Below are 57,671 nucleotides of genomic sequence, written 5' to 3'. Positions count from 1 at the left end.
TCGATGCCGGCGTCGGCGACGGCCATAAGGCTCGCCTCCATCAGCGCGGCATCGCCGCCATCGCTCATTTGAACAGGCTGCCCAATATCCCGCGCATCAGCTGGCCGCCGAGCTTGCCCGCCATCTGGCGGCCGATGCTCGTCGCGGCCGAGCGCGCCGCCGACTGGACCATCTTTTCGGCCATGCTCGGCTTCGCGGCCTCGCGCGCCGCGGCGCGCTCCTGCTGGAGCCGGACGCGCTCCTCGGCCGCCTTGCGTTTCGCCTCTTCCTTGGCGGCGATCGCGGCCTGCTTGTCGGCTTCTTCCTTCGCCTTCGCCTCGGCCGCCGCGGCCTGCGCCTGCTCGGCCTTGGCGGCGAGCAGTTCCTCGGCGCTCTCGCGGTCGACCACCGTGTCATATTTGCCCGCGACCGGCGAGATCGACTGGATGATCGCGCGCTCCTTCGGCTCCAGCGGCCCGGCGCGCGAGCAGGGCGGCTTGATCAGCGTGCGCTCGACCGGCGAGGGCGCACCGTCGGCCATCAGCAGCGACACCAGCGCCTCGCCGACCTTGAGCTCGGTGATCTCGCGCTCGACATCGACCTTCGGGTTGGGGCGGAAGGTTTCGGCGGCGGCCTTCACCGCCTTCTGGTCGCGCGGAGTGAAGGCGCGCAGCGCGTGCTGGACGCGGTTGCCGAGCTGGCCCGCGACCGCCTCGGGCACGTCGATCGGGTTCTGCGTCACGAAATAGACGCCGACGCCCTTCGAGCGGATCAGGCGGACGACCTGTTCGATCTTATCGGTCAGCGCGGGCGGCGCGTCGTCGAACAGCAGATGCGCCTCGTCGAAGAAGAAGACGAGCTTCGGCTTGTCGGGGTCGCCGACCTCGGGCAGCGTCTCGAACATCTCGGAGAGCAGCCAGAGCAGGAAGGTCGCGTAGAGCTTGGGGCTCGCCATCAGCTTGTCGGCGGCGAGGACGTTCACATAGCCGCGGCCCTGGTCGTCGCAGCGGATCATGTCCATGATGTCGAGCGCGGGCTCGCCGAAGAAATGGTCGCCGCCCTGGCTTTCGAGGCTGAGAAGCTGGCGCTGGATCGTGCCCACCGTCGCCTTCGACACATTGCCGTATTTGGTGGTCAGCTCGTCGGCATTCTCGGCGCACCAGGCGAGCATCGCCTGCAGGTCGCCCATGTCGAGGAGCAGCATATTCTGCTCGTCGGCGACCCTGAACGCGATCGCGAGCACGCCTTCCTGCACCTCGTTCAGCCCCATCAGCCGTGCGAGCAGCAGCGGCCCCATTTCGGAGATGGTGGTGCGGATCGGATGGCCCTGCTCGCCGAACAGGTCCCAGAAGATCACCGGATTGTCGCGATAGGCCCAATCGCTATCGCCGATCTCGGCGGCGCGCTTGGCGAAGGGCTCGTGCGTCTTCGCGGTCGGGCTGCCCGCCATCGCGATGCCCGACAGGTCGCCCTTCACGTCGGCGACGAACACCGGCACGCCGACCGCCGAAAAGCCCTCGGCGAGCCCCTGCAAGGTCACCGTCTTGCCGGTGCCGGTCGCCCCGGCGATCAGTCCGTGCCGGTTCGCGCGCTTGAGCACGAGCGACTGGCGGGGCCCGTCGGCCGCACCGCCGCCGCCGAGGCCGAGATAGATTTCAGTCGCTTCGCCGCCTTCGCTCACTTGATGTCCTCCGCTCTGGAAACCTGCCACAAGGTCTAGAGCGGAGGGGGATGGGAGGCAATCGGCAAACCCGGCCCGCTAAGGTGCCTAAAGCCGCAATAGCGCCGCATGCGCGCATCGCAAGCGGTGGCCAGCGACCGGTTTCGGTCCAATCCGATGTGATCCCCGGCGAAAGCCGGGGTCCAGAGCGTAACCGCGCAGCGCCGGCTTTCCAACGCCCTGGACCCCGGCTTTCGCCGGGGATCACCACGCGGGCGGTAGCGGATGTTCCGCGTCCCAACCTTCGTCATTCCCGCAAAAGCGGGAATCCAGAGGCGGGATCGGCCGACGCGCGCTCTGGGTTCCCGCTTTCGCGGGAATGACGAATATGGGAGCAAGTTCGCTCCCCCAAAGGCCGAACCCCTCACCCCATGATGAAGGCGTTCAATTTGTTGCCGTCGGGGTCGCGGAAATAGCCCGCATAGAAGCCCTCGCCGCGCGGCCCCGGCGCCCCTTCGTCGGTGCCGCCGTTGGCGAGCGCGATGTCGTAGAGGCGCTGGACCTGCGCCTCGTCCTTCGCCTCCAGCGCAACCATCACGCCGTTGCCGACGCTCGCGGCGTTGCCGTCATAGGGCTTGGTCAGGCCGATCCCGGCGCCGCCGCCTTCCTTGCCCCACGCGATGAAGCCGTCGAACTCCATCATCCGCGGCACGCCCAGTTCCGCCGCGATCGCATCGTAAAAGACCGCCGCCCTGGCGAGGTCGTTGGTTCCCAGCGTCACATAACCGATCATCGCTTTTCTCCCGACTCGTGACTGATGGAACATAATAGGAACATTTTCTGCGCCGCGCAAAGAAAAAGGGCGCCCGATCCGAAGATCGCGGGCGCCCTTGTCCAAGGTCCTGAGCGGGCGGTTTATTTCCCGTCGATGCGGATCGGGATGAACGCCGGCGGCTGGCCGCGGCGCAGGATTTCGAGCAGCACCGCGTTGCGGCCCGCCTTCTTCGCGTCGGCGAGCGCCTTCGACAGGCCCTCGCTGGTCGTCACCTGGGCGCGGTTGACGCTGAGGATCACGTCTCCGCGGCGCAGGCCCTTGCGGCCCGCGTCGCTGCTGCCGCCGACCGCGGCGATGACGAGGCCCTTCGTGGTCCGCTCGACGCCGATATCGCCCGCGATCGCGGGGGTCAGCGGCTGCACCGCCATGCCGAGCTGATCCTGGATCGCCTGGTCGGCGGTCCCCTTCGGATCCTCGGGCATCGTCTGCTCTTCCTCGGGGTCGAAGCTGCCGCCCGTCAGTTCCTCCTCGGGCGGCCGCGTGCCGACCGCGGCGTTGATCGTCATCGTCTTGCCGTCGCGGATGACCTCGAGCGGGATGCGCGTCCCGGGCTTCACATTGGCGATCAGATAGGACAGCGTCTGCTGCGGCGTGACGTCCTTGCCGTCGACCTTGGTCACCACGTCGCCGCGCTTCAGCCCGGCCTTCGCCGCCGGTCCGCCGTCCTCGACGCGCTGGATGATCTCGCCGCGGTCCTTGGGCAGGCCGAGCGCGGCGGCGAAATCCTCGCCCACCGGCGCGATGCCGATGCCCAGATAGCCGCGCTGCGGCGTTTCTCCGGCCTTGAGCGCCGCGATCACGGGCGCCGCGGCGTCGGCAGGGATGGCGAAGTTGACGCCGATGTTCGCGCCGACGGGCGAAATCAGCATATTGTTGATGCCGACGACATTGCCTTGAAGGTCGAACAGCGGGCCGCCCGAATTGCCGCGGTTGATCGCGGTATCGGTCTGGATATAGCGGTCATAGGCGCCGCCGCTGCCGATGTTGCGCTGCACCGCCGAGATGATCCCCGCGGTGACGGTCGAGCCGAGGCCGAGCGGGTTGCCGATCGCGACCACCCAGTCGCCGACGCGCGCCTTGTTGCTGTCGCCGAAACGCACGAAGGGCAGGCCCGTCGCGTCGATCTTGAGCAGCGCGAGGTCCGAGGTCGCGTCGCGGCCGACGATCTTCGCGCGATATTCCTTCTGGTTGGTCAGCGTGACCGTGACCTCGTTCACCTGCTCGCCGCGCGGGCCGCCGGTGATGACGTGGTTGTTGGTGACGATATAGCCGTCGTCCGAGATCAGGAAGCCCGATCCGCCGCCCTGCTGTTCCTGGGTGATCGGCTCGCGCGTTCCGGCGAAGGGATTGAGCCGCACGCCCAGCGTGACCTCCTGCTTGGTCGAGATGTTGACCACCGCGGGCTGGAGCTGTTCGACGAGGTCGGCGAAGCTTTCGGGTGCGCCCGAGCGGGGCACGACCTTGGCGATCTCGCTCTTCTCGTTCTGCGCCACCTGCGCCCCGACGGGCGATTGGGTGACGAGTGCCAGCGCCGTCCCGCCCACGAGCAGCGCCGAAGTGATGCCATATACATAACGCACGATTGCAATTCCTCTTCGTCTAGGGTCCAGCGTTTCCCGGCGGCGGCTGTCTGCTCCCGGGTGGCTGAACGACGTTTGAACATGAACGGCGGTTGCACAAGCCGTTCATTCAGCGGTCGCGCGGCCGTCAGTCGCCGTGGAACCGCTTCAGATATTCATTGTCGGGCGACAGGATGATCGAGGTCGCGCCACTGCTGTTCTCACCCAGGAAGGTCTGGCGATAGCTCTGCATGGCGCGATAGAAATCATAGAATTCGGGATCCTTGCCATAGCTCGCGGCATAGATGCGCGCCGCCTCGCCGTCGGCGTTGCCGCGGATGATCTGGGCTTCCTTCTGGCCCTCGGCGCGGATCGCCGTCGCCTCCTGCTCGCGCGCGGTGCGCATCCGGTTGTAGGCGGCGTCGAGCGTCGCGCCTTCGGGAAGGTCGGCGCGCTTGATCCGGACGTCGATGATCTCGGCCCCATATTTGCGGGCCTCGCGGTTGAGCGCGACCTGTATATTGTCCATCACCGCACCGCGTTCGGGCGACAGCAGGGTCGCGAAGGTGCGCTTGCCCAGCTCGTTGCGCAACGAAGAACCGAGGATCGTCGCGAGCTGCTGCTGCAATCGGTCCTCGGTGCGGATCGCGGTGTACATCCGCACCGGATCGGTGATGCGGAAACGGGCGAAGGCGTCGACCTGCAGCCGCTGCTGGTCGGTCGAGAGCACCTGCTGGCGTTCCATGTTGATGCCCAGGATGCGCTTGTCGATGATCTGGATATTGTCGAAGAAGGGAATGCGGAGCACGAGCCCCGCGCCCGAATGGCCGAAATCCTCGCCCTTCTTATATTTGTTCACCGTCGCCTCGATCTCGCCGAAGCGCAGGATGAGCGCCTGCTTGTCCTCGGGCACGACCGAAACGGTCATCGAGATGAGGACGAGCAGCGCAAGAACGGCAATCAGCAGCCGCATGGGCCGGCGGAGCAGAGTCTCGAACATCACTGGCCTCCCTTCGCCACGGAATCGGCGGCGGCACGCCGCTGCACCTCGGGAAGCGGCAGATAAGGGGTCACGCCGCGCGGCTCGACGATCGTCTTGTCGGCCTTCGACAACACCGCCTCCATCGTCTCGTAATAGAGGCGGCGGCGCGTGACCGCGGGCGACAGCTTGTACTGTTCGTAAATCTTGTCGAACGCCGCGGTCTGGCCCCGCGCGCCTTCGAGCACCTGCTGCTCGTAAGCCCGCGCGAGGTTGATCGCCGATTCGCGCTCCTGCCGCGCCGCGGTCACTTCCTTGAACGCCTCGTCGACCTGCTTCGGCGGGTCGGCCTGGCGGATCGCGATGCCCTGGATCAGCACGCCGGCGCGATACTGGTCGAGCAGGTCCTGCATGCGCTGCTGCACCTGCGATTCGATCTCCACGCGGCCGGGACCGATCGCCTGGACGAGGTCGAAATTGGCGACCGTCGCGCGCATCGAGCTCTCGGCGACCTCGCGAATCGTGTCCTCGGGCTCGGCGAGCTGGAAGATGAAAAGCTCCGGATCGCGGATCGACCAGCGGACCTCATAGGCGAGATCGACGATGCTCTGGTCGCGGGTCAGCACGAAATTCTCGTCGGTCGCATTGGGCGAACCGATCGCCATCGTGCGGATCGCGCGAACATCCTCGAGCCGGATGCGCTCGAACGGCGGCGGAAGGGTGAATTTGACGCCCGGGCCGACGGTGCGCGAATAGCTGCCGAGGCGCGTGACGACGCCTTCCTTTTCGGGCGGCACGACATGGACGGTCGAGAAGAGGAGGACGACGGCGACGATCGCGAGGATCGCCCATTTCCACCACCGCGCCGACGCCGACAGGTCGAACCCGTCCCCGCCGCCGCCCGATCCGCCCCCGCCGCCGAAGCTGCCGCGCCCCTTGCGCAGCAGTTCGTCGAGCGCGGAGGGGCCGCGCGGCTTGCGCCCGCGCGCGGTGTCGGCAGGGTCGGGCGTGACCCAGGGATTGCGCGGGCCGGGCTTCTTGCCGCCGCCCTTTCCGTCGTCGCCGTCCTTGGGACCATTGCCCCACGGGCTGTTCGCCATCTGGCTGATCGAATCGAAAATTCGCCGCAATCCCCCCGGAGTGCGGCGCCCTATCGTACCGTCATTGTCGTTGCTCATGCTGCAGTTATAGGGTCGGCGGGCGCGATTAACAGGGGGGTCGCGCGAAAATGGCTGGCATTCCCCCGCGCCATGCCTATTTCGCCGGGGCATGACCGACATCGCTCCCCTCGCCAGCATCGCCACCGACCTCAGCGGCGGCCGCACCTCGGGCCTCCGCTTTCTCGACGATGCGGGCACGCTCGCGATCGTCCTCGACGTCACCGGATTGGCCGAAAGCGATCGCAAGCCGCTTGAGGAAAAGCTGCGCGCCGGGCTGCTCGCGCGGTCAGGCGTCGCCGAGGTCCGCATCGCGATGACCGCGGAGAAGAAGGCGCTGACAATCATCGCGGTCGGCAGCGGCAAGGGCGGGGTCGGCAAATCGACCCTCGCCGCCAACCTCGCGGTCGCGCTCCAGCGGCGCGGGGTTAAGGTCGGGCTGGTCGACGCCGACATCTATGGCCCCTCGCTCCCCAGGCTGCTCGACAGCGAGGGCGTCAAGCCCGAGGCGCGCGGGTCGAAGCTGGTTCCCGTCCCCAACGCCTATGGCGTACCGATGCTGTCGACCGGGCAGATCGCGGCGCCCGGCCAGGCGATCGCGTGGCGCGGCCCGATGGCGGGGAAGGCCCTGGAGCAGCTCGTCGACGCGAGCTGGGGCGACATCGACACGCTGGTCGTCGACCTGCCCCCCGGCACCGGCGACGTCCAGCTCACCATGATCCAGCGCCACAAGCCCGCGGGCGCGGTGATCGTGTCGACCCCGCAGGACCTCGCGCTGATCGACGCCGCGCGCGCGATCAGCCTGTTCGAGCAGGCCGACGTGCCGATCGTCGGGCTCGTCGAGAATATGGCGGGCTATGCCTGCCCGCACTGCGGCGAGGTCAGCGATCCGTTCGGCAGCGGCGGCGCCGAGGCGGCGGCGAAGGCGATGGGGCTCGATTTCCTCGGCCGCGTTCCGCTCGCGATGGGCATCCGCCTCGCGAGCGACGGCGGCGTTCCTCCCGCGGCGGGAACCGACCCCGCGGGCGAGCCGTTCCACGCCGTGGCGGCGAAGGTCGCCGACTGGCTCGACGCACGAAAGGGACGCTGAATGGCGATCAACGACGAAGGCGAGATCCGCGAACTGCTGGGCCGGCCGCGCCGCATCGCGGTGGTCGGCGCCTCGCCGAACCCGGCGCGCGCCTCGAACGAGGTGCTCGGCTTCCTCGTCCGCCAGGGGCATGACGTGATCGCGGTCAATCCGGGGCACGCGGGCAAGACGATCCACGGCGCCCCCGTCGTCGCGACCCTCGCCGACGTCGAGCCGCCCGCCGAGATTGTCGACATCTTCCGCAACAGCGCCGAAGCCGGCCGGGCGGTCGACGACGCGATCGTCCACGGCGCGAAGGCGGTGTGGATGCAGATCGGCGTGATCGACGAAGCCGCGGCGAAGCGCGCCGCCGATGCGGGGCTGATCGTCGTGATGGACCGCTGCCCCATGGTCGAGATTCCGCGGCTGGGACTGCTGCGATAGGGTCAATCGTCGCCCCTGCGAAGGCAGGGGCCGCTATCGGCCTTGCGCCATGTTGCCAGCGGCCCCTGCCTTCGCAGGGGCGACGGAGAAATATAGGCTTTGCCTCCCCTTCGCGCCCCGACTATCAGCAGCGGGCATGGGCGGCATTCGCGACACGGTGGGGAGGAAATCGGGGCGGGCGCCGCTGGTCACGCGCCGCTCGCTGCTGATCGGCGCGACCGCCGCCGGTGGGCTCGCGCTTGCCTGGTCGGTGTGGCCGCGCGATTACCGGCCGAACCTCACCGCCGCCCCCGACGAGCATATCTTCAACGCCTTTCTGAAAATCGGCGACGACGGCCATATCAGCGCGGTCGTCCCGCAGTGCGAGATGGGCCAGGGCGTCACCACGCTGCTGCCGCAGATCATGGCCGACGAGCTCGGCGCCGACTGGCGGACGATCGCCGTGGAGACTGCGCCGATCAGCCCGCTCTATGCCAACACGCTGCTGGTGGACGAGGATAGCGCGGCCTTCATGCCGCGTGCCGGCGTCCCCGATTTCGTGCAGGACGTGCGAAGCTGGGCGCGGCGCGAATGGGCGGTGCGCCACGCGGTGATGCTGACCGCCAACTCGTCGTCGGTGCGGATGTTCGAGGCGCCGTGCCGCGACGCCGCGGCGCAGGCGCGCGCACTGCTGATGATGGAGGCGGCGCGGCGCTGGGACGCGAACTGGGAGGATTGCGACACGCAGGACGGCTTCGTCCTCCTTGGGCAGAAGCGGCTGCGCTTCGGCGAGCTGGCGGCGGGCGCGGCGAAGCTCGAACCGCCCGCGACCCCCGTCTATCGCGCGTCGAGCGCCGACCCGCTCTACGGCAAGGAACTGACGCGGCTCGACCTGCCCGCCAAGGTCGACGGATCGGCGAATTTCGCGGGCGACATCCGCCTGCCCGACATGGTCTATGCCGCGATCCGGCAGGGACCGGTCGGCGTGACGCGGCTCAAGAGCATCGACAGGAAGGCGGGGCTCGCCTCACCCGGCGTGCTGTCCGTCGTCGAGCATGAGCGCTGGGTCGCCGCGGTCGCGCGCAACTGGTGGGCGGCGAACCGCGCGCTCGACCGTTTCGCGCCGGTGTTCGAGACGCGGGGAATCCCGGTGTCGAGCGAGGGCATCGACCGGGCGCTCGAGTCCGCGCTCGCCGCCGACGGCTATCGCATCGCGAAAAAGGGCGACGTCGCCGAGGCGATGGAAGGCCGCACGAAGATTTCCGCCGAATATCTGGTCGCCCCCGCGCTCCACGCGGGGATCGAGACCCGCACCGCGACCGCCGCGGTCGACGGCGAGCGGCTGCGCGTCTGGGTGGCGACGCAAGCGCCCGCACAGTGCCGCGACGCGATCGCCGCCGCGACCGGGCTCGCGCCGGGCGCGGTGACGCTGTTCCCGATGATGGCGGGGGGCTCGTTCGATGCTTGCCTCGACCATAGCGTCGCGGCGCAGGCGGCGATCATCGCGCGGCAGGTGAAGCGCCCGGTGCAGCTCGCCTGGTCGCGCGCCGAAGAGATCATGCGCGTGCCGCCGCGCGCGCCGGCGCGCGCGAAGATGGTCGCGACCTTGAACGCCGCGGGCGGCATCGACGCGCTCGTCAGCCGCATCGCGGTGCCGCCGACCAATCACGAGGTCCGCGCCCGGCTGTTCGATAACCTTCCCGCCGACGCCGCGCAGCGCGAGGCCGCAGGGTCGCCCGACGCCGCCGCGGTCGAGGGCGCCGCCCCGCTTTATGCGATCCCGCATGTCGCGGTCGACCATTGCCCGGCCGACATCGGCCTGCCGACCGCGCGCTGGCGCGGCAACGCCGACAGCTACACCGCCTTCTTCACCGAATGTTTCGTCGACGAGATGGCGGCGCGCGCGGGATCGGATGCGCTGTCCTATCGCATGGCGATGCTCAGCGACGCGCCGCTGCTCGCGCGCTGTCTGCTCACCGCGACGACGCTCGGCGGCTGGGAAGGCGGCATCGCGGGCAGCGCGCAGGGGCTCGCCTGCCACGCGATGCGCGGCAGCTACATCGCGCTAATGGCGACCGCGCGCCAGAGCGACAAGGGGCTGCAGGTCGAACAGCTCGTCGCCGTCGTCGACGCCGGGCGTCTCGTCAATCCGGCGATCGCGCGCCAGCAGGTCGAGGGCGGACTGATCTTCGGCCTCGCCGCCGCGGTCGGCGCGACGACCGACTATCAAGGCGGGGTCGCGACCGCGCGCAAGCTGCACCAGCTCGGGCTCCCCAAATTGTCCCAGACGCCGCAGATATTGATCGAATTTCTCGACAGCGACCGCGAACCCGGCGGGCTGGGCGAGATCGGCGTGCCCGTCGTCGCCCCGGCGATCGCCAACGCGATGTTCGCCGCGACCGGCCGCCGCATCCGCCGCCTTCCCCTGTCGGGGCATCCGGCATGACCGCGGCGCCCGATGTCGGCGTGCTGCTCGTCAACCTCGGCACCCCCGACGCGCCCGAGCCCGGGGCGGTGCGCCGCTATCTCGCCGAATTTCTGTCCGACCGCCGCGTCGTCGAAATCCCGCCGCTCGTCTGGCAACCGATCCTGCGCGGGGCGATCCTCACCACTCGGCCGAGGAAATCGGCGCGCGCTTATGCCGAGGTGTGGACCGATGCGGGGTCACCGCTCGCCGCGATCACGCGCGCGCAGGCGGAGGCGCTGCAGGCGGCGCTCGGCGACGGCGTCCGCGTCACCCATGCGATGCGCTACGGCGCGCCCGCGATCGGCCCGGCGATCGACGCGCTGACCGCCGAAGGGTGCGAGCGCATCCTCGTCGCGCCGCTCTATCCGCAATATTGCGCCGCGACGACCGCGACCGCGGTCGATGCGGCCGGCGACCATCTGAAGCGATTGCGCCGCCAGCCGGCGCTGCGTTTCCTGCCGCCCTATCCGGGCGACCCCGCCTATATCGCCGCGCTGAAGGCGTCGGTCGAAAGCGGCCTCGCCGCGCTCGATTTCGCGCCCGACGTGCTGCTCGCGAGCTTCCACGGCATGCCCGAGCGGACGCGGCGGCTCGGCGATCCCTATCACGACCAGTGCCGCGACACCGCACGCCGCCTGTCCGATGCGCTCGCCCGCCCGGTCGAGGTCGCCTTCCAGTCGCGCTTCGGCCGCGCGAAATGGCTCGAGCCCGCGACTGACGCGACGCTCGCGGCACTGGGCGCGGCGGGACAGAGCGTCGCCGTCTTCGCCCCGGGCTTCGCCGCCGACTGCCTCGAAACGCTCGAGGAACTGGCGATCCGCGGCAAGGCACAGTTCGCGGCGGCGGGCGGGCGCGACTTCGCCTATCTGCCCTGCCTCAACGCTGGCGCGCCGGGGATGGCGCTCATCGAAGCGCTGGTGCGGCGCGAACTCGGCGGCTGGATATAGGGACAACGCTTACCTCCTGTTTAACTCCTTCGCCTAGACTTGGGCCCGCGCGAGTCCCGGCAGCCGCCGGGCGCCAGTTCGGGAGGTCGCCCCATGAGCCAGGTCCAATCGGCAGCGCTGACGCTGGCCGGCGTCACGGCCCTGTTTCTGCTCGCGGTTTTCGCGATCTGGTGGCTGCGCCGCCCGCGCGCCGAGACCGCGCCGCGCATGCCCAAGGCACCCAGGATACCCCGCGAAAGCAAGCTCCCGAAACTGACGCATAAGGCCCGCGATCCCGAACCACCGGTCGAAATCGCCCCGGCGCGCCTCGCGCGGATCAGCGCCAGACCGGTGCTCGACCAGCTCAGCGAGCCCGTGCCGCAGCCAACCGCGCCCAAAGCGCCCGCACCCGCCGCCTCCATCGCGCCGCTGGCGACCGAGACTCCGGCCGCGCCCTCGCTCGAAGCCAGCCTCGAAGCGATGGCGGCGGCGGTCGAGCGACACGCCTCCGCGCCCGACCTCGCGCGCGGCGTCCGGCTGATCCCGCGCATCCCGCCGCGCGACGCGATCCACACCCGAAGCTGGATAGGCGGCCGGCCGCGGCTTCCCGAGGCGGTCGACTGGCCGCGCATCGACGGCGCGCGCGCCGATTTCCTCGCCCAGATCGCCTGCGCCGACCTGCCCGCCGAGCTGTGGGACGGGCTCGGCCCGCGCGACGGCTGGCTCGCCGTCTTCGGCCATCCCGATACCGGCGCAGCGACCGCGCTGCACCTGCCCGAGGCGGGCCCGCCGCGCGAGCCGCCGCACGCGCCTGGCGAGGCGTGGTTCGCTCCCTATGGGGCGCTGCGCTTCGGCGACCTCGCCGCGCTCGCGGTGCGGGCCCTTCCCGAGTGGCCGGTCGACCTCGTCCCCGCAGACGAAACCGCGCCCGACGCGGCCACCGCCGATCCGCTCGCGGGCCGCGATTACGACATCGCCGACCCGGCCTTCCACCCCTTCGACTGGGACACGATGCTCGCGATGGCGGCGATCCTCGAACGGCGCGTGGCGCAGCTCGCGACCGGGGCCGACGCACCCGCCGACGCCAGCGACGAACTGGCGCTCGCGCTCGCCGACGCCGCCGAAGCCAATCGCGAGGCCACGGCGAGCGCCGCCGAGATCATCGGCATCATCCGCGAAAGCGCGAACACGCATGTCTTCACCGCCAGCGATGCGACCGCGGTGATGGCGGCGCTCCACGCGATCCGCTGGATCCATGTCGGATGCGACCCCGATCCCGAAACCGGCGAAGACCATGTCGAGACGCTCGAACTGCCGCTGACCCGCCACCATCCCGGCGCGCCATTGTGGGTCGAGGATTATCGCGCACTGCTGTTCGATCATGCCAAGCACGCCTGGTGCGCCGACCCCGACCGGCTGTCGGCCCCCGCGCGCGCCTGGTTCGAGCCGCTGTGGCAGGCGCTCGGCGCGCGCGAGGCCGCGACGATGGGGCATATCCCCTCGCGCTATCTCGCCGATTTCGACGACGAGCGCGACGCGGTGCTGATCGAGCTGCCGACCAGCGGACTGATGAGCCGCCGCGCGGGCGACGCGGGCAGCGTCGCGCTGATCATCCGCAAGGCCGACCTCGCCGCCGGCGACTTTTCGCGCCTCCGCACGCAGCGGATGAACTGACGCGCGATAGGGTCCTGAATAGCTTTGCGATTGACGTAACGGTCAACTTGCGGGGCCATGCGCCGCATCCTAATCAAGAGCCAATAGACTCATGTGGGAGAGCAGCAGACATGGCACGCATCGCAATCGTCACCGGCGGCAGCCGCGGCATCGGGGAAGCGATCTCGCTGAGGCTTCAGGCGGACGGCGTCACCGTCGTCGCCAACTATGCCGGCAACGACGAAAAGGCGAAGGCCTTCACCGATCGCACCGGCATCCCGGCGTATAAATGGGACGTCGGCGACCATCAGGCGTGCCTCGACGGCTGCGCGCGCGTCGCCGCGGAGGTCGGTCCGGTCGACATCGTCGTCAATAACGCCGGCATCACCCGCGACGGCACGCTCGCGCGGATGACCTACGACGACTGGCACGACGTCATGCGCATCAACCTCGGCGGCTGTTTCAACATGGCGAAGGCCTGCTTCCCCGGCATGGTCGAGCGCGGCTGGGGCCGCATCGTCAACATCGGGTCGATCAACGGCCAGGCGGGGCAATACGGCCAGGTCAATTACGCCGCCGCCAAGTCGGGCATCCACGGCTTCACCAAGGCGCTCGCGCAGGAAGGCGCGAAGAAGGGCGTCACCGTGAACGCGATCGCGCCGGGCTATATCGACACCGACATGGTCGCCGCGGTCCCCGCACCGGTGCTCGAAAAGATCGTCGCGAAGATTCCGGTCGGCCGCCTCGGCCAGGCCGACGAGATCGCGCGCGGCGTCGCCTTCCTGTGCAGCGAGAATGCCGGCTTCGTCACCGGATCGACGATGAGCATCAACGGTGGGCAGCATATGTATTGAGTGCAGGGAGTGAAATACCTCTCTGCCCCGTTCGCATCGAGCGACGTCGAGATGCCCTTCGGCCTTGCGCCATCTCGACGGGTGTCTCGACTTCGGCCGAAGGCCGAAGTTTATCCTGAGCGCCTGCCAAGGCAGTCGAAGGGCTCGACACGAACGGAACAGGGGGCGTGATCGCATATCACCCCCCGGTCAAGCGCTCGGTGACTATCGCCGGCCACCCGACCTCGATCAGCCTCGAACCCGTCTTCTGGGACGCGCTCGAGGCCGAGGCGGCGCGGCTGGACCTCCCGGTCAACGCCCTCGTCGCGCGGATCGACGTCGAGCGGATGGAGGCGGACGATCCGCCGAACCTGACCTCGGCGATCCGGCAATGGTTGTGGGGCAAGCGCGCGGGCAGTCAGAGCGCGGCGTAGATCGCCCGCCCGAACGCCGCGCCGCCGTCGGGCGCGAAGTTCAGGAAGAGTGAAGGCTCGATCAGTTCGAGTTCCATGATGTGCATGCGGCCCGCCGCGTCGCCGACCATGTCGACGCGCGCATAGACGGGCGGCGCGGGGGCGGCTGCCAGCGCCGCAGCGGCGAGCGCCTGCGCCTCGCCGCTCGCTTCCCACGCCGCTTCGCGCCCGCCGAATTGCGACTGGACGCGGAAATCGCCCGCGGCGGGGCGCTTGACGATCGCGTGGCTGAAGCGGCCGGCGAAGAAGAAGAGCGACACTTCGCCTTCGGTCAATATGCCGGGCATCAACGGCTGGACGAGGCGGCGCTGGCCGAATGCGTCGTCGGGCACCGGCGCATCCGGCGCGAGGCGGTGAGTGCCGTCCGCGCCGCCCGAGATCGCAGGTTTGATCACCACCTCTTCGGCGCCCAGTTTCGCGCGCGCCTCCGTGAGACTCGCGTCGTCGAGCGCCGCGACCTCGATCGTCGGCACCACCGCGACGCCGGCGGCGCCCAGTTCGGCCAGATAGGCCTTGTCGCTGTTCCAGCGCAGCACCGGCACCGGATTGACCATGGGCAGCGCCTCGGCCTCCAGCCGGTCGAGCAGCGCATACCAGCGCGCCGGGTCTCGCTGATAGCCCCAGGCGAACAGCGGCAGGACCAGGTCGAAACCGGTCAGGTCGCCGGGATCGGTCCATGCCCGCTGCTCGACCGCGAGCCCGGCGCCCGCCAGCGCCGCCGCCTTGCGCGCGAAGGCGGGCTGCCATTTTTCATGATAGTCTGGCGCCGGAACGAGGATCGCGACGCGCGGCTGATAGGGCATGAGGTCATTCCTGTAGCCCCTCCCCTTCAGGGGAGGGGTTGGGGTGGGACCATCGGCCTAGCTCAAGGACGACGGCCCCACTCGCTGCGACTGGCGAACAAGTTCGCAAGTCTCGCTGCCCTCCCCTGAAGGGGAGGGCGTGTTCAAATCAGCGCCCCAGCAGCCCGCGCGCCTGCCCCGCAAGGTGCGACAGCATCGCGCCATTGGGGGTCGGGATCGTCCGCGCGCGGTCGACGGTGGTGCGGAACTGCGCGACGCGCGGCGCCTGTTCGCCGAGCCATGCGGTCACCGCCTTGTCGAGATCGTCACCCTTCAGTCCGGCAAGGAAGCCCAGCCGCATCTGCTGGAAATCGCGCGCGAGGCTGTTGACCAGCAGCCGCTCCCACGGGTCGGTCGGGCTCATGTGCGCGGCGAGCGTCTGCGCCCAGTCGAGCCCCAGCGCTTCGCCCAAATGGGTGAAGGCGTGGGTCACCGCGACCTCGTCGTCGCCGCGCCGTTCGGCGAGGTCGACGATGCCGATCGCGCCGTCGAGCTTGAACAGGCGCACCACCGCGGCGGCGAGCGCCTCGGGCGCGCCGGCGTCGAGGAGCTGCTGGCTCAGCATGTCCCACTGGCGCCGCACCGATTCGCTGAGCAGCCCGTCGACGCGCGCGGTCAGCCGGTCGACACCGGGTTCGAGCCGCGCGACGAGCGATCCGGGCTGTGCGCCGGTCGGCGCGACGCGGAGCAGGTCGGCCATCTGCGAGGCCATCGCCGACGCGGCCTGGCTGAACAGCGACAGGCGGATCGCCTCGTCGATCTTCGCGGTGTCGAGCGCTTCCCAGATCTCGCGCATGTCGAGCAGCTTTTCGACCGCCACGAAAGCCGCGGCGACGTCGGCGAGCGAGCAACCCTCCTCCTCGACCAGTTCGAAGGGATGGACGACGCCCATGCGGTTGACGATGCGGTTGGCGAGCTTGGTCGCGATGATCTCGCGGCGGAGCTGATGCTCGGCGATCGCCTTCGCATAATCCTTCTGCATCTCGGCCGGGAAGGCCGCGGCAAGGTCGCCGCCGAGCGACGGATCGTCGGGCAGGTCGCTCGCCTCGATCGCGTCCTGCAATGCGAGCTTCGCGGTCGACAACAGCACCGCGAGCTCGGGCCGCGCGAGCCCGCGCCCCTCCTGCGCACGGCGGAGCAGTTCGTCGTTGACCGCCAGCCCCTCGACCTTGCGATCGAGCCGGCCGCTGCTTTCGAACGTCTCCATCAGCCGCACCAGCGACGGCACCGCGCCCGCGCCGCCCTTTTCGGCGATCGACAGCGCAAGCGCCTGGAGGCGGTTGTCCTCGAGCACCAGCGCCGCGACATCGTCGGTCATGCGGACGAGCAGCGCGTCGCGATCATCCTGCGCCAGCCGGCCCTCGATCATCTCGCGGTTCAGGGCGATCTTGATGTTGACCTCATTATCCGAGCAGTCGACGCCCGCGCTATTGTCGATGAAGTCGGTGTTGATGCGCCCGCCGCCCTGCGAAAAGGCGATGCGCGCCGCCTGCGTGACGCCGAGGTTCGCGCCCTCGCCCACCACCTTGACGCGCAGATCCTCGGCATCGACGCGCAGCGCGTCGTTGGCGGGGTCGCCGACCTCGGCGTTGTTCTGGCTCGCCGCCTTCAGATAGGTGCCGATGCCGCCGAACCAGAGGAGGTCGACCGGCGCCTTGAGGATCGCCGAAATCAACCCCGCGGGGTCGATCTCGTCGACATTGAGGTCGAGCATCGCCTTGACCTCGGCGGTGAGCGGGATGCTCTTCTGGCTGCGCGGAAACACCCCGCCGCCTTTCGAGATCAGCTTCTTGTCATAATCGTCCCAGCTCGACCGCGGCAGGTTGAACAGCCGCTCGCGCTCCTTCCAGCTCTTCGCCGGGTCGGGATGCGGATCGAGGAAGATGTGGCGGTGATCGAACGCCGCGACGAGCTGAATCGCTTTCGAAAGCAGCATGCCGTTGCCGAACACGTCGCCCGACATATCGCCGCAGCCGGCGACGCGGACCGTGTCGGTCTGCACGTCGACCCCCATTTCGGCGAAATGGCGCTGGACCGAAACCCATGCACCCTTGGCGGTGATGCCCATCGCCTTGTGGTCATAGCCGTGCGATCCGCCGCTCGCGAAGGCGTCGCCGAGCCAGAAGTCGCGCTCCATCGCGAGGCCGTTGGCAACATCGGAGAAGGTTGCGGTGCCCTTGTCCGCCGCAACGACGAAATAGGGATCCTCGCCGTCGTGGATCACCACGCCCTTCGGATGCACGACCTTGCCAGCGACGATATTGTCGGTGATCGACAGCAGCGAGCGGATGAAGATGCGATAGCATTCGGTCCCTTCGGCGAACCAGGCGTCGCGGTCGAGCGCCGCGTCGGGGAGCGCTTTGGGATAGAAGCCGCCCTTCGCGCCGGTCGGCACGATCACGGCGTTCTTGACGCGCTGCGCCTTCATCAGTCCGAGGATTTCGGTGCGGAAGTCGTCGCGGCGGTCGGACCAGCGCAGCCCGCCGCGCGCGACCGGGCCGGCGCGCAGGTGGATGCCCTCGACGCGCGGCGAATAAACCCACACCTCGCGCCACGGCAGCGGCTTGGGCAGCCCCGGCACCTTGCTGCTGTCGATCTTGAACGCCAGCGCCTCCTCGGCGGCGGGCGCGAAGGCGTTGGTGCGCAGCGTCGCGCCGATCACCGCGTTGAACAGGCGCAGGATGCGATCGTCGTCGATCGACTTGATACCGGCGAAGCCCGCCAGGATTTCGGCCTCGAGCGCCGCAGCGCGCTTCGCGTCGCGCGCGGCCGGGTCGTGGAGCGCGCGGAAACGCTCGACCATCGCCGCGGTCAGCGCGGGCGCGTGGCGCAGCGCCGCGACGACGGTGTCCATGCCATAGCTCGACCCGCCCTGGCGCAGATAACGGAACCAGGCGCGCAGCCAGACGATCGCCTGCGGATCGGTCTGCGTCACCAGCACCAGCTCGTTGAACGCGTCATTCTCCGCCGAGCCCTCGAGCACCGCGGCGATCGCGGCCTCGATCACCTCGGCATGCGGCAGCAGCGTCGTCTCGTCGACCGCGGGCGGCACCCGCAGCGTGAAATCGTGGATGAAGGCGGGCTGTTCGTCCTCGCCCGCGACCGGCCGCCCATAGTTCAATGCGGTCGGAATCTCCTCGAGCACCTCGAAACCGAAATGTTCGAGCGCGGGGACGACGTCGGACAGCGCGAGCGCGCCCGACGCGCTGTAGACCTTGAGCCGCAGACGGTCGTCGCCGTCGAGACTCTTGAGCGCCAGCCGCACCCCGCGCGGATGCTCGGCGTCGAGGTCGCGCAGCCGCAATATGTCGCGCGCCGCCTCTTCGGGGTCATAGAGATTGCGATAATTGGGCGGGAAGAGCGGCGCGAAGCGCGAGGCGAGCGCCGCCGCGCGGCCCGCGTCGCCACGCTTCGCCAGCGCGGCCTCGACCTCGGGCTGCCAGCCGCGCACCATCTGTTCGAGCATGATGCCCAGCGTCTCTTCTTCGGGGAGCACGCCCCCGCTCCGGAGATCGAGCGTGTAGCGCAGCAGCGCGGCGCCGCCGTCTTCGAGCACCATCGTCCAGCCGATGACCCCGGCGCGCGCCTCGCGCGCCAGCATACCCTCGATCGCCAGCCGGCGGCCGGTCGACACCTCGTCGCGCGGCAGCCAGACGAAGACGAACAGATGCCGTCCCAGCGCGCCTTCGACCATCACCAGCTTGGGACGCGGCCGGTCGGTGATCGACATCGAGGTCAGCGCGAGCCGTTCGAGCGAAGCGGCGTCGAACGAAATCAAAAGGTCGTGCGGCAGCGCGGTCAGCGCATGCGCAAGCGCCTTGCCGGCGTGACCCGCGGGGTCGAAGCCGAACTTGTCCATCAAGCCCGCGAGCTGCGCGCGCAGCACCGGCACCTGGCCGGGGCGCGCCGACAGTGCGGCGCTCGTCCACAGCCCGGCATGGATCGACAACCGCTCGACCGTCTTGCCCTTCAGCTCGGGGACGATGACGAGGTCGAGGAGCACGCGGCGGTGCACCGCCGACAGCCGGTTCGACTTGATCAGCAGCGGCCCGCGCCCTTCGTTCCGGTCGAACCAGGCGAAGGCGGCGTCGAGCGCAGCGGGCGACAGCAACGGGTTGTTGCTCGCGGCGCAAATGCCGAGCGCGTCGCTGGCCTTGCCATTGCGGCCGCGCCATTCGTGGCCGAGCTGCGTCATCGCGCCGCCTTCGAACCAGCGCAGCAGCTCGGCGCCCTCGTCGTCGGTGCGCATCGCGGCGTCGGCGAGCATCGCGGCGCGCATCGCCTTCCAGTCGGCGACCGCGGCGCGGACGTCGGCAAGCGCGCCTTCGATCGCGTCGAGCAGGCGGCGGCGCGCGCGCGCATCGCCGCGTTCGAGCTCCATGTAGATGACCGATTCGCGGTCCCTGGCGCCCTTTTGCGGCGCCCCGGCCTCCGTGAGATGACCCCTGGCGTCGCGGGTCGCCGAAACCACCGGGTGCAGGATGCGGTGAACGACCAACCCCTGCGCCGCGGCGACCTGCGAGGTCGAGTCGACGAGGAAGGGCATGTCGTCGTTGACGATCGCGAGGCGCATCCGCCGGTCGGTGCCGTCGGCGGCCATCGGTTCGAGTTCGAGAACGGGCGTGCCGGGGGGGCGATCGAGCGCCGCGGCGGCGATGAACTTGCTCGCGTCGGCCAGCGCGGTTTCGTCCATATCGTCGCCCTCGCCGGGGAGGGCGCTGCCGCGCAGTGCGGCGAGATAAGCGGACTGGATTTTCTTGGGAACAGCGGGGACGGAAGCGACGGACGCATCCGATTCCGGTCGGTTAGGCATAGGGGGCAGCATCCCGGTCCAAAAAGCGGGCCTGTCACCGACGATCGGCGGGCCGTTCGCTGCGGCCCCTATGCGCCTGCCCGGCGCGCGGCTCAAGACCTCGCGCTCCCTTTTGCGCAAATATATTTCAAACCTCGGTTCGTCTGTTGCGCTGCAACAAAGGCGCGGCTCAGCCGCCCGGCGTGATCGGAACCGCCTTTTTCGCCAGCCGCGCAACCAGCGCCGCGTCATCCGCCGCCTTGGCGACGATGCCGATATGCCCGCCGGGCATCGCGCGCGCGATCAGCACGACAAATTCGGCGTCGCCTGCGTCATGTTCCAGGATCACCGCCGGATGCGCACAGCGCAACGCGTCGAGCGTGGTGCCGGCGGCATCTTCCTCGGCGGCGGGCTTGCGGCGCGCGCGCGCGTCCTTGACCAGCCCCTTGAGGCCGCCGGGATAGCGGTCGAGATAGGTGGCGAGCTGGCCGCGCCCCACCCCTTCCGCGCGCGCATGGCCGAGCACGCACGCATATTCGGCGAGCCGCGTCTTGTCGTAATTCGCGCCGAAGACCAGCTTGACCACCGGCGTCATCGGCGCGCGCTCCTGCGCGCTAAGCCCGGCATCCTCGAGCAGCGCGGCGAAGGCCTCGGGCTGCGCTTCGGCGACCAGCGCGAAATCCCACGCCTTGCCGACCGCCTGATAGAGCGCGCTGCGGCTGCGGCTGTCGGCGGCGATCGCGCGCTCGGCGGTTTCGCGCGCGGCGGCAAGCCAGTCGGCGAGTTCGGCGTCGTCGCCCGGCTCCCCGGAGGATAGCGTGGCGATGCTTTCCGGCTCGAGATCATCGACCAGAGAGTCGAGCGACGCGAAGCCCGGCGCCGCGTCGGCATCGATATGCCCCGAATCGGGGCCGTCGGCCCACAGGGGCATCGGCGCTGTCAGCGGCGCGGCGCTGCGCAGCGCCTGGTCGACCGACAGTTGCAGCTCCGCTTCCTCGTCGGCGGGAGCCGCCTCCTTCCAGTTGATGACGCCCAGGATGAAATCGATCGTGTCATCGTCCGACGAAAAGGGCAGCAGGATGCCGCGATACATGATCGTCACGCCGCGGTCGTTGACGAACTCGGCCTCGAAACCGATCGGCGCGCGGTTGGCGATGATCTGAAGATAATGGTCGGTCAGCCGCGACAGCAGCGAGCGGCCCGGAATCTGGCTGATATAATGGACATCTTCGTCGATCTGCGATTCGGCGCGCAGCCGATCGCCGAGAAAGGCGATCGCGGGGTTTTCGATCCCCGCGGTGAAATCGAGCAGCACCGAATGCGGGCCGAAGTCGCCGGCGCGGTCGAGGTCGAGATCCTCGACCGAGGGATAGGCGCGGTCGGCGAGCAGCGAGGCCCAATAATTATAGGCCCGGACCTGCATCCGCCGTTCGTCGACGCCCACCGCCACGGGTGCGTCGATGCCGCCGTCATCCTGGCCGTGGCTGCCCGAAAGCAGTCCGCGCATGCTGTCCATCAATCATCCCCAGTGGCAAACATCGGACGATGTCATGCCCCAGGAGTGGTAAAGGCGGCGTAAACGATGCGGTTTCGGCCAAATGCGGGGCCGGTATGCCCCCTCCTCTGAAGAGGAGGGGCTTAAAGCGCATCGCATCGACCCGAGCCTCAGCGCACCCGCCATTTCGCCGGCATCTGCTCCGCCGGGCACCAGCGCCGCGGCGCCTCTGTGTCCTGAATCGTGAGTTGGATGCGCGTCGGCGACAGGATGTTCATCTCCATTCCCCATTCCGGAAGAAGAAGGGCCTTGCCCGACCGTTCGACCTTGCCGAGCGGGCCGATGAAATTTTCCTCGTCGCTGCCCGGCGCGCCGCCGCCGCGGACCAGCCCCAGCCGCTTGCCGTCATAGAAGAGCGCCTCGAAGCTCGGCTGCGCGCAGGGCTCGCTTTCGGACACATAATAGCCGGAAAGGATGCCGAGCGGCGCCACGGGCTTCTGACCCGCCGCCTGCGCGCTCGACTCCGCCCCCGCGGCGCTGTCGCATTGCTGGCGGAGCGAACGGATCGCCGCGGTCGATCCGGCGAGCGATAGATAGCTCAGCTCCTGCCACTCGTCGCCGCCACTGGCGCTCGCGATCAGGTCGAGCCCGGTGTCGGCGCCGATCAGCAGCCCCTCGACGCCGGGGTCGATCGTGCCGCTGAAATCGCTCTTGCCCGGTTCCTGAACCAGTATCTGAGTTGCGTCATAGCCGCCCTCGCTGCCCGCGAAATTGACAAGCAGCGGCTGGCCGGCGATCGGCAGCGAAAGCTGCGGCTTGGGCACGAGCGTCATATAGACGCCCCCGCCCGGCTGGCAGCGCAGCCCGAGCGCCGCGAATTCGGGATGGCCGGTCGTCGCCGCGACCGCGCCGGCGCCGCTTCCGCCGAACTGCCAGCGCGCCTCGTGCTGCGGCGGCATGTCCGGACTGCCCGCCGCGGCCTGCCGACGCTGCTCGGCCGCATAATCGGCGTCGGTCCAGCGGTAGCGCTTGACGAGATCCCATTTGCGCCCGTTCCAGGCGAGCGTCTCGACGCAGGCTTCAGCACCCGCACCGCCGCAGGCGGTTCCGTGGATGGGTATTTCCAGCCCCTTGCGCCCGCGCCCGAGGTCGGTCGCGCTCCATCCACGCACATTGTCGCCGAAGATTTCGCGCAGCCCCTTGGGGCCCGACCCGAGGATCGAGATCATGCAGCCCGCCGTGCCACACCACGCCGAATAGCCGGCGTTCGAACAGCGCGTCGCGGCATATTCGAGCACCCAGTCGGACTTGCCGTCATTGGTCAGCTCGGTCTCGGTGGCGAAGGCCGCGCGGTCGGCGATGAACTTGCCGCCGCTCGCGCGGCATTCGGCCTTCAGGTCGTCATAGGCCGCCTGCACCTCGCGCGGCCACGCTTTCGCCGGCGCCGTGGCGGGTGCGGCGGCCGCCTGGACCGACCAGGCGGCGAGCGACAGGAACGCGAACGGGATGCGCACGGCTATGATCTCCCCGAATAATTGGCCGCGGCCGGACCCGAGGGGGTCGCGGCCCCGGATCCGGCCGCGGCGTCGACGACGGGCGCTGCGATCGCAGGCCCCTCGCCCCCCACGGAAGCCCCTTCGATCGCCGCGCCGTCGCGCGAACGCGCATGCCCGGCTTTCGCTTCGGCGATGATTTCGTCGGCCTTGCGGCGCACCGCGGCCATCAGTTCGCGGCGCTCGCGCATCTTCCGGCCATGGACGACGAGGCCCCAGACGAAGACGCCAAGTGCGATCACCGGCGCGAGGAAGAACAGCACGAAGCTGCCGGGTATCGCGATCAGTATCGCGGCGAACAGCGCCGGCTTACGCGACGGTTTCTTGTCGAGCGGCCATTCGAGGCGATAGTCGGGTGCATAGGTCGTGCCCGTCTTGTGGTTGTGATAGGCGATATTATAGCCCCAGTTCGGACGCGAACTGACGCGGATCACCGAAACGCGCTGCCCCTCGCGAACGGCGAAGCCACCGCCCTTGATCGTCACCTCCTCCTCGTCGTCGTCGTCATATTCCATGAAGAAGCGCAGCACTTCGGTGCTCGTCGAGGAGACGCTGACCGTCGGCGCGGAGACATGGCCGCTGCCGTTGTGGAGATAACCGCCGCCGCCGCTGCTCGACGCGTGGACGCGCGTCTCGGACCAGTTGCCGACGCCGCAGACGGTGCCCGTGCGATAGCAGCCATGCACCTCTTCGATGCTGCGGATAGGTGGGGTATCGTCGCTCATCTCGTACCTCCCATTGCCCGAAGGGCGTTCAGCCCCTGGCGAGCGGATTGCGGATCAGGCCGAACCCGGCGGCGATCAGTCCCGCTCCGGCGAGCAGCAGCAGCCAGACGCCGAGGCCGATGTGGATCTGGCTCGCCATCATGTCGCGCGCCATCTCGGGGACCGCCGACAGGATCGCCGATTTGACGAGAAAGACGAGCAGCGCCGCGATGATCGCCGCGGCTCCGGTGACCAGCATCGGCAACCGCTCGGGCTTGCCCGCCCACGCCGCCCAGCAGAGCCACAGCGCAGCGAGCGGCGCGATGAAGCGCAGGATGAGCAGCGCGCTCAATCCGCCGAGCCCCGAATCGCCGCCGCCGCCCATCATGCTCGCCATCCGCGCTGCGCCTTCGAGTTCGGCCACCGCATCGCCGAGGCCGATCAGGCTGACGCTCTTCATCGGCGAGCTCAGCGCGTTCAGGAAACAGGCCAGCAGTATGACGAGCGCAAGCGGCACCGCGAGCGACTTGGTGAACAGCTCGGTCGCCCGCGCGCCGCCAGCCGAACCCGACAGGCCCGACAGGTCGACATTGATATTGCCCAGCGCCGCGAGCGCAGCCCCGCCGACCGGATAAATCTCCCTCGCCGCGCCGCCCTCGCTTTCGAAATCGACCGCGACGCCTGCCGCGGGCGGCTTGTCGCCGCGCCAGTCGGCGCGGGTGAAGCGATGGCGCGAGCCGTCCTCGGCGGAGATCGCCCCGCTGCCGTCGGCTTCGCTATACCCCAGGATCTTGCCTTTCATCGTTCCGCCCTCCCTCAGACCGAACCGCCGCACGCCGCGCGCACCGCGTTGCGCAGCGGGTAATAGCTGTCCTCATATTCCTGCCGGATCGACTCGACCGCCTGGCGGTCGGCGGGATCGACCCCTGCCGCGCGCAAGAGCTGATTGTTCACCGCCTCGCGGTCCTGCGGCGCGGGCTTCATCGGCCAGCGCAGCGCCGGGAAGGCGACCTTGACCCGGTCGGGGAGCCCGTCGTCGAGCTGCGAGGCGATGCACGAGCAATCCTTGCCCGGGTCGCCATCCTGCGCGCATTCGGCCTCGACCATCTTCGCGAAATCGGACTGGCCGCATCCGGCCAGCGCCACGCCGGCGCCCCCCGCGAGCAGCAGCGAAAAGAGAATGTGGTGCCGTTTCATCGTCGAACCTCCCCAAATCCGGCCACCGCCGGCTGAACAGGGGAAAGCTAATTCGAGCCCATCCTCAAAGTCTTGATAGGATTCTCAAGAATTTCTAAAGTCGCATTTCACCGGGGGGTTGCAGGGCATGTCGACTACTCATTCGTCGCGGCGGCGACGGCGCCTTTGGCGCTTTGCGAGCGCGGAGTTCGACGAGGCGAGCTGGGTGCTGCGCGTCGGCGGCGCGCCGGCCGCGGTCGAGGGCAAGCCGCTCGAAGTGCTGCACGAACTGCTGCTGCGCGCGGGCGAGGTCGTGACCAAGGACGAGATTCTCGACGCTGTCTGGCCGGGGGTCACCGTCGTCGAAGGCTCGCTCGCCACCGCGGTCTCGAAACTGCGCAAGGCGCTTGGCGAAACGGGCGACGCGGTGATCGCCACCGTCGCACGCGTCGGATACCGGCTGGTCGCGCCGGTCGAGGTGACGAGCATCGACACCCCGCTCGCGCCGCGCTTCGCCTTCGCCTCGGGCGACGCCGTCCCCGCGCGCAAGGCGTGGCAGCTCGAACGGCCGCTCGGCGACAGCGGCAGCGAGGACGTCTGGCTCGCGCGCCAGACCAAGACCGGCGAAGCGCGCATCTTCAAATTCGCCGACGCCCCCGACCGGCTGCGCGCGCTGAAGCGCGAGGCGGCGCTGTCGCGGCTCGTCTTCGCCGCGCTCGGCAAGGCGGCGCCGCTGCCGATGCTCCACGAATGGAATTTCGACGCGCCGCCCTTCTTCCTCGAATATGCGTGGGGCGGACGCGACCTCACGGCCTGGGCGGAGGACGCCGGCGGCCTCGCCGCGATTCCGATCGAGGACCGGCTCGCGGTCGCCGCGATGATCGCGCGCGCGGTCGCGGGCATCCACGGCGTCGGCATCCTCCACAAGGATCTGAAGCCCGCCAATATCCTGATCGACGAAGTCGACGGCAATTCGGTCGTCCGCCTCGTCGATTTCGGCAGCGGCCGCCTTCTCGACGATGCGCTGCTTGCCAGCTTCGACATCACCGACCCCGGCTCGCTCGACGCCGATCTCGGCAAGGACGAGCCGCGTTCGGGCACCCTCGCCTATCGCGCGCCCGAGCTGATCGGCGACGCGGTGCCGACGGTGAAGAGCGACATCTATGCGCTCGGGCTGATCCTCTATCAGCTCGTCGCCGGCGATTTTTCGGCGACTCTCGCGCCAGGCTGGGAAAACAAGGTCGCCGATCCGCTGCTGGAGGACGATATCGGCCGCGCCGCGGCAGGCACGCCCGACGCACGGCTCGGCAGCGCCGCCGAACTTGCCGACCGGCTGGATCGTCTGACCGAGCGCCGCGCCGCCGCCGCGCGCGAGGCCGAACAGGCCGCCTTCCTCGCCGAGCAGAAGCGGCAGGACGAACGCCGCGCCGCCCGCCGCCCATGGGTGCGCGCCGCCGCCGCGAGCCTGATCCTCGGGCTCGTCGGCACCTCGGCCTTCGCCGCCTATGCGGTGAAACAGCGCAACGAGGCGCGCGCCGCGCAGCGGATTTCGGAAGCAAGCTACCGCTTCCTCGCCGAGGATGTGCTCGCAAGCGTCGACCCCGCGCACGCCGACGCCGCCGAGGAAACGCTGGTCGCGGCGGTCAACCGGGCGGGCGGCACGATCGCGGAGCGTTTCGAGGATCAGCCGCGAATCGCGGGCTATCTCTACGCGACGCTCGCGCGCGCCTTCGACATGCGCTCGGACTATGCCGACGCCTTCCGCTATTATGAGGCGGCCGAGCGCAGCTACGACCGCGCCGGGACATCGGGTGCGCCCGATGGCGTCAACGTGCGACTGCAGCATGCCTCGGCGCTCGCGCTGTCGACCCAGCCGGGCAGCCTCGACACCGCGCGCGGCATGATCGCCGCCGCCGCGAAGACGATCGCCGCGAAGGGCATCGACAGTCCCGAAACGACCGTCTGGCTCGAATCGGCGCGCGGCATGGCCGCGCTCGCGGGCGAAGACGTCCCCGGCTCGCGCGATCATTTCGGCCGCGCGTGGCAGGCCGCGCGGACGCAGCCCGACCTCTTCTCGCCGCGTCAGATCGTCAATTTCGGCCAGCGTCACGCCTTCGCGCTGATCCGCCTCGGCGACGGCGCAGCGGCCGAAAAGGCGTTCCGGCCGCTCGTCGCCGAGATGACGAAGCTCGTCGGCCGCGACCACCCCGACACGCTGTTCCTGCGGCTCAACACCGGCCAGGCGCTGATGGTGCAGCAACGCTATCCCGAGGCGATCGCCGCCTTCGATATGCTGTTGCCGGTCATGGAAAAACGGCTGGGCCCGAACCATCGCTATACGCTGCTGCTGCTCGCGGCGCGCCAGCAGTCGCTGGGCGGGGTCGGCCGCTATGCCGATGCGGCGGCCGACGGCGAGCGCGTCTGGCGCGCCGCCTCGGCCAAGGACGGCCCCTCCTCCTTCGCCGCGGTCGCGGGGCGCACCGACACCGGTATTTCGCAATGCCGCGCGGGGAAGCTCGATCAGGGCATCGCGAACATCCGCGCCGCTCGCGCCGCGCTGACCACCGGCGAAACGCTGGCGCAGGCGATCGACGCAGCGCTCGCCGACTGCCTGATCCAGGCGCATCTTTATGTCGAGGCCAAGGCGCTGCTTCGGACGGTCGACCCCGCGAAGGTCGCGCAACTCGTCGGCGATCCCCATTATGACGCGCTCGTCGACCTCGCGTTCGCCGAGATCGCGCTGGGCGAGCGCAACATGGTCGAGGCGCGGCGCCTGTTCGCCAAGGCCGGCCCCGACCTCGCCGAAACGCAGGATCGCTTCGTGCAGGACCGGATCAAGGCGCTCGAAGCGCGGCTGGCGTCCTGAGACTGGCTCGGCGAATTCCAGATATTAACCGCATCCCCGAGCGAAGACGAGGGGCCCGTTCGAGCGAAGCGAGAACCCGCATCACCGCTGCCTCGACTTCGCTCGGCAAAGCCCTTCGTCTTCGCTCGGGGATACGGTAAGCATGTCCTCTGGCCTAAAGAGGCGAGTCTAACCTCCCGGCTGCAAGCGGATGGCCGCGCCGCCACCGGGGGCTAGCCACAGCTTGTAGGTGTCGCCCTTCTTCACTTTGATCGTCTCATAGGCGATCTTGTGCCGCGCCTCGGTCAGATAGGTCGCGCCCTCGCCGTCCTTCCAGATCGTCGCGGTGTAGCTCTTGCCCGGATCGAGGAAATCGAACGTCAGCGTCAGCGTGCGCGCGGTCGCGTCGTTGACCCCGCCGACATACCAGTCGGCGCTATTGCGATCCTTGCGCGCGAAGATCGCATAGTCGCCGACCTCGCCCGCGATCAGGTGGCTCTCGGCCCAGTCGGCAGGCACCGCCTTGATGAATTCGAGCTCGCGCGGGTGCGCTTCCAGATTCTCGATGAAGTCGGCCGCCATCTGGATCGGCGAATAGATGGCGAGATAGAGGCCGAGTTGCTTCGCCAGCGTCGAGGCGAGCGGCACGTCCTGCGCGCCCTTCAGGCTCAGCACGCCCGGCGTATAATCCATCGGCCCCGACAACATCCGCGTGTAAACCAGCGTCGGAACATGGTCGGGCCCGTTCGCGAAGGCGCCCCAGGCGTTATATTCCATCCCGCGCGCGCCCTCGCGCGCGACCCAGTTGGGGTAAGTGCGGCGCAGCCCGGTATCCTTGACCGGCTCGTGCGCGTTGACCGCGATATGATATCTGGCGGCGGTCTCGACGACCTTCAGATGATGCTCGACCTGCCGCTGGCCGTCGTGCCATTCCATCGCGATCGTTCCCGGCGTCGCGCCCGGCGCGATGATGCCGCCCGCATCGGCGACATAGCCGGTCTTGACCGCCTTGACCCCGAGCTTGCCGTAGAGCGCTATCGCGTCCTCGAGCTGCGCTTCGTAGTGCGCGATATTGCCGCCGGTCTCGTGATGGCCGATCAGCGTCACGCCCTTTTTCCGCGCATAATCAGTGACCGCCTTCAGATCGAAATCGGGGGTCGCCTCGGTGAAGCTATATTCGTCGCCATGGCCGAACCAGTTGCCGTTCCAGCCCTTGTTCCACCCCTCGACGAGTACGCCGCCGAAGCCGTTCTTCGCCGCGAAATCGATATATTGCTTGGTCCGCTCGGTCGTCGCGCCGTGGTTCGGCCCCTCGGCCCAGCTCCACGGCCCGCGGATCATCCCCCACCAGATGCCGATATATTTCATCGGCTTGAACCAGCTGACATCGCCCAGCTTGTTGGGTTCGTTGAGGTTGAGCTCGAGGTCGTTCTCAACCAGACCCGCGGCATCGTCGGCGATACGGATCGTCCGCCACGGCGTATGGAAGGGCAGGTCGCGCACCACGCGCGGCCCACGCGACGAGGGCGCCAGCGTCGCGCGGAACTTGCGCCCCTCGACGCGCTTCAGCCACATGCCCGAATAGTCGACGAGCGCGGCCTCGTGGAACGCCAGATGCGTGCCGTCGTCGAGGCGCATCGTGATCGGCGTGTGCGCGGTCGCAACCGCGTCGATCGGCGTCTTTTGATAGATCTGCTCGTAGCGGTTCCACTCGCCGCCGGTGATCCACCAGGCGGTGCCCTCGGGCGCGATATCGAATTCGGTGATCTCGTCGGCGATCTTCGCGGTCTTGAACCCCGCCTGCTCGGGCAGTTCGTAGCGGAAGCCGATGCCGTTATCGAACAGGCGGAAGCGCAGGTTCATCGCATGGCCGCCCCAGCTTTCGTCCTGGCGGAAGCGAACGAGCAACTCGTTATAATGGTCGCGGACGTAGCGGCGCTCACCCCACGGCTGCTCCCAGCTGTCGTCGCCGCTCGCGCGCTCGGCGCCTTCGATCGCGAAGCCGCGCTGGAGCCCGACGCCGTCGGTCAGCAGGAAGCCGAGCTTCGACGGCGCGATCAGCAGCTTGCCCTTGCGCGACAGCGACCATGTCGGGCGCGCGTCATTGTCGGTCGTCACGGTCAGCACGATGCTGCCGTCGGGCGAGGCGAGCGTCTGCTGCGGGCGCGCCTCCTGCGCGAGCGCGGGCGTCGCGGCGAGAAGCGCGAAGGGGGCCAGAAGCACGGGGAGAGCGGGGCGGAACATCGAAATCATCCTTCCATCTGAAGCCAGAGCGCGCCGCAGGGCGGGAGCAGGGCGGGGTCGGCGCCGCTCAGCGCCACGAGCGGGGTGCCGTCCGCGCCATGCGCGGCAAGGTCGATCGTATCGCCGCCGAGGTTGAAGAGACAGCGGATCGTCTCCCCCTCCGCGATCCGGTCGAACGCGAGCAGGTCGCCCTCGGCGATCCAATGCGCGTTGCGGCCGCGGCGCAGCGCCGGATGCGCGGCGCGCAACGCGACGAGGTGGCGGGTCAGCGCAAGCATCGACGCGGGATCGGCCTGCTGCCGGTCGACCGCGAGCGCGGCATGGTCCGCGCCCAGCGGCAACCAGGGATCGGCGTCGGAGAAGCCGGCGTGCGGCGCCTCCGCCGCCCACGGCAAGGGTGTGCGCGCGCCGTCGCGCGACAAGGTCAGCGGCCAGTTCTTGCGCGCTTCGGGATCCTTGACCAGTTCGAAGGGGATCTCCACCTGGTCGAGCCCAAGCTCCTCGCCATTATAGAGGATGATGTTGCCGCGCAGCGCGCAGAGCAGCGCCATCTTCATCCGCGCATAAGCCGCGGGGTCGACGCCCTCGGGGGTCCAGCGCGACAGCGCGCGCGGCGCGTCGTGATTCTCGAACGCCCAGCTCGGCCAGCCGACCCCCGGCGCGTCGGGCCAGCTCTCGGCCGCCTCGCGCACGAGTTGCGGGGTCAGGCGGTCGGCATAGAGGAAATCGAAGCCATAAGCGCTGTTCAGCCGCCGTTCGCCCGCGGTGAACAATTTCATCTCGCGCGCCGCGTCGTCGCCGCCGACCTCGGCGACGGTGAAGCGGCCCTCATATTCGTCGGTCAGCGCGCGGATGCGTTCGAGGAACAGCGGAATGTCGGGGTGCGACTGGTTGTAGATCTTCTGCTGGAAATCAAACGGCCGGGTGCGCGGCTTGTTCGACTGCGGCGCCGGCGGATTATCGCGAAGCTCGGGGTCGTGCATCGAGAAGTTGATCGCGTCGATGCGGAACCCGTCGACGCCGCGCTGTAGCCAGAAGCGCACGACATCCAGCAGCGCATCCTGCACGTCGCGGTTGTGGACGTTGAGCTGCGGCTGCGAGCCGAGAAAATTATGGAGATAATATTGGCCGCGCCGCGCGTCCCACGTCCAGGCGGGGCCGCCGAACACCGATTGCCAGTTGGTCGGCGGCGACCCGTCGGGCTTGGCATCGGCCCAGACATACCAGTCGGCCTTGTCATTATCCTTGCTCGCGCGGCTGTCCGCGAACCAGGCGTGCCGGTCGGAGGTGTGCGCGAAGACGAGATCGGTCGTGACCTTCAGCCCCAGCGCATGCGCGCGCGCCACGAGCGCGTCGAAATCGGCGAGCGTGCCGAAGATCGGGTCGACATCGCAATAATCGGCGATGTCGTATCCGAAATCGTCCATCGGCGAGGGGTAGAAGGGCGAAAGCCAGATCGCGTCGACACCGAGCGAGGCGACATGGTCGAGCCGCGCGGTGATGCCCGCGAGGTCGCCGATGCCATCGCCGTTCGAATCGGCGAAGCTGCGCGGATAGATCTGATAGATCGCCGCGCCCTTCCACCAGGGATGCTGCGCCCGATGGGCGGAGGGCGGCAGGGGAGAGAGTTCGTTCATCGGGCTTCGCAGATCATATATCCGAGCGGTGGCAGGTTGATGGCGAGCTGCCCCGGTGCGGCGGTCGCGGCCGGGCAGTCGCCATAAAGCGAAATGTAGCGGTTCTTAGCGGGATCGACGGCGACCTTGACGCTCAGCGGCGCGTTCGAGGTGTTGAACGCCAGGACAATTTCCTCCCCCGACGCCGCGTCGATGCGCGACACCGCGAACAGCCCCGGTTTCTCGGCATAGCTGCGGATGAGCTGCCGCCCGCGGCGCAGCGCGACATGATCCTGCCGCAGCTTCGCGAGCCGCGCGAAGGCGCGGTAGAGCGGATGGTTCGGGTCGAAATTGCTCTCGGCGGTCGTCGCGTCGGTGCCGATCAGGTCGTTGTCGTTGTAGACCGCAACCTTCGACGCGAACATATCCTCGCGCGCATCCTGGTCGCCGCCGTCGCCGGTGAACCCCTGTTCGTCGCCCGAATAGAGGACCGGCACGCCGCGCAGCCCCAACAGCATCGCATGCGCGAGTTCGACGCGGCGCAGCATCTCTTCGTCGCTGGCGCCCGGGAAGGCCTTGCGGGCATAATGCGCGAAGCGGCCGAAATCATGGTTGCCGGTGAAGGTCGGAAGCTGGAGCGCGACCCCGTCGTCGCCATAGAGCGGATCGGCCGAGAACAGCTTTTCCAGCCAGTCGGGCGCGCGGGCCCCGCCCACCACGTCGCGGATCGCCGCGAAGAAGGGAAAATCGAGGCTGGCGGGCAGCCCCGCGACCCGCGTGCCCTGCGCGGTGATCACCGGGTCCATGTCGCCCGTCGCATATTCGCCGAAGATATGGAAATGGGGGATGCCGTTCTTCGCCGCGCGGTCGAGCATCGCGGGCGCGAAGACCCGCCAGAATTCGGGGTTCACATGCTTGGCCGTGTCGATGCGGAATCCGTCGACCTTATAGGTGTCGATCCAGTCGCCATAAATGTCGATGAATCCCTGAACGACGCGAGGGTTTTCGGTCATCAGATCGTCGAGCCCGACAAAATCGCCCATCGTCGCGCTTTCGCCGGTGAAGGTCGAATTGCCGCGATTGTGGTAATAGATCGGGTCGTTGAGCCACGCCGGGACCTTGATGTCCTTTTCCTGCGGCGCGACCTTGACCGTATAGGCGAAGTTCGGATCGGTCAGCCGGGCGAAATTTTCCGGTGACGAAACATTATCGCCTGCGAAGCCCTCGTTGATCGGCGCCCCGTCGGCGGCGCGGCGCGAATAGGGATAGTCGGCGCGGCTGCGATAGGGGCAGTCATAGCCGTCGCATTCGGTCATCTCGATGACGTCGGCGGTATGGTTGATGAGAATGTCCATATAGACCTTCATCCCGCGCGCATGCGCGGCGTCGACCAGCGCCTTGAAATCGGCATTGGTGCCAAGATGCGGGTCGACCTGCGTGAAATCGGTCACCCAATAGCCGTGATAGCCCGCGCTCTCCTGCCCCTTCGGGCCCTGCACCACCTTGTTCTTGAACACCGGCGACAGCCAGATCGCCGTCGCGCCGAGCGACTGGATATAGTCGAGCCGCCGGATCACGCCCTTCAGGTCGCCGCCGTGGAAAAAGCCCTTGGCGGCCGGGTCATAGCCGGTCGCGAGCCGGTCGCCTTCGAGCCCGCCCTTGTCGTTCGCGGGATCGCCATTCTCGAACCGGTCGGGCAACAGGAAATAGACGACCTCATCCTCGGGCCGCCGCTGGCGATAGTCGTCGGCGGGAACTGCGGCGGGCGCGGCGCCCGCCATGCTCAGCGCGGCGATCGATGCGAAAAGGCTCATGCGATCACTCCTGCCGCGCAATGCTGCGCGATGAAATCGTCATGGGTGGGGAGGCGCGACGCGGCGCCCGCGACGATCGTTTCGATGTCGCCGAAAAAGCCCGACAGCTCCTCGCGGCTCAGCTGGTCGGCCATCGGGTGATAGCCGCGCGGCACGATATTCTGCCCCGTCAGCACCTGGAACCAGCCGATTTCGACGAACAGCTCGTCGCCCTCGCGGACAAGCTGGCCCTGACTTCGGAACAGCGCGATCTTCTGCGCCAGCGTCTCCGGGATCGCCATCTCGCGGCACCGCGTCCAGAAGGGCGAATCGGTTCGCTGGTTGGCGTGATAGTGGAGGATGATGAAGTCGCGGATGCGTTCGTGATCGAAGCGGATCCGGCGGTTATAGGCGTCGATATTGGCGGCATCGAAATCGCGGCCCGGAAAATGCGCCAGCAGCCGGGCGATGCCGTTCTGGATCAGGTGGATGCTGGTCGATTCGATCGGTTCGAGGAAGCCCGAGGCGAGGCCCAGCGCGACGACATTGCCGCTCCACGCCCGCTGCCGCATCCCGGTCCTGAAGCGCAGCGTCCGCGGCTCGGCGAGCGGCCGGCCCTCGATATGGGCGAGCAGCACCGCAGCCGCTTCGTCCTCGCTGATGAAGTCGCTGCAAAAGACATGCCCGTTGCCCGTGCGGTGCTGGAGCGGGATGCGCCATTGCCAACCGCTCTGATGCGCGATCGCCTGCGTATAGGGCCGCGCCGGGCCGGCATTCTCGCTCGGCACCGCGATCGCGCGGTCGCAGGGGAGCCAGTGCGTCCAATCCTCGAAGCCGGTCTCGAGCGCGCCCTCGATCAGCAGCGCGCGAAAGCCCGAGCAGTCGATGAAGAGTTCGCCGTCGATCGCGGTGCCATTTTCCAGCACGACCGCCTCGACATGGCCGGTCTCGCCGTTCCGCCTGACCTCGGCGATCTTGCCCTCGCTGCGTTCGACGCCGGCGGCCTCGGCGATCCGGCGGAGATAGGCCGCGTAAAGCGCCGCGTCGAAATGAAAGGCATAGGCGATGCCGTCGAGGCTGGTGTTCGGGATATGGGGCAGCCGCCCGAAGCGGTTCTGGTGCGCCGCGGTCTCGTTCAGCGAATAGTCGCCGACGCGGCCCGCGACACCCTCCGCCCGCCCGCGAAGCCAATATTGCTGGAACGGCAGCATGCCGAGGCTGCGCCCGATCTGCCCGAAGGCGTGCATATAGACGTCGCCGATCCGGCCCCAGTTCTGGAACTGCACGCCCAGCTTGAACGACCCCCGCGTCTCGCGGATGAACTCGTCCTCGTCGATGCCGATCAGCGCATTGAACAGCCGGATCGACGGGATGGTCGCCTCGCCCACCCCGACCGTGCCGATTTCCTCGCTTTCGACGAGCCGGATCGACAGGCCGTCCATCGTGCGGGACAGCGCCGCGGCGGCCATCCAGCCCGCGGTGCCGCCCCCGACGATCACCACCTTCGTGATGCGACTGTCGCCCACTCTATCCATTTCCTCTCGTGCAGCGCCGCCAGAGGACGGTCCGTTCCGCAACCAGCGAGCCGGACTTGTCATCCGGCCCGCTCATCCTGTCAGAACTTGTAGGTGATGCCCGCCATGAAGTTGCGGCCATAATTCTGATAGTCGCGAATCTGGCGTGGATCGTTGTTGTAATAGGTCACGAACGGCTCGTTCGTCAGGTTCGACGCCTGGAGCAGGATGCCCAGCCCTTCGAGCGTGCCGCTCTGGAAGGTATAGCCGATCTGCGCGTCGACCACGAACTCGCTCTTCGCCATCACCTTGTCGCGAACGAGGCTGAGCCCCGAAACCTCGGCGAGGAACTTGGAGCGATAGCGGCCCGACACGCGCGCCTGGAAACCCGCCTTTTCGAAATAGGCGGTCCCGTTCACGACCCAGCGCGACAGGCCGGGCATGGCGATCGGGTCGGCGGCGCCTTCGCGGACGCGGCTCTTGGTATAGGAACCGCTGGCCAGCACGCCGAACCCGTCGAGCGCGCTGGAGAAGGTCGCGAAGGGCAGCGAAAGCGAGGCTTCGGCACCATAGAGATGGCCGCCGTTCCCGTTCCGCCATTGCTTGGCGATGCCCTGATAGGTCGCGACTGTTCCGCCGTCCGGAACCTCGAAACCGGTGAAATCGAACGCGTCATTCTGGCGATAGATGTAGTTTTCGAGATATTTGTAGAAGCCGCCCAGCGACACATAGGCGCCCTGGCCGAAATATTTCTCGACCGCGACATCGACCGAGTCGGCCATCAGCGGCCGCAGCTTGGCATTGCCGAGGTCGAGCGACCAGGGCGAGGCGTCGATGTCGGTGTTGTTGCGCTTCGACGAATCGAAATTGACGCCGCCACCCGGCTTCAGCTGATCCATCCGCGCCCGCGCCAGCATGCGCGCCGCGCCGAAGCGCAGGAAGCTGTTGTCGGCGAATTCGACCGTCAGGTTCAGGCTGGGCAGGATTTCGGTATATTTGACGCCGTCGGTCACCGGCGTCGACTGGGTCTGTCCATTCACGACCTGCGCATAGAAGCTCGACGCCGACTGGTCGGTGTGGACGATCTGGACGCCGACATTGCCGCGAACCGGCGTGCCGCCGGCATCGGCATCGAAATTGGCCTGGACGAAGCCGGTCAGCACCTTTTCACGAACCGTATAGTCGTTGAAGATGCGTCCCGGGGTCCAGCCGGCTTCGTCGGTCAGCGTATAATTGCCATCGTTGTAATAGCGCCAGCTGTCGAACGCGACCATGCCGGGGATTCCGATGAAATCGAGCGAGATCGGGTCGAAGAGATAGTCGGAGGGCACCGCGGTATTGGCCGGATAATCGTTGCTGGTCAGCACGAAGCCGCGGTCGTCGAGGCTCTTCTTGCGATCCGAATAATTGGCGCCGACGCGCAGGCTGCTGAACGCGCCGTCGAGTTCCTGCGTCGCCTGCAGGCGCAGCGATTTCAGCTCATCCTTGATCTTCGGGGTATTGACGAAACCGTCCTGGCAGTTGGGCACCGCGCCGCCGCAGCTGTTCCAGCCTTGCGGATCGGTGATCACGAACAAATTGGGGTCGGCATAGTCGAGCGAGGGATCGAGGATGATGCCGCCGTTCGGGCGCAATTCGAACCCCAGCGCGGTTTCGCGCGCGCCGACCCCCGCTCCGCGCCCGGTGCCGAGGTAGATCTCCAGATTCTCCTCGGTCTTCTTGAGCCGCGAATAGCCGAGATCGAGTTCGAGGGTCAGCTTTTCACTGGGCTTGAACTGGCTGTTCCAGCCGCCGGCGATGATCGTCGAATCGCGATGGACGACGTCGTTGCGCATCACCGCCTCGGTTCCCGACCAGGTGCCCTTGGTCACCAGCCCGTTTTCGATGGTGAAGCCGGGCAGCAGCGTCGAATTGCCCCACGCCAGGGGAAGCTCGATACCGCGCAGGCGCTGGACGTCCTTGAACTTCGACCAATAGCCGTCGATCGTCGTGTGGAACCTGTCGCTGGGCTCCCATTCGACGACGGCCATCACGCCGTCGCGCTTCAATTCGTTCGATTTCACATAGGGCTTGGCGCCGCCGATCAGGAAGGCGGTGTTGGTGCCGTCGGTCAGCTCGGGATAGCCCCAGGCGTTGAACCGCTCCTCGGCGGTCGGCGACTGCATGCGCGCATAGCCGATCGCCCAGCCGAGCGTGCCGTCGGCATTCTGGTCGATATAGGAGATGTTGGCGCGATAGCCCTTGTCCGAAATATCGGGGTTGAGCTTGCCGAGGTCGTTCATCTCGAAACGGGCGCCGACGGCGATGGCGCGCTTGCCATAGGCGAGCGGGCGCACCGTCCGCATGTCGATCGTGCCGCCGAGCGCCTGCCCGATCAGCGAGGCGTCGGGGGTCTTGTAGACGATCGCGCCATTCAGGAGCTCGGACGGATATTGGTCGAGCTCGACGCCGCGATTGTTGCTCGCCGACACCTGTTCGCGGCCATTGAGCAGGGTCGTGGTGAAATCGGGCGCGAGGCCGCGGATCGACACGACATTGGCGCGGCCGTCGAGGCGCTGCGTCGCAAGGCCGGGAAGGCGCGACAGCGATTCTGCGATCGACAGGTCGGGCAGCTTGCCGATATCCTCGGCCGAGACGACCTCGACGATCGAGGTGTTTTCCTTCTTCGCCTGGACCGAATTGTTGATCGCGCCGCGAATGCCGGTGACGACGATCTCGCCGTCCACGGCGGCCCCGGCGTCGTCGACGGGAGCGGTGCCCGCATCCTGCGCCATCGCGGCGCCCGGCAGGATGACGGTCAAGGCAAGGCCGAGCGCGATGGCGCTGGCACCGCGGCGGAATGTGGTCGGCATGGTCATGAATAGGCTCCCCTGGCTCGGACGGGCGGTCTTGCCGCGCATCGGTCCGGGGACGGCGTTGCGTCCGCCAGGCTCCTCTCCGACACGCGGGTGTTCCCGTCTTCGCCCCGCAATTGAAGCCAATCGGCGGCGGCGACCATAGGGTATACGTATACGCATATTATGCAGCAGCGGCGCTTGGTGCCAAAATGTCACAGCCCGCTTCGCGCCGCGCGGGCGCCGGATGCGAGGCCTTGCGCGGCGCCCGGCACCCGCTAGATTCGGCGCGCGCGCAGCCTTGGGGAAGGCCGCGGGGCAGGAGAGGAACATGGGGCGGCAGCCCTCGTCCAAGCCGACGTCGTTCGATATCGCCTATCTGGCGGGCGTGTCGCAGCCGACGGTGTCGCGCGCGCTGCGCGGCAGCAAATCGGTCAGCGCCGCGACCCGCGCCAACATCGAGCGCATCGCGCGCGAGCTCAACTATACGGTCGACAAGAACGCCTCGAGCCTGCGCTCGCAGCGCACCCACACGCTCGCACTGCTCTTCTTCGAGGATCCGACCCCCGACGAATCGATGATCAACCCCTTCTTCCTGTCGATGCTGGGGTCGATCACGCGGCAATGCGCGCTGAGGGGCTACGACCTGCTCATCAGTTTCCAGCAGATGCACAACGACTGGCACGTCGCCTATCAGGACAGCCACCGATCGGACGGCATCATCCTCCTGGGCTATGGCGACTATCAGCTCTACCGCGCAAAGCTCGAGCATCTGGTCGAGATGGGGACCAAATTCGTGCGCTGGGGATCGGTGTCGGACGACAGCATCGGGTTGACCGTCGGGTCGGACAATGTCGGCGCGGGCGAGGCGGCGGGCGCGCATCTGATCGCAATCGGGCGGCGGCGCATCGCCTTCCTCGGCGACGCGTCGGATCATGCGCCCGAATTCCAGGACCGCTACACCGGGCTCTGCCGCGCGATGGCGGCGGCGGGACTGACCGCCGATCCGGTGCTTCAGCAGGACGCCGTCTCCTCCGAGGAATCGGGCTATGCCGCCGCGAAGGCGCTGCTCGCGCGCGGGCAGCCGTTCGATGCGATCTTCGCGGGCAGCGACCTGATCGCGATTGGCGCGATGCGCGCCCTCGCCGAAGCGAAGCTCCGCTGCCCGCAGGACGTCGCGCTGATCGGCTTCGACGATATCCCCGCCGCCAGCCAGACCTCGCCGACGCTGACCACGGTGATGCAGGACATGAAGGGCGCGGGCGAACTGCTCGTCGACGCGCTCCTCCGCCGCATCGACGGCAAAGCGGCCGACCGCACCATGCTGCCCGCCCGGCTGATCAAGCGGCAGAGCACGGCGGTCTAGGAAAGTCCCGCACCCGCTTTGGGGTGAGTTGCCGCCATACCCCACCTTCGTCATTCCCGCGAAAGCGGGAACCCAGAGCGTGCGTCGGCTGATTCCACACTGGGTTCCCGCTTTCGCGGGAATGACGCGTTAGTGATATGCCAAGCGTCGATTTGGCCGGAAGCCGACCTCCCACGTATTCGTATACGTAACCCGCCGCGCTTGCTCTCTCCCCTCCACGCTGCGACACCCTCACCCGACGAGAGCCGGCGAGCGGCCACAAGGGGAGAGACGCAATGGACAAGCCGCGGCAGGGCCTCGCCGGCCTGTGGAACATCAGCTTCGGCTTTCTCGGCCTCCAGATCGGCTTCGCGCTGCAGAACGCCAATATGAGCCGTATCTTCCAGTCGCTCGGCGAGGATCTCGACCGGCTGCCCGGCCTGTGGGCCGCGGCGCCGCTGACCGGGCTGCTCGTCCAGCCCATCGTCGGTCATATGAGCGACCGGACCTGGTTCGGCCGCCTCGGCCGCCGGCGCCCTTACTTTCTCGCCGGGGCGATCCTCGCGGCGATCGCGCTGTTCGTCATGCCCGAAAGCCCCGCGGTCTGGTTCGCGGCGGGGATGCTGTGGATTCTCGATGCCTCGCTCAACATCTCGATGGAGCCGTTCCGCGCCTTCGTCGGCGACATGCTGCGCAAGGACCAGCACAGCGCCGGCTATGCGGTGCAGACCGCCTTTATCGGCGTCGGCGCGGTCGTCGGCTCACTCCTTCCGGCGGCCATGGAGGCGCTCGGCGCGGCCAATGTCGCGCCGCTGGGACAGATTCCCGACACGGTGCGCTACGCCTTCTGGGCCGGCGGGGTCGCGCTGTTCCTCGCGGTGCTGTGGACCGTCGTCACCACGGGCGAATACAGCCCCGAACAGATGGCGGCGTTCGAGGCCGCACGCGCCGAGGAAGCGGCACCCGCGCAGCGCGCGCTCGCCTCGCGCGGCTATGGCGCGAGTCTCGCCTGGATCGCGGGCGGCCTCATCGTCGCGTTCGTCCAGATGCGCTTCGCGCTGCTGCGCGAGATCTTGCTGCTCGGCGCGCTGCTCGCGGGCTACGGCCTCGCCTCGATGCTCGCGATCGCGTTCGCGCGCCGCGGCAACACGGCCAATATGCTGTCGAGCATCGTCGGCGATTTCGCGGGCATGCCCGCGCTGATGAAGCGGCTCGCGCTCGTCCAGTTCTTCAGCTGGTCGGCGTTGTTCATCATGTGGATCAACACGACGCCGATCGTCACCCAATATCATTTCCATTCCACCGACCCCGCCACGGCCGCCTATCAGGACGGCGCCAACTGGGTCGGCGAGCTGTTCGCGATCTACAACGGTGTCGCGGCGGTCGCGGCGCTGACGCTGCTGCCGTGGCTCGCGGCGCGGATCGGCGCGGCGCGCACCCATATCGTCGGGCTGCTGTGCGGCGCGATCGGCTATGCGAGCGTCTTCGTGCTGCGCGATCCGACCCAGCTCATCCTCAGCGAAATCTTCATCGGCATCTTCTGGGCCTCGGTGCTCGCCATGCCCTATGCGATTCTCGCTTCCAGCCTGCCGCAGGCGAAGCTCGGCATCTATATGGGGCTGTTCAACGTCTTCGTCGTGGTGCCGCAATTGCTCGTCGCGACGGTGATGGGACAGGTGATGCAGGCCTTTTTCCCCGGCGAGCCGATCTGGACGATGGCCTTCGCGGCGGCGACGCTAATCCTCGCCGCCGCCGCGATGGCGCGTGTCGTGCCGCTGGTTCCGGCCAGCAAGCCGGCTTCCTAGGACCAGCCGCCCGCCAGCGCGCGGAACAGCGCGATCTGGCGGCGCGAGATCGCAGCGTCCTGCGCCGCGAGCGCCGCTTCGGCCTCGGCGGCGGTGCGTTCGGCGTCGAGCCAGGCGAGCGAGTCCGCGGCGCCCTCCTCGCGCTGGGCGCGCACGATCCGCGCCGCCTTCGCCGACTGCTCGCGCGCCGCGCGGAGCGCCTGCCGCTGTTCGAGCGCGCGCGCATAGCCGGAGAGCGCGGTTTCGGTTTCCTCCAGCGCGCGCAGCACCGTGCCGTCGAAGCGCGCGAGCGATGCCTGCGTCTCGGCCTCGGCCGCCGCGATGCGCGCCCGCGCCGGCTCCTGATTGGGGAAAGCCCAGTTGATCAGCGGCCCCAGCAGCCAGCGCAGCGGCCCGCCGCCGAAAATGTCGCCGAAGCCGGTGCCCGTCGACCCGACCGATCCGCCGAGCGTGATGCGCGGATAAAGGTCGGCGGTCGCGACCCCGATCCGCGCCGTGTCGGCGGCGAGGCGACGCTCGGCGGCGCGGACGTCGGGGCGACGCTTCAAAAGCGCCGCCCCGTCACCGACCGGGATGGGATCGGTGATCTCGAGGCTGATATTGCGGTCGGCTGCGATGGCGGGCAACGCCGCGGGCGCGCGGCCGGTCAGCGTCGCGAGACGGAACAAGGCCGCCTGCCGCTCGGCCTCGAGCGCCGGAATGTCGGCGGCACGCTGGTCGCGCAGCGTCGTGATCCGCGCGAGATCGAGCCCGGTCGCCAGCCCCGCCTCCTTGCGCCGCCCGGTCAGCATCACCTGCCGGTCGAGCAGGCGGGCGATATGCCGCGCGACGTCGAGCCGCGCGGCGCCCGAGGCGGCGTCGGCATAGGCGAGCGTCGTGTCGGACACGACCATCACGCGCACCGCCTCGGCATCGGCTTCGGCCGCCGCGACGTCGCCGCGCGCCGCCTCGACCGATCGCGCGACGCGGCCGAACAAGTCGACCTCATAGGCGATGTTCAGCCCGGCATCGACCGACCAGTCTTCGCGGGGTCCGCCCGGCAGGCGCTGCCCTTCCGGGCTGCGGCCATAGTCGGCGCCGGCGGCGACCCCGGTCTGCGGCAGCCGGTCGCCGCGCGCGCCGCGCAGCGCGGCGCGCGCCTTGGCGATGTTGGCGACCGCGACGCGGACGTCGCTATTGGCCTTCAGCGCATCGCCGACCAGCCCATCAAGCACCGGGTCGTCATAGAGACGCCACCAGTCGGCCGCGACCGGATCGAGGCTGACGGCGCCGCTGTCCGCCGCCACGAACGTACCGGTCGCGGCGGGGGCCGACGCCGATTGCGGCGCCCTGTAATCGGGGCCGACCGCGCAGGCGGCGAGCGTGAGCGCCGAAGCGGCGGTGAGGATAGTGCGGAGCATCATCATCTTTCTCCTTATTCCGCCGGGACCGGCGCGAGCGCGCCATGATCGCCGGACCCGCGCTGGCGGCGCTGCGCCAGCCGCTCGCCGAGCGCGCGGCAGACGACGTAGAAGGTCGGGGTGAAGACGAGGCCGAACGCCGTCACGCCGAGCATGCCGAAGAACACCGCGGTGCCGAGCGCCTGCCGGAGCTCCGCCCCCGCCCCGCTCGCGACCAGCAGCGGCACCGCGCCGAGGATGAAGGCGAAGCTCGTCATCAGGATCGGGCGCAGGCGGTCGCGCGCGGCGCGCACCGCCGCCTCGATGGGGGACAGCCCGTCCTGCTCCTCGGCCTGGCGGGCGAATTCGACGATCAGGATCGCGTTCTTCGCCGCGAGCGCGATCAGGACGACGAGCCCGATCTGCGTCAGGACATTATTGTCCATGCCGCGCAGATTGACCCCGATCATCGCCGCGAGCAGGCACATCGGCACGATCAGGATGATCGCGAGCGGCAAGGTCAGGCTCTCATATTGCGCCGCGAGCACCAGGAAGACGAAGACCACCGCGAGCGCGAAGACGATGCCCGCGGTGTTCGCCGCCGCCTTCTGCTGGAAGGCGATGCCCGTCCACTCGGTGCCATAGCCCGCGGGCAGTGCCGTGCTCGCCAGCTTCTCCATCGTCGTCAGCGAAGCGCCCGATGACGATCCCGGCGCGGTGTCGCCATCGACCTCGACCGCGGGGAAGAGGTTGTAGCGCGTGACGCGGTAGGGACCCGTGCGATCCTCGAAATTGGCGACCGATCCGATCGGCACCATTGCCCCCGAGTTGGACCGGGTGCGAAGATTCGCGATGTCGGCGACCGTCTGGCGATAGGGCGCGTCGGCCTGCGCGGTGACGCGGTAGGTGCGCCCCAGCAGGTTGAAGTCGTTGACGAAGGCCGAGCCAAGATAGACCTGCAGCGCTTCGAACACGCGGTCGGGCGGGACGCCGAGCGCGTTCGCCTTGGCGCGGTCGATGTCGGCGAAGACGCGCGGGTTGGTGGGGTCGAAGAAGGTGAAGACATTGGCGAGGCCCTGCGTCCGGTTCGCCTTGCCGATCAGGCCACCCGCTTCCTTCGCCAGCTCGGCATAGCCGTGCCCGTCGCGATCCTGCACGATCATCCGGTAGCCGCCCGCCGAACCGATCCCCTGGATCAGCGGCGGCGGAATGATCACGATCTGCGCCTCGGTGATGTCGGCGGTGCGCTTCTGCGCCTCGCCCATGATGTCCTGCAGCGTGACGCCCAGCTTCTTGCGCTCCTCGAACGATTTAAGCGGGAAATAGGCGGCGGCCGAATTGGGGGCCAGTGTCTGCGACGGACCGTCGAAGCCCGCGAGCATCACCGACCCCAATACCCCGTCGACCGGCAGCACGCGCGCCGCGACCTTCTGCAGCACCGCGTCGGTGCGTTCGACCGAGGCGCCCGAGGGCAGCTTGGCGACGACGAGGAAATAGCCCTGGTCCTGCGCCGGGATGAACCCCGTCGGCGTCGCCCAGAACAGCGCGACGGTCGCCGCGATCAACCCGGCATAGGTCGCCATCACCTTCTTCGGCGCGCGCACCAGCCGCGCGGTGAGCGCCGCATAGGCGTCGCCCATTCGTTCGAAGCCGCGGTTGAATGCATCGCCGGCGCGGCGGACCATCCGCATGCCGCGCCCCTCGTTCGCGGGCGCCGCGTGCGGCCGCAGCAGGATCGCCGCGAGCGCGGGCGACAAGGTGAGCGAAAGGACAAGCGAGATGATCGTCGCGGTCGAGATGGTCACCGCGAACTGCTGGTAGAAGGCGCCCGACAGTCCGGTGAGGAACAGCGTCGGCACGAATACCGCGCAGAGCACGAGCACGATTGCCACCAGCGCCGCCGACACCTCGTCCATCGACGTCCGCGCGGCCTCCAACGCGCTCATCCCCTTTTCGAGATTGCGCTCGACATTCTCGACGACGACGATCGCGTCGTCGACGACGATCCCGATCGCGAGCACCATGCCGAACAGCGAGAGGTTGTTGAGGCTGTAGCCGAGCGCGGCGAGCACCGCGAAGGTGCCGACCAGCGACACGGGGATCGCGAGCACCGGGATGATCGCCGCGCGCCACTTCTGGAGGAAGACCAGAATGACGATGACGACGAGCACCACCGCTTCGAACAAGGTGTCCATCACCGCGTCGATCGACTGGGCGATGAATTCGGTGGGGTTGTAGATGACGCGATATTCGAGCCCCTTGGGAAAGCTCTTCGACGCCGCCTGCATCTCGGCCTCGACTGCCTGCGCGGCGGCGAGCGCATTCGATCCGGGGCGCTGGAAGGTCGCGAGGATGACCGTCGGATCGCCCGACAGATAGGTATTCGAATTATAATCCGACGCGCCGAGCTCGACGCGCGCGACGTCGGCGACACGGACCTGCCGCCCGTCGGCATCGCTACGGATGACGATATTGGCGAAATCCTTGGGATCGGTCAGCCGGCCCTGCGTTTCGACGTTGAGCTGGAAATCGCTGCCATTGGCATAGGGCGGCTGGCCGAGCGAGCCGGCGGCAACCTGCACATTCTCGCGGCGCAGCGCGGCGACGATCTCGCCGGCGGTCAGGTCGAGCGCGGCGGCGCGGCCGGGGTCGATCCACACGCGCATCGCATAGTCGCGGTTGCCGAACAGCCGCACGTCGCCGACGCCGTCGATGCGGCTGAGGCGATCGCGCAGCTGGGTCAGCGCGTAATTGGAGATGTAAGCGCGATCGAGCGACTTGTCGGGCGATACGAGGTTCACGATCAACAGGAAATCGGGCGAGGTCTTGCGCGTCACGACGCCGAGCCGCTGCACCGTCTCGGGCAGCCGCGGGGTCGCGATCGCGACGCGGTTCTGCACCAGCACCTGCGCGGCATCGAGGTCGGTGCCGATCGCGAAGGTCACGGTGATCGTGACGACGCCGTCGCCGGTCGACTGGCTGCTCATATAGAGCATGTTCTCGACCCCGTTGATCTCCTGCTCGATCGGCGCCGCCACCGTGTCGGCGACGGTTTCGGCCGAGGCGCCGGGATAGCTCGCCGTGACGGTGACCGTCGGCGGGACGATGTCGGGATATTGCGAGACGGGCAGGCCGACATAGGCCACCGCCCCGACGATGGTGATGATCACCGCGAGGACCGCCGCGAAGATCGGCCGGTCGATGAAGAAACGCGATAGGCGCATGGGAGAGCCCCTGTTCTATGAGTAATTCAACCTCCCCCTCCCGCGGGCGGGAGGGGAGAAAGGTCATTTCGCGAAGGTCGCCTGCGCCGACAGCGGCTCGCTTGCCGACGCGATCGCCTTCTCGGGCTCCGCGGCGATGCGGCCCGCCTTGGTGAAGGCCTTCTCGCCCGGCCGCGCGAACTGATATCCGGTGATCACGACGCGGTCGGCCGCGGCCAGCCCCGCGCGGATCACGCGCAGCCCGTCGACCTCGGGCCCGATCTCGACCGGCTTTGCGGCGACGGTGCCGTCCCGGCCGACGACATAGACAATCTTGCGCGCCTGGTCGGTCTGCACCGCGGCGGCGGGGACGAGCAGCGCGCGGGTCGTCTCGCCGGTCGCGAGCCGCATGTTGCCGAACATGCCTGGGGTCAGGAACATCTCCGGGTTGGCGAAGCGAGCGCGGGCGCGGATCGTTCCCGAGCGCGGGTCGAGCCCATTATCGGTGAAGTCGAGTTGACCCTTCCAGCGATAATCGCCTTCGTCCTGCAGCCGCACCTCGACCGCCGCGCCCTTGCCGGTACCGTCGCGCTTGGTCTTGAGGAACAGCGCTTCGGAGCCCTGGAAGGTGAAGTAGATCGGGTCCATCGCGTTGATCGTGGTGAGCAAGGTGCCGCCGGCATCGCCCGCCGACACGAGATTGCCGGGGTCGATCATCCGGTCGGAGATGCGCCCGCTCTGCGGCGCGCGCACGGTGGTGAATTCGACGTCGAGCGCGCGCACCGCGATGCGCGCCTCGGCTCCGGCGAGCGCCGCCGACGCCGCGCGGACGCGGGCGCGCAGCCGGTCGATCTCGCTCTCCGACACCGCCTCGACGTCGACGAGCCGGCCGGCGCGCTCGAGTTCGAGCCTCGCCAGCGCAAGGTCGCTGCGCGCGCTTGCCGCGGCGGCGCGCGCCTCGGCGAGCGCGGCGCGATAGGGGCGCGGATCGATGGTGAAAAGCGGCTGGCCCTTGCGGACGATCTGGCCGTCGGTGAAATGCACGGCGGTGATCGCGCCCGAGACGCGCGGGCGCACCTCGACCGATCGGCTCGCCTCGAAGCGGCCGATATATTCGTCCCACAAGGTCACCTCGCGCGACAGCGGCGGCGCGACAGTCAGCACCGGCGGCGGCGCGGCGGCGGCCTGCGGCGCGCCGTCGCGCAGCACCCACCAGGCCCCGGTCACGATCACCAGCAACGCCGCGATCCACAGGGCGCGGCGGCGCCGGTGGGGGTGGAGGAGGTCGGCGAGTTCGCGCCGGACTTTGGCATCGGCGGGGTCGATTTTCTCGATCGGAGTGTGGACGGTCATGGCTGGGCCTTTTCTCTGGTCGGTCGCTGCGCGCGGAGCGCAAAAGGGGCCGGCGCCGGAAGCATGGCCGCCGGCCCTAGGGAGTCACGAAAGGGTCGTCAGAGAGCGGCCGCAGCCGCCCTCCCTGGAAGGGCCTACGCGCGCGGCGCGGGCATCTGGTCTGTCATTGGTCTGTTATCGAAAACGCCGAAGCGGGATGCTCAGGGGCGCGGCCGCCGCAGAGGGGACATGCGGCGGCCGGCCGGGGGGAGAAGTCTGTGTCGTTCAGGCATGGCGGCACTCCTTCGGCAAACGCGAAGCGAACGCCGATCCGGGGAGAGGGAATGTCTTATGTACTAAACGGTATATAAGTAGAAATGCGCCGCGTCAAGACCATTCTATACCGGGCGGTAAAAATTTTCTGTCAGCGCCCCGGCCAGAGCTTTAGGCTGGTCTCGACCAGCCGCTCGAGCTCGGCGCGCGTCGCGCCCGCGCCCGCCTGGACGGCGAGCCCCTGGTTGATCGCGGTCAGCAGCGCGGCGAGGCCTTCTGGGTCGACGTCGGCCGGCAGGTCGCCCTCCTCCTTCGCGCGCGCGAAACGGTCGAGCATCGCGCGCTTCGCTGCGGCGCTGCGTTCGAGCACCGCCTCGCGGATGCCCTCGGCCTCCGACCCGCAGGCGACCGAACTGATCACGCCGAGGCAGCCGTGCGGATTGTCGGGGCAGGTCTGCATCTCGAGCGCGCCGCGCATCAGCCGCTCGGCGACTCCGCGCGCGGTGGGCGCTTCGAGCGCCTCGCGCATGTAATCGAGCTTTTCGCGCTCATAGAGGTCGAGCGCCTTGTTGAAGAGCGCCTCCTTGTTGCCGAAGGCGGCGTAGAGGCTCGGCTTGGTGATCCCCATCGCATCGGTGAGGTCGGCCATCGACGCGCCCTCATAGCCCTTGCTCCAGAAGACGCGCAGCGCCGCCGCGAGCGCAGCATCGACGCAGAATTCGCGCGGGCGGCCCTTGGGAGCGGGAGGAGCTTCGACTTCCATAACGTCCGGTATATATGTGCCGGCGCACCGCTTGTCCAGTCGGCGAGACGCGATCCGCCCAGGTTGCAAAACTGGTCAAACATATTGTCTGCCAAAGAGGGTTGAAATCGTCATACCAGTTGTATAGTCCAATACCCGCACAAGAGACGAACCGGGAGAGAGGGCGCGATGCTGCTGCGGGCTGTTTTGATGGGGGCGATCGGGGTTTCGGCGGCGCAGGCCGCGCAGGCCCGCGATATATTGGTCGCCGACCAGGTCGAATATAAGGCGGCGGTCAAGGCCGCGAAGCCCGGCGACTCGATCGTCCTTCGCGACGGCGAATGGCGCGACGCCCAGCTCGTCTTCACCGGCGCCGGCACCGCCGACGCGCCGATCACCCTCACCGCCCAGACCAAGGGCAAGGTGCTGCTCACCGGCGCCTCGAACCTCCGCCTCGGCGGCAGCCACCTCGTGGTGTCGGGGCTCGTCTTCAAGCGCGGCGCCAGCCCGACGCGCGAGGTCATCAGCTTCCGCCGCGATTCGAAGACACTGGCGAGCGACACCCGCGTCACCGAAATCGTCATCGACGGTTTCAGCAAACCCGACCGCCGCGCCGAGGATATCTGGGTCGCGCTCTACGGCACGAACAACCGCGTCGACCATTCGCATTTCGAGGGCAAGACCAACGCCGGCGTCACCCTCGCGGTGATCCGCAAGGCGGGCGACCCGCTCGACAACCGCCACCGCATCGATCACAATTATTTCGGCCCGCGTCCGCCCTTGGGCTCGAACGGCGGCGAGACGATCCGCATCGGCACCAGCGAGGAATCGCTCTCCGACAGCCACACGCTCATCGAACGCAACATCTTCGACCGCACCAGCGGCGAGGTCGAGATCGTCTCGGTCAAGTCGGGCGGCAACATCGTCCGCGAGAATCTGGTGCTGTCGTCGCAGGGCGCCTTCGTGCTGCGCCACGGCAACGGCAATCTGGTCGAGCGCAACATCTTCCTCGGCAACCATGTGCCCGACAGCGGCGGCGTCCGCATCATCAACCGCGATCAAATCGTGCGCTTCAACTATATGGAAGGGCTCGCGGGCAAGGATTTCAAGAGCGCGATCACCGTGATGAACGGCGTGCCCAATTCGGTGATCAACCGTTATCATCAGGTGTCGAACGCGGTGATCGAGCGCAACTCGATCCTCGACAGCGCGCGCATCACCCTCGCCGCGGGCGCCGATGCCGAACGCTCGGCGCCGCCGGTCGCCAGCAAATTTATGGGCAATCTTATTAGCGGCGCCAAGGGGGCCGACCCGTTCCGCGCCGAGGACGATATCGGCGGCATGGCCTTTGCCGGCAATGTCGAGGCGGCGGTCGCGCACCCATTGTTGACGAACGGCGTCGCACAGCGCGAGCTCCAGCTCGAACGCGCCGCCAACGGCCTCCTCTATCCGACCGATCCCGCGCTTGCCGACATCGGCGCGCCGCGCGACCTCGTCCCGGTAAAGCGCGAAGAGGTCGGCGCGCCCTGGTATCGCCCCGACGCCGCCGAAGCGGCGTTCGGCGCCGGGCGCACCGTCGAGCTCGCGGCGGGCGCGTCGCTCGCCGACGCGGTCGGCGCCTCGCGCGCCGGCGACACGCTCGCGCTCGCCGCCGGAACATACGAAGTCGCGGCACCGGTCGCGATCCGCCACCGGTTGACCATTGCCGGGCAGGCGGGCGCCGCGCCGGTCGTCCATGTCGCGAGCGGCGCCTTCGCGCGGATCGAGGCGGGCGGCGGACTGCGCCTCGCCGACCTGACGCTCGACGCGCGCAAGGCCGCCGGCGATGCGGCGCTGATCGCGGTCGGCGCGGGCGCCGCGCCCAATTACGAGATCGAGATGAAGGGCGTGTCGGTGCGCGGCCCCGGCAAGGCGGCGCGGCTCGACGGCGTCGTCATGGCGCCCGGCACCTTCGCCAATGCGATCGAACTGCTCGGCAGCAGCTTCGCCGACATCAGCGGCGCGGTCGTCCTCGGCACCGGCGAGCAACAGCCCAAGGGCTGGTATCCGGTCGAACGGCTCGAGATCGCGGGGAGCAGCTTCATCCGCGTCGGCCTCGTCGCCGACCTCCTGCGCAAGGGCACCGATGAAAGCACCTTCGGCCCCTATGTGTCGATGACGGGGTCGAGCGTGTCGGACAGCGGCGCGGGCGACGCCTCGCTCCGCCTCTCGGGCGCCCAGCACAGCGAAATCCTCGGCAACAGCTTCGAAAATTCGGCGCCGCTCGTCGTCATCCACTCGGTCGGCAAGCCCGAGACGCGGATCGCCGGCAACGCCTTTCGCGCCACCCCCGCGCCGCGCGTCGAAGAACTGAGATACAAGGGGCCGCCGCGCGCGAAGCTCGCGGGCAATTTCACGGAAGGCCGTCCATGACCCGCACCCTCGCGCTGCTCCTCGCGGCGAGCGCCCTGCCCCTTTCCGCCGCGCCCACCCTCGCGCAGCCCGCATCGATGCAGCCGACCTATGCGCCGCTCTTCGCCGCCGAGGTCACGCAAGCGAAGCGCGACCTCGACGCCTCGATCCGCGCCGGAATCAACGTGCCCGTGCCCAAGGATCCGGGCGGCGGCTTCACCCACGAGCAGCATAAGCGCAATTACCGCATCATCTTCGAGGGCGGCCAGCTTTACCGGCTCACCGGCGATCGCCGCTATCTCGATCATGTCCGCGACATGCTGCTCGCCTATGCCGACCTCTATCCGAAGCTCGGCCCGCACCCGGCCGCTGCGAACCAGGTTCCAGGCCGATTGTTCTGGCAAAGCCTCAACGACAGCGTCTTCCTCGTCAACGCGGTGCAGGGCTACGCCGAGATTCGCGATGCTCTCTCCGCCGCCGACCGCCGCCGCATCGACGACGACGTGATCCGCCCGATGGCGCGCTTCCTGTCGGACGGCTCGCCGCAGGTCTTCAATCGCATCCACAATCACGCGACCTGGGCGTGCGCCGGGGTCGGGCTCGCGGGCTATCTGCTCGGCGACCGCGACCTGGTCGACAAGGCGCTGATGGGGCTCGACAAGAGCGGCAAGTCAGGCTTCCTGCGCCAGCTCGACCTGCTCTTCTCGCCCGACGGCTATTATGCCGAAGGGCCCTATTACCAGCGCTACGCGCTCCAGCCCTTCGTCGTCTTCGCCGCAGCGATCGACGCCAACGAGCCTCAGCGCAGGATCTTCGACTATCGGGGCGGCATCGTGCTCAAGGCGATCCGCACCGCGATCGACGTCACCCATTCGGGATATTTCATCCCGATCAACGACGCGATGCCCGACAAGAGCCTGCGCACCGAGGAACTCTATCACGCGGTCGCGATCGCCTATGCCGCCACGCACGACCCCGCCTTCCTGTCGATCGCGAAGTGGCAGGGCCATACGGTGCTGACCCCCGCCGGGCAGGCGCTCGCCGCCGACGTCGCCGCGGGCAAGGCGAAGCCCTGGCCCTTCGAATCGCGCCGGCTCGGCGACGGCCCCGACGGCAAAGAGGGCGCACTCGTCCTGCTGCGCGAAGGAAGCGATCCCGACGGCCCGCTGCTCGTCGCCAAGAACACCGTGCAGGGCATGGGCCACGGCCATTTCGACCGGCTGAACTGGCTCTATTATGACGAGACCGGCGCGGTCGTCACCGACTATGGCGCCGCACGCTTCCTCAACGTCGAGGCGAAGCACGGCGGGCGTTACCTTCCCGAAAACGACAGCTGGGCGAGCGCGACGATCGCGCACAATACTTTGGTCGTCGATGAACAAAGCCAGTTCGGCGGCGACTGGAAGACCGGCGAAAAGGTCCCGACGCGCCAGCTTTCGGCCGGGCTCGACGCTCCGACCCGCTGGTCGATCGCCGAAGTCGACGGCGCCTATCCGAACGTTTCCATCCGCCGCGCGCTCGTCATGCTCGACGTCGACGGCCTTTCGAATCCGCTGATCCTCGACATCCTCCACGGGACTGGCAGCGGCAGGCATCGCTATGACCTGCCGCTGCATTTTTCGGGACATATCATCGACAGCGACATCGCGTTCGAGCAGAATCTCGCCGAGCGGCCGGTACTGGGGACGGCGAACGGCTACCAGCATCTTTGGGTCGACGGCGAAGGAAGCAAGAGCGGTCCGGCGCGCCTCACCTTCATGCAGGACAGCCGCTTCTATTCCTATCATATGGCGCCGCCCGCGGGCGCCCGCTTCATCCTCGCCGAAAGCGGCGCGAACGATCCCGAGTTCAACCTCCGCCGCGAACCTGCGCTGATCCAACGGGTCGACGGCGCGGGCGAGGCGACCTTCGTCAGCCTGCTCGAACCGCACGGCCGCTACGACGCCTCGTCCGAGGCCGTCGTCGCGAGCAGCTCGCGCATCGCCTCGCTCGAGTATCGGCGCGACGGCGATGCCGATATCGTGCTGGTGACCTTCGTCGACGGCCGCCGTCTCGCGGTCGCGGTCGCGGGCGACACCACCGCGGGCGTCAAACATAGCGCGACCGTCGCCGGCCGCAGCTTCACCTGGACCGGCCCCGTCGGCCGCCTCGACCTCCCCAAGGGAGACGCTCAATGAAGGGGCATTTGCGCTGGTGCGTGATCGGCCTGATCGGCCTCGCCACCGTGATCAACTATATCGACCGCAACGCGCTCGCGGTGATGTGGCCCGAAGTGTCAAAGGATATCGGCGCGACCAAGGAAGATTATGCGCTGCTGGTGACGATCTTCATGATCGCCTACGCCTTCGGCCAGTCGCTGTTCGGGCGTGTGTTCGACGCGATCGGGACGCGAATGGGCTTCACCGTCTCGATCTTCTTCTGGTCGCTGTCGATCGCCGCGCACGCGCTGGTCCGCTCGATGCCGCTGCTCGGCTTCCTGCGCGCCACCCTCGGCGTCAGCGAGGCGGGCAACTGGCCCGGCGCCGCCAAGGCCAACGCGCTCTGGTTCCCCTCGCGCGAACGCGCGCTGGCGCAGGGCATCTTCAACGCCGGCGCGTCACTCGGCGGCATCGTCTCGGCGCCGCTCGTCGCGCTGCTCTTCATCCAGTTCGGCTGGCGCGGCACCTTCCTCTTCGTCGGCATTTTGGGCTTCATCTGGCTCGTTCCGTGGCTCTGGTTCTACAAGGCCGATCCCGAAACCAACCCGCGCCTCGGCGCCGAGGAGCGCGCCTATATTCTCTCCGGGCGCAGCGAGGCGGGCGCGAGCGACGACCGCCGCATGCCGCTCGGCGAGCTGCTGCGCTACCGCCAGAGCTGGGCGGTCATCCTGTCGCGCTTCTTCCTCGACCCCGTCTGGTGGCTGTTCGTGTCGTGGCTGCCGATCTATCTCGCCGAAACCTTCGGCTTCGACGTCAAGCAGATCGGCCTCTTCGCCTGGGTGCCCTATGTCGGCGCGATGCTCGGCAGCCTGTTCGGCGGCTGGTTCGCCGGGCGGATCATCGATCGCGGCGGTAGCGTCCACAAGGCGCGCACGCTGGCGATCGGCATCGGCTGCGCGATCATGCTCCCCGCCTTGCTTTTCACGATCCGCGCCGCCGATCCGCTGACCGCGGTGCTGCTGATCGCGTGCATCCTCTTCGGCTTCCAGATGGCGATCGGCAACATCCAGACGCTGCCCAGCGACTGGTTCGGCGGCGGCGCGGTCGGCAGCCTCGCCGGGATCAGCGGCACCGCCGCGGTCGCGGGCACGCTGATCACCACCTGGCTCGTGCCGGTGCTGACCAAGACCAGCTACGCGCCGATCTTCGCGCTTTCGGCGGCGATCGTGCCGCTCTCCTTCTTCGCCTTCCGGCTGGTCGGCGGCCGCGTCGAACCGGTCGCCACCCAACCCCAATCCACCCAAGAATAAGGAACTGCATCACATGACTCTCCAGGGCAAAACCGCGCTCGTCACCGGCGGCGGCCGCGACATCGGCCGATCGGTCTCGATCGCCCTCGCCCGCGCCGGCGCGCGCGTCGCGATCAATTACAACAGCGGCCGCGAAGCCGCCGAAGACACGCTCGCCGCCATCAAGGCGGCCGGCGGCGAAGCCTTCCTGATTCAGGCCGACGTCACCGACAGCGGCGCCGTGGCGGCGATGCTGGACGAGGTCGGGATCGCGTTCAGCGGCCGGCTCGACATCCTCGTCAATCTCGCGGGCGGCATGGTCGCGCGCAAGACGCTCGGCGAGATGGACGAGGCTTTTTTCGACCATGTGATGACGCTCAACCTTAAATCGGCGTTTCTCGTTCTGCGCGGGGCGCTGCCCTTCCTCGGCGAAGGCTCGGCGGTGGTGAACGTCTCGAGCCTCGCGGGGCGTGACGGCGGCGGGCCCGGCGCGTCGGTCTATGCGACCGCGAAGGGCGCGATGATGACCTGGACGCGGTCGATGGCGAAGGAGCTCGGCCCGCAGGGCATCCGCGTCAACGCGGTCTGCCCCGGCCTGATCGGCACCAGCTTCCACGACATCTTCTCGAAGCCCGAGGGGCGCGCCGCGACCGCGGGCAATACCCCGCTCCGCCGCGAGGGTCATCCCGACGAGGTCGCCGACACCATCGCCTATCTCGCCTCGCCGGCGGCAAGCTTCCTCACCGGCGTGTGCCTCGACATCAACGGCGGCCTCGCCTTTTCGTGACCGGGAGACCGACATGCGCCGGCTGATCACCACCCTTGTCGCCGCCACCGCCCTCGCGGGCGGGGCGCAGGCGGCCGACCGCGAGCGGACCGACGCGCCGCCGCTGCTGCCTTACAAGATCATCCTCGTCGGCGATTCGACGATGGCGCCGCACAGCGGCTGGGGCGGCGCCTTTTGCGCTAGCCATGTCAAATCGTCGGTCGCCTGCCTCAACACCGGGCGCGGCGGGCGCAGCACGCGCAGCTTTCGCCAGGAAGGGTCGTGGGCCATCGCGCTCGCCGAGGCGAAGGTCCCCGGCTATCGCGGCACCTGGGTGCTGATCCAGTTCGGGCACAACGACCAGTCGAGCAAGTCCGAACGCTGGACCGAGGAGACCACCGAGTTCCCGGCGAACCTCAAGCGCTTCGTCGCCGAGGTGCGCGCCGCGGGCGCGACTCCGGTGCTCGTCACGCCGCTGACCCGCCGCGAGTTCCGGGACGGCAAGCTCCACAACACGCTCGCCAGCTGGTCGGATCAGGTGCGCGCGGTCGCCAAGGCCGAGGGCGTGGCGCTCGTCGATCTCAACGCGCTGAGCGCCGCGCAAACGCAAAGGATGGGCGCCGAAACCGCGACCCAGCTCGCGCAGGAGCCGCCAACGGCGGAGGAGCTTGCCGCCGCGAAGGCCGGGACGACGCTGAAGGCGCGCCCCGCTCCGCCGCCCCCGCCGCCGATCGAGGGCGACGGCGCGCGCGGCCAGGTGACGCGCAAGTTCGACTACACCCACCTCGGCGACGTCGGGGCGGAGGTGGTGGCGAAGCTCGTCACCCAGGCGCTCGCGCAGGCGGTGCCCGATCTTCGGAGCCAGCTCGTCCGCTAGAGCCGCGATTGGACCAGCTTACTGGTTAGTCCAATCTGATAGACACAATTGTTGACAAATTGGTCTGGATGTTCGACCTACCCGGTCAGAACAGACTCGATTTGCCCAAGGGGAGAGACACAGTGAATTCTCGCAATCCGATCCGCGCGCGCGCGCTCCGCGCCGCCCTTCTCGCCGGCACCGGTCCCGTGCTGTTGCTCGCCATGCCGGCCGCCGCGCAGGATGCCGCCGGTTCGGCCGCACAGGACGACGCCGACGCGATCGTCGTCTCCGGCATCCGCGAAACGATCCAGAGCTCGATCGAAGCCAAGCGCCGCGAGACCGCGATCGTCGACACGCTCGAGGCCGACGACATCGGCGACATTCCCGCCATCTCGGTCGGCCAGGCGATCCAGACGATCACCGGTGCGACGACGCACCGCGAAAAGGGTGATGCGTCCGAAATCGCGCTGCGCGGCCTCGGCCCATTCCTTTCCAACGCGACCTTCAACGGCCGCGACGCGACCAACGGCAGCGGCGACCGCTCGGTCAACTTCAACCAGTTCCCCTCCGAACTGGTCAACGAGATCAAGATCTACAAGACGCAGCAGGCGAACCTCGTCGAGGGCGGCGTCGCGGGCACGATCGAGATCGGCACGCTGCGCCCGCTCGACTATGGCAAAACGCGTCTGCAGGGCGAGCTCAAGGCGCAATACAACCCCTATGGCGACCGCGTCATCGGCAGCGCGGGCGGGGTCGGCTGGCGCGGGACGGTCAGCTATGTCGACCAGTTCGCGAACGACACGATCGGCATCTCGATCGGCTTCCAGCGCAACGACACCAACAACCCCGAGGAAACCTACGCCGCGAGCACGACCTGGACCGCGTGCCGCGCCGACGTCACCGTCATCAACAATAATTGCACCGAACTCGACCGCGACGATTATGGCGACGGCATTCCCTATTACCTCGTCCCCAACAGCTATATCTTCCGCCAGATCAGCGAGACAGACAAGCGCGACGCGGTGTTCGGCGCGATCCAGTGGCGCCCGTCGGACCAGTTCAACGTCAACCTCGACGTCCAATATTCGGACCGCACCTTCGTCGAGAATCGCCGCGACCTGACGATCTCGGAGGCGCGGCGCAGCCTGACCAACGTCGAATATGACGAGAATGGCATCGTCCATCACCTCGAAGGATCGAGTTCGCTCGAATCGAACGGTTCGACGCTGACGCGGTCGGAGGAATATCTGGGCGGCGGCCTGTCGGTCGAATGGACGCCGTCGGACCGGCTGACGCTGACCGCCGACGCCTCCTATTCGCGCACCATCCGCACCGAGACCGAGCGCAATTTCCGCCTGCGCACCGACCGCATGGACGTCAACGGGGTCCGTACCGACATCGACAACCAGCGCATCCCCTATATCTACGACATCGCACCGGGCAGCTTCATCCCGACGATCACGATCGACCCGCGCTTCGACCTCAACAATCACGACCTCTTCTGGGACGACGCGCGCTTCCGCCGCGACGAGAGCCGCCGCTACAACAAGATCGTCGCCGGGCGCTTCGACGCCAAATACGAACTCGACGGCTTCCTGAGCGCGCTGTCGGCGGGCGTCCGCGTGTCGCAGCTCAAATTCAGCGACTATGACGTGCGCAACGGCGACTTCAACGAGAACCCCGCGATCGAGGAAGACCGGCGGATCAACAATATCTGCCGCCAGGCCTTTCCGCAGACCGACTATCTGAGCGACGCGCCGGGCAACAGCATTCACAGCTGGGCGACCTTCGACGTCGACTGCCTGTTCCGCGAATATCTGGGCACCGAGGATCCGGGCCTGCCCGACGACATCCGTTCGGTCGCCAACCGCGACGTCACCGAGCGCACCTACGCCGGCTATCTGATGGCCGATTACGACAGCGAGATCGGGTCGATGCCGGTGCGCGGCAATTTCGGCGTCCGCGTCGTCAAGACCGAGGTCACCTCGAAGGGGCTTCGCAGCGACCTTGTCCTCGTCGACAATGGCGACGGGACCTTCGATCTCGACGAGACCGGCGATTTCGAGACCGAGACGATCAAGAGCAGCAACACCCGCATCCTGCCGAGCATCAACGCGATCTTCGAGGTCGCGCCGAACACGCTGCTGCGCGTCGCGGGCTATCGCGCCATGTCGCGCCCCAACCCCAGCGCGCTGGGCGCCGGGCGCACGATCACGCTCGAGGATGGCGGCAGCTTCACCTCGATCGAGGATGCGATCGACAATGTCCGCGCCAACGGCAGCCCGCGCCTGAAACCGCTGATGTCGTGGAACGCCGACGCGGCGCTCGAATGGTATCCGAACAAGGACACCCTCCTCGCCGCGACGCTCTATTACAAGCAGTTCACCGGCGGCTTCCAGCCGGTCGTCTATGACGAGACCTTCACGATCGACGGGCAGCAGGTCACCGTTCCCGTCACCCAGACGCGCAACAGCCCCGACAAGTCGCGCATCTACGGTCTCGAACTGACCGCGGCGACGCGCTTCAGCTTCCTGCCGAAGCCGCTCGACGGGCTCGGCGCGAAAGTCAGCTACAATTATGCCGATTCGAACTTCACCAACCAGGACGTCCGGTTGGGCGACATCTACGATCCCGAAACCGACACCGTGTCGCCGGGCCTGATCCCCGCCGCCGGCCTGTCGGGCTATTCGAAGCATGTGCTGTCGGCGCAGGCCTATTACGAGATCGG

General features: G+C 68.3%; 38 protein-coding genes (2 of these 38 running past the window's edge). 16 read left to right on the top strand and 22 right to left on the bottom strand.

The features are described 5' to 3' along the window. The 6 genes from ACOTSS_RS00740 to hflK all read right to left on the bottom strand — a co-directional run. Positions 1-68, bottom strand: the 5' portion of a protein-coding gene (locus ACOTSS_RS00740) for a globin (protein ID WP_448689661.1). The gene continues 388 nt to the left of window position 1, outside the view; only the first 68 of its 456 coding nucleotides appear in the window; the start codon lies at positions 66-68; its stop codon lies off the left edge, out of view. After that, complete coding sequence (locus ACOTSS_RS00735) at positions 65-1,660, bottom strand: helicase HerA-like domain-containing protein (protein WP_448689660.1); 1,596 nt, start codon at positions 1,658-1,660, stop codon at positions 65-67. The genes ACOTSS_RS00740 and ACOTSS_RS00735 overlap by 4 nt, the downstream gene beginning before the upstream one ends. A 403-nt stretch (positions 1,661-2,063) precedes the next feature. Then, entirely contained in the window at positions 2,064-2,432 is a 369-nt protein-coding gene (locus ACOTSS_RS00730) for a VOC family protein (RefSeq protein ID WP_095386931.1), read from the bottom strand. Between the two features lie 122 nt (positions 2,433-2,554). Beyond that, a complete protein-coding gene (locus ACOTSS_RS00725; protein ID WP_448689659.1) occupies positions 2,555-4,054 on the bottom strand; it encodes a Do family serine endopeptidase in 1,500 nt (499 codons plus the stop codon). Between the two features lie 127 nt (positions 4,055-4,181). Continuing rightward, positions 4,182-5,033, bottom strand: coding sequence for a protease modulator HflC (gene hflC / locus ACOTSS_RS00720; protein ID WP_448689658.1), 852 nt, complete (start codon positions 5,031-5,033; stop codon positions 4,182-4,184). After that, complete coding sequence (gene hflK / locus ACOTSS_RS00715; protein ID WP_448689657.1) at positions 5,033-6,190, bottom strand: protease modulator HflK; 1,158 nt, start codon at positions 6,188-6,190, stop codon at positions 5,033-5,035. The genes hflC and hflK overlap by 1 nt, the downstream gene beginning before the upstream one ends. A 91-nt stretch (positions 6,191-6,281) precedes the next feature. Between hflK and ACOTSS_RS00710 the strand changes: the two genes are divergently transcribed. From ACOTSS_RS00710 to ACOTSS_RS00680, 7 genes are all read left to right on the top strand, one after another. Then, positions 6,282-7,259, top strand: a complete 978-nt coding sequence (locus ACOTSS_RS00710; RefSeq protein WP_448689656.1) for an Mrp/NBP35 family ATP-binding protein — start codon at positions 6,282-6,284, stop codon at positions 7,257-7,259. Then, on the top strand, positions 7,260-7,682 hold the full coding sequence (locus ACOTSS_RS00705; RefSeq protein WP_448689655.1) for a CoA-binding protein: 423 nt from the start codon (positions 7,260-7,262) through the stop codon (positions 7,680-7,682). It abuts the gene before it with no gap. Positions 7,683-7,818: 136 nt separating this feature from the next. Beyond that, entirely contained in the window at positions 7,819-10,107 is a 2,289-nt protein-coding gene (locus ACOTSS_RS00700; RefSeq protein WP_448689654.1) for a molybdopterin cofactor-binding domain-containing protein, read from the top strand. Beyond that, positions 10,104-11,075 (top strand): ferrochelatase, encoded by a 972-nt coding sequence (gene hemH, locus ACOTSS_RS00695; RefSeq protein WP_448689653.1) that lies wholly within the window; start codon positions 10,104-10,106, stop codon positions 11,073-11,075. Before ACOTSS_RS00700 ends, hemH begins: the two co-directional genes overlap by 4 nt. Positions 11,076-11,168: 93 nt before the next feature. Then, on the top strand, positions 11,169-12,728 hold the full coding sequence (locus ACOTSS_RS00690; protein ID WP_448689652.1) for a DUF1963 domain-containing protein: 1,560 nt from the start codon (positions 11,169-11,171) through the stop codon (positions 12,726-12,728). Between the two features lie 110 nt (positions 12,729-12,838). Then, positions 12,839-13,561 (top strand): acetoacetyl-CoA reductase, encoded by a 723-nt coding sequence (phbB, locus tag ACOTSS_RS00685; protein WP_448689651.1) that lies wholly within the window; start codon positions 12,839-12,841, stop codon positions 13,559-13,561. A 167-nt stretch (positions 13,562-13,728) separates the two neighbouring features. After that, positions 13,729-13,974, top strand: a complete 246-nt coding sequence (locus tag ACOTSS_RS00680) for a ribbon-helix-helix domain-containing protein (protein ID WP_448689650.1) — start codon at positions 13,729-13,731, stop codon at positions 13,972-13,974. On the opposite strand, the gene ACOTSS_RS00675 is transcribed toward ACOTSS_RS00680, so the two are convergent. From ACOTSS_RS00675 to ACOTSS_RS00645, 7 genes are all read right to left on the bottom strand, one after another. Further along, positions 13,959-14,816: an ATP-grasp domain-containing protein gene (locus ACOTSS_RS00675; protein ID WP_448689649.1), complete on the bottom strand. Its 858-nt coding sequence runs from the start codon at positions 14,814-14,816 to the stop codon at positions 13,959-13,961. The genes ACOTSS_RS00680 and ACOTSS_RS00675 overlap by 16 nt on opposite strands. Before the next feature lie 148 nt (positions 14,817-14,964). Further along, complete coding sequence (locus tag ACOTSS_RS00670) at positions 14,965-19,668, bottom strand: NAD-glutamate dehydrogenase (RefSeq protein WP_448689648.1); 4,704 nt, start codon at positions 19,666-19,668, stop codon at positions 14,965-14,967. Positions 19,669-19,837: 169 nt separating this feature from the next. Continuing rightward, positions 19,838-21,163 carry a PAS domain-containing protein gene (locus ACOTSS_RS00665; RefSeq protein WP_448689647.1) on the bottom strand — a complete coding sequence of 442 codons (1,326 nt, stop codon included), beginning with the start codon at positions 21,161-21,163 and terminating at the stop codon, positions 19,838-19,840. Positions 21,164-21,312: 149 nt separating this feature from the next. Continuing rightward, positions 21,313-22,656, bottom strand: a complete 1,344-nt coding sequence (locus ACOTSS_RS00660) for a hypothetical protein (RefSeq protein ID WP_448689646.1) — start codon at positions 22,654-22,656, stop codon at positions 21,313-21,315. Between the two features lie 2 nt (positions 22,657-22,658). After that, a complete protein-coding gene (locus ACOTSS_RS00655; RefSeq protein ID WP_448689645.1) occupies positions 22,659-23,420 on the bottom strand; it encodes a hypothetical protein in 762 nt (253 codons plus the stop codon). Positions 23,421-23,448: 28 nt separating this feature from the next. Further along, positions 23,449-24,201: a hypothetical protein gene (locus ACOTSS_RS00650; RefSeq protein ID WP_448689644.1), complete on the bottom strand. Its 753-nt coding sequence runs from the start codon at positions 24,199-24,201 to the stop codon at positions 23,449-23,451. A gap of 14 nt (positions 24,202-24,215) precedes the next feature. Beyond that, complete coding sequence (locus ACOTSS_RS00645; RefSeq protein ID WP_095386913.1) at positions 24,216-24,596, bottom strand: hypothetical protein; 381 nt, start codon at positions 24,594-24,596, stop codon at positions 24,216-24,218. A gap of 127 nt (positions 24,597-24,723) precedes the next feature. On the opposite strand from ACOTSS_RS00645, the gene ACOTSS_RS00640 reads away from it, so the two are divergent. Continuing rightward, a complete protein-coding gene (locus tag ACOTSS_RS00640) occupies positions 24,724-27,441 on the top strand; it encodes a protein kinase domain-containing protein (RefSeq protein WP_448689643.1) in 2,718 nt (905 codons plus the stop codon). A 168-nt stretch (positions 27,442-27,609) separates the two neighbouring features. Here ACOTSS_RS00640 and ACOTSS_RS00635 read toward each other — a convergent pair whose 3' ends face one another. The 5 genes from ACOTSS_RS00635 to ACOTSS_RS00615 form a co-directional block, all read right to left on the bottom strand. Then, a complete protein-coding gene (locus ACOTSS_RS00635; protein ID WP_448689642.1) occupies positions 27,610-29,664 on the bottom strand; it encodes a glycoside hydrolase family 97 protein in 2,055 nt (684 codons plus the stop codon). A gap of 5 nt (positions 29,665-29,669) precedes the next feature. Then, positions 29,670-31,301, bottom strand: a complete 1,632-nt coding sequence (locus ACOTSS_RS00630; RefSeq protein WP_448689641.1) for an alpha-amylase family glycosyl hydrolase — start codon at positions 31,299-31,301, stop codon at positions 29,670-29,672. Beyond that, the gene (locus ACOTSS_RS00625) at positions 31,298-33,094 is read right to left on the bottom strand and encodes an alpha-amylase family glycosyl hydrolase (protein WP_448689640.1); all 1,797 of its coding nucleotides are present in this window, start codon (positions 33,092-33,094) and stop codon (positions 31,298-31,300) included. The genes ACOTSS_RS00630 and ACOTSS_RS00625 overlap by 4 nt, the downstream gene beginning before the upstream one ends. After that, positions 33,091-34,599, bottom strand: a complete 1,509-nt coding sequence (locus tag ACOTSS_RS00620; protein WP_448689639.1) for a tryptophan halogenase family protein — start codon at positions 34,597-34,599, stop codon at positions 33,091-33,093. Before ACOTSS_RS00620 ends, ACOTSS_RS00625 begins: the two co-directional genes overlap by 4 nt. A gap of 89 nt (positions 34,600-34,688) precedes the next feature. Continuing rightward, positions 34,689-37,445: a TonB-dependent receptor gene (locus ACOTSS_RS00615; protein ID WP_448689638.1), complete on the bottom strand. Its 2,757-nt coding sequence runs from the start codon at positions 37,443-37,445 to the stop codon at positions 34,689-34,691. Between the two features lie 307 nt (positions 37,446-37,752). Here ACOTSS_RS00615 and ACOTSS_RS00610 point away from each other — a divergent pair, with 307 nt between their 5' ends. Beyond that, positions 37,753-38,787, top strand: a complete 1,035-nt coding sequence (locus ACOTSS_RS00610; RefSeq protein WP_448689637.1) for a LacI family DNA-binding transcriptional regulator — start codon at positions 37,753-37,755, stop codon at positions 38,785-38,787. 275 nt (positions 38,788-39,062) lie between these two features. Next, a complete protein-coding gene (locus ACOTSS_RS00605) occupies positions 39,063-40,571 on the top strand; it encodes an MFS transporter (protein WP_448689636.1) in 1,509 nt (502 codons plus the stop codon). Here the strand turns inward: ACOTSS_RS00605 and ACOTSS_RS00600 are convergent. From ACOTSS_RS00600 to ACOTSS_RS00585, 4 genes are all read right to left on the bottom strand, one after another. After that, positions 40,568-41,974: an efflux transporter outer membrane subunit gene (locus ACOTSS_RS00600; RefSeq protein WP_448689635.1), complete on the bottom strand. Its 1,407-nt coding sequence runs from the start codon at positions 41,972-41,974 to the stop codon at positions 40,568-40,570. The genes ACOTSS_RS00605 and ACOTSS_RS00600 overlap by 4 nt on opposite strands. An 11-nt stretch (positions 41,975-41,985) precedes the next feature. Continuing rightward, positions 41,986-45,174 (bottom strand): efflux RND transporter permease subunit, encoded by a 3,189-nt coding sequence (locus ACOTSS_RS00595; protein ID WP_448689634.1) that lies wholly within the window; start codon positions 45,172-45,174, stop codon positions 41,986-41,988. A 63-nt stretch (positions 45,175-45,237) separates the two neighbouring features. Continuing rightward, positions 45,238-46,506, bottom strand: coding sequence for an efflux RND transporter periplasmic adaptor subunit (locus tag ACOTSS_RS00590; protein ID WP_448689633.1), 1,269 nt, complete (start codon positions 46,504-46,506; stop codon positions 45,238-45,240). A 403-nt stretch (positions 46,507-46,909) separates the two neighbouring features. Next, positions 46,910-47,521: a TetR/AcrR family transcriptional regulator gene (locus ACOTSS_RS00585; RefSeq protein ID WP_448689632.1), complete on the bottom strand. Its 612-nt coding sequence runs from the start codon at positions 47,519-47,521 to the stop codon at positions 46,910-46,912. 168 nt (positions 47,522-47,689) lie between these two features. Between ACOTSS_RS00585 and ACOTSS_RS00580 the strand changes: the two genes are divergently transcribed. The 6 genes from ACOTSS_RS00580 to ACOTSS_RS00555 form a co-directional block, all read left to right on the top strand. After that, on the top strand, positions 47,690-49,912 hold the full coding sequence (locus ACOTSS_RS00580) for a chondroitinase-B domain-containing protein (RefSeq protein WP_448689631.1): 2,223 nt from the start codon (positions 47,690-47,692) through the stop codon (positions 49,910-49,912). Beyond that, positions 49,909-52,068, top strand: a complete 2,160-nt coding sequence (locus tag ACOTSS_RS00575) for a heparinase II/III domain-containing protein (RefSeq protein ID WP_448689630.1) — start codon at positions 49,909-49,911, stop codon at positions 52,066-52,068. The genes ACOTSS_RS00580 and ACOTSS_RS00575 overlap by 4 nt, the downstream gene beginning before the upstream one ends. Next, positions 52,065-53,339, top strand: a complete 1,275-nt coding sequence (locus tag ACOTSS_RS00570; protein ID WP_448689629.1) for an MFS transporter — start codon at positions 52,065-52,067, stop codon at positions 53,337-53,339. Before ACOTSS_RS00575 ends, ACOTSS_RS00570 begins: the two co-directional genes overlap by 4 nt. A gap of 13 nt (positions 53,340-53,352) precedes the next feature. Then, positions 53,353-54,105 carry an SDR family NAD(P)-dependent oxidoreductase gene (locus ACOTSS_RS00565; RefSeq protein WP_448689628.1) on the top strand — a complete coding sequence of 251 codons (753 nt, stop codon included), beginning with the start codon at positions 53,353-53,355 and terminating at the stop codon, positions 54,103-54,105. A 13-nt stretch (positions 54,106-54,118) separates the two neighbouring features. Then, complete coding sequence (locus ACOTSS_RS00560) at positions 54,119-54,961, top strand: rhamnogalacturonan acetylesterase (protein ID WP_448689627.1); 843 nt, start codon at positions 54,119-54,121, stop codon at positions 54,959-54,961. A 122-nt stretch (positions 54,962-55,083) separates the two neighbouring features. Continuing rightward, positions 55,084-57,671: the 5' portion of a TonB-dependent receptor gene (locus ACOTSS_RS00555; protein WP_448689626.1), read on the top strand. The gene runs 268 nt beyond the window's last position; only the first 2,588 of its 2,856 coding nucleotides appear in the window; the start codon lies at positions 55,084-55,086; the stop codon falls past the right edge of the window.

The organism is Sphingopyxis sp. NJF-3, from assembly GCF_053514865.1.
This window is presented reverse-complemented; position numbering and strand designations above follow the sequence as displayed.

Coding starts and splice junctions, on each gene's coding strand:
- ACOTSS_RS00730 (WP_095386931.1), bottom strand. CDS start 2,432: ATGATCGGTTATGTGACGCTGGGAACCAACGACCTCGCCAGGGCGGCG.
- hflC (WP_448689658.1), bottom strand. CDS start 5,033: ATGTTCGAGACTCTGCTCCGCCGGCCCATGCGGCTGCTGATTGCCGTT.
- hflK (WP_448689657.1), bottom strand. CDS start 6,190: ATGAGCAACGACAATGACGGTACGATAGGGCGCCGCACTCCGGGGGGA.
- ACOTSS_RS00710 (WP_448689656.1), top strand. CDS start 6,282: ATGACCGACATCGCTCCCCTCGCCAGCATCGCCACCGACCTCAGCGGC.
- ACOTSS_RS00705 (WP_448689655.1), top strand. CDS start 7,260: ATGGCGATCAACGACGAAGGCGAGATCCGCGAACTGCTGGGCCGGCCG.
- ACOTSS_RS00700 (WP_448689654.1), top strand. CDS start 7,819: ATGGGCGGCATTCGCGACACGGTGGGGAGGAAATCGGGGCGGGCGCCG.
- hemH (WP_448689653.1), top strand. CDS start 10,104: ATGACCGCGGCGCCCGATGTCGGCGTGCTGCTCGTCAACCTCGGCACC.
- ACOTSS_RS00690 (WP_448689652.1), top strand. CDS start 11,169: ATGAGCCAGGTCCAATCGGCAGCGCTGACGCTGGCCGGCGTCACGGCC.
- phbB (WP_448689651.1), top strand. CDS start 12,839: ATGGCACGCATCGCAATCGTCACCGGCGGCAGCCGCGGCATCGGGGAA.
- ACOTSS_RS00675 (WP_448689649.1), bottom strand. CDS start 14,816: ATGCCCTATCAGCCGCGCGTCGCGATCCTCGTTCCGGCGCCAGACTAT.
- ACOTSS_RS00670 (WP_448689648.1), bottom strand. CDS start 19,668: ATGCCTAACCGACCGGAATCGGATGCGTCCGTCGCTTCCGTCCCCGCT.
- ACOTSS_RS00665 (WP_448689647.1), bottom strand. CDS start 21,163: ATGGACAGCATGCGCGGACTGCTTTCGGGCAGCCACGGCCAGGATGAC.
- ACOTSS_RS00655 (WP_448689645.1), bottom strand. CDS start 23,420: ATGAGCGACGATACCCCACCTATCCGCAGCATCGAAGAGGTGCATGGC.
- ACOTSS_RS00650 (WP_448689644.1), bottom strand. CDS start 24,201: ATGAAAGGCAAGATCCTGGGGTATAGCGAAGCCGACGGCAGCGGGGCG.
- ACOTSS_RS00645 (WP_095386913.1), bottom strand. CDS start 24,596: ATGAAACGGCACCACATTCTCTTTTCGCTGCTGCTCGCGGGGGGCGCC.
- ACOTSS_RS00640 (WP_448689643.1), top strand. CDS start 24,724: ATGTCGACTACTCATTCGTCGCGGCGGCGACGGCGCCTTTGGCGCTTT.
- ACOTSS_RS00635 (WP_448689642.1), bottom strand. CDS start 29,664: ATGTTCCGCCCCGCTCTCCCCGTGCTTCTGGCCCCCTTCGCGCTTCTC.
- ACOTSS_RS00630 (WP_448689641.1), bottom strand. CDS start 31,301: ATGAACGAACTCTCTCCCCTGCCGCCCTCCGCCCATCGGGCGCAGCAT.
- ACOTSS_RS00625 (WP_448689640.1), bottom strand. CDS start 33,094: ATGAGCCTTTTCGCATCGATCGCCGCGCTGAGCATGGCGGGCGCCGCG.
- ACOTSS_RS00615 (WP_448689638.1), bottom strand. CDS start 37,445: ATGACCATGCCGACCACATTCCGCCGCGGTGCCAGCGCCATCGCGCTC.
- ACOTSS_RS00610 (WP_448689637.1), top strand. CDS start 37,753: ATGGGGCGGCAGCCCTCGTCCAAGCCGACGTCGTTCGATATCGCCTAT.
- ACOTSS_RS00605 (WP_448689636.1), top strand. CDS start 39,063: ATGGACAAGCCGCGGCAGGGCCTCGCCGGCCTGTGGAACATCAGCTTC.
- ACOTSS_RS00600 (WP_448689635.1), bottom strand. CDS start 41,974: ATGATGCTCCGCACTATCCTCACCGCCGCTTCGGCGCTCACGCTCGCC.
- ACOTSS_RS00595 (WP_448689634.1), bottom strand. CDS start 45,174: ATGCGCCTATCGCGTTTCTTCATCGACCGGCCGATCTTCGCGGCGGTC.
- ACOTSS_RS00590 (WP_448689633.1), bottom strand. CDS start 46,506: ATGACCGTCCACACTCCGATCGAGAAAATCGACCCCGCCGATGCCAAA.
- ACOTSS_RS00585 (WP_448689632.1), bottom strand. CDS start 47,521: ATGGAAGTCGAAGCTCCTCCCGCTCCCAAGGGCCGCCCGCGCGAATTC.
- ACOTSS_RS00580 (WP_448689631.1), top strand. CDS start 47,690: ATGCTGCTGCGGGCTGTTTTGATGGGGGCGATCGGGGTTTCGGCGGCG.
- ACOTSS_RS00575 (WP_448689630.1), top strand. CDS start 49,909: ATGACCCGCACCCTCGCGCTGCTCCTCGCGGCGAGCGCCCTGCCCCTT.
- ACOTSS_RS00570 (WP_448689629.1), top strand. CDS start 52,065: ATGAAGGGGCATTTGCGCTGGTGCGTGATCGGCCTGATCGGCCTCGCC.
- ACOTSS_RS00565 (WP_448689628.1), top strand. CDS start 53,353: ATGACTCTCCAGGGCAAAACCGCGCTCGTCACCGGCGGCGGCCGCGAC.
- ACOTSS_RS00560 (WP_448689627.1), top strand. CDS start 54,119: ATGCGCCGGCTGATCACCACCCTTGTCGCCGCCACCGCCCTCGCGGGC.